The sequence below is a fragment of the Paenibacillus sp. J2R1T-4 genome (genome assembly GCF_059692235.1).
The window spans coordinates 173015-230685 of the sequence record NZ_JCAUBA010000007.1 but is presented as its reverse complement, the minus strand read 5'-3'; the positions used below and the strand labels follow the sequence as shown (position 1 = coordinate 230685).

Below are 57671 nucleotides of genomic sequence, written 5' to 3'. Positions count from 1 at the left end.
GGTTTTAAAGGTTTTGGACGAAATCCAGCATAAGTGCCGGGATGAGCCGGAGAGCGACCTTCGCAGTCCCGTTTCAACCACCTTCCCCTATACAATCAGGAAACGGGCTGCAACCGAGCCGGAGGCCATCCGAGTAGCGTGCTGCGTATTCATCCGCCTATCCTTTAATGCCTTTTTTGCAACCAGCCATCTCCTCCTACCTTATGCAGGGTTGTCTCTTTTTAGCATAGGGGAACACCGTCTGCGATAGGCGCATATATTGCTTGCAGATGTCATACAAAATAGGTAGAACGAGGAGAATGGGTAGAAATGGACGTGACCTCTCAATTGGAATGGCCTTCCCTTCTGCAGGATCCAACCGGGCGCAGACAGCATAAACCGCGGACAAATGGAAGAACTATGGTTATTGACAAGGGACTAGGAAGCCATGCATTCGATGATATGCTTTGTACCACTGCACCTTATATTGATATGATCAAGCTCGGTTTCGGGACGAGTCCGCTCTATCCAACCACTGTGCTGCAGAACAAAATCCGAATGGCCAAAGAACAAGGTGTCGAAATATTACCAGGAGGGACCTTTATCGAGGTAGCTGTCGTTCAGAATGAAGTAGAAGCTTGCTTCCGATTGATCCGGCAGCTTGGGTTCACTTCCATTGAGGTATCTGATGGAACTATTGATCTACCGCGCAACAAAAGAAGTGAATTGATTCTGCTTGGGTTAGATTCGGGATTGACTGTGTACACAGAATACGGCAAGAAGTATTGGGGCTCCCAGATTGAACTGGACGAACTTATGGAAACCGTTAGGGTGGATATCCAGCTCGGGGCCGATCTTGTCACAATTGAAGCGCGAGAGTCGGGCGAAGGAGTTGGCATATTTGACAGCAGCGGCGTGTGTCGGGACGACCTGCTCCAGGATATGATGAAGCTATTTCCGGATCCAACCCGTATCATGTGGGAAGCGCCGCAAAAGTCACAGCAGGTGCACCTGCTGAAGAAGCTGGGGCTGGATATTAATCTCGGCAATATCTCACCAGTGGATATAATGTCGCTGGAATCATTACGGAGAGGACTTCGCTCTGATACTCTAGTCTGGGAATGCAGCCCATTCCAGCTATCTTAATGTAGAAGTACAATAGCTTAGCAAATGTTTAAAGGAGGAGTTCACATGCAAGTGAATGTCATAACTAGTGTTAATGAAGCTAAGAGCGATGACTTCATCAACAAAACTGTCATTGTAATAGATGTTCTCCGCGCTACTAGCACGATTGTGACCGCACTTTCTCATGGATGCTCCTGTATCATACCTGTAGAAACCGTCCAGCAAGCCAAGCAGCTCCAAGAACCTAACGATAAGTTAGGCGGTGAACGCTTTTGCAAGAAGATAGTTGGCTTCCATTACGGGAACTCCCCTTTGGAGTATATGTCTTCAGATCTGGTTGGGAGCCGCGTCATTCTTACTACAACCAATGGAACAAGAGCGATACAGAAATCATTACGAGCTGCTCATGTATTAGCAGGGAGTCTGCTTAACGCTAGCGCATGTGCAAAAATGGCTGTGTCATTGAAGAGAGAAATCGCCATAGTATGCGCAGGAACGCAAGATGAATTTTCGTTTGAGGACGGTTTATGCGCGGGGGTGCTTTTGAGAGATTTGCTCCACTCTGGCACTGGGTACACGGATGTTAATGATGCGGGACTTGCGATGATGCACGTATTTGCAAATGTGGAGGGGCATCTCGAGGAGGCAATATTGGATTCGACGAACGGCAAGAAGCTAAATAAGATGGGGTGCAAAGAAGACGTTAGCTTCTGTTCTCAACTAAATCGATATACCCATGTCCCTGCTATGCACGGATCATTCATGCGTTAATGGATCCTCCCGTCAATTAGTCTTTGACTAGACTTGTTCTAATTCCACCTTGTCCTCATAGACTAAGAGGGAATCCAGAGGACAGGAGTCACGGACATGAAAGGCGATCTCATTTTACTGGCCCTAATCGTCATCGGACTAATCGGCCGGTCTCCCATAATTACGACGGCAGCCTGCATCCTGCTAGCTGTGAAATTAATTCATCTGGATCGGTTTCTTCCGACCATCGAACGAAGAGGATTGGAAATCGGCCTATTGTTTTTGACAATGGGGGTACTGGTTCCATTCGCAAACGGACGTATTACTTACAAGGATATTATGAATGTATTCACCTCTTGGCCTGGGATTATTGCTCTTACTGGTGGAGCTATTGCAACGTATATGAATGGTAAAGGACTTGATTTGTTAAAAGTAGATCCTCAGCTCATAGTGGGCCTCGTTATCGGTTCTATATTCGGAATTATTTTTCTTCGCGGAATTCCGGTGGGCCCTTTGATGGCTGCTGGGATAACAGCATTGTTGCTTAAGATCGTATCGTTCGTGTTCGACAAAATCCAGTAGCAGCACAACTTGCTTGTTTCCTCTCTCCGAATAAACCAAAAAGGCCGGCCAGAGTGCATAACATGCACACCTGACCGGCCTTTTTGTTATCCCATACTAGCGGCGCTCGGATGGACCGCCTACAAATGCTTGCTCGTTTGAATCCAGTCCAAATGCAGTGTGAAGTGCACGCACCACTTCCGGAAGCTTGTCACTGGCAATAATGCAAGATACGCGAATTTCGGAAGTGCTTACGGTGTTAATGCTGACACCGAGCTCTGAGATCGCTGTGAACATCGTTGCCGCAACTCCTGGATTGCTGACCATACCGGCACCTACGATCGATACTTTTACAAGTCCCGTCTCGGCTTGGATATCCTTGAATCCAACCTCTGCCTGAATACGGCGAAGAATTCCTAGCGCCTTCTCCAATTCAGAAGATGCGAGCGTGAACGAAGTATCAGCCTCTCCGTCCCTGACTCCGCCCTGCACGATGATATCAACATCTACCTTCTCAGCAGCGAGAGCGCCGAATACTCTGGCTAACTGACCTGGCTTCTCAGGCACTCCCAATATACTAACCCGCGATACGTTCTTATCGGAGGCGATGCCGCGTACGACAACTCCTTGCTCCATGACCGCTTCCTCCTTCACATAAGTACCCTCGTTATAATTAAAGCTGGAACGTACGACTAACGGTACACGATTATGCTTCGCATATTCGACAGCTCTTGGATGCAGCACGGCCGCTCCCAAGTTAGCCAACTCCAGCATTTCGTCGTACGAAATTTCACTCAGCTTGCGGGCAACCTTCACAACCCGCGGATCTGTTGAATATATGCCGTCTACATCGGTATATATCTCGCACAAGTCTGCTTGGATCGCAGCAGCAATGGCAACCGCCGTCGTATCTGAACCGCCGCGGCCAAGAGTAGTAATCTCGCCGCTGTCCGTCATCGCTTGGAAGCCGGCAACAACAACGATTTTCCCATCATTCAGGGCGTCCAATACTCTTTGGGGCTGGATATCCGTGATCCGTGCTTTACGGTGTTCACCGTCTGTCCGCATCCCTGCTTGCCAACCCGTAAACGATATAGCCTCTTCACCTATGCTGTGAATGGCCATAGTTAATAGTGCAATTGATATTTGTTCACCTGTGGTGAGCAGCATATCCATCTCACGGGAAGAAGGCTTCCCGACAACAATTTGCTCAGATAAGTCAATTAATTCATCCGTAGTGTCGCCCATTGCAGAGACAACAACTACACAACGATGGCCTTCCTGCTTTCGTTCCGCCACCCGTTTAGCCACACGTTTCATACGTTCAGCATCACCGACGGAGCTTCCACCGAACTTCATTACGATTAGAGACAACCTTGCTCACTCCCAACCCCAGTGTTATCAGACTTGCAGCATAATCAATATAGTATTATAGCACAGGGCAACCTAGAAATAATAGCGAAAAATAGACCAAAAAACCTTGCAGCCTGAATGGGTGCAAGGTTTCTCGCTATCATGCGCCCAAAATTAAGCGCGGGATATATATTTACCGTCTGTTGTGTTAATCAGCAAAACATCGCCTTCATTGATAAAGAGCGGCACTTGAACAGTATGACCTGTCTCCAGCTTGGCGTTCTTTAAAGCGCCTTGTGCCGTATTCCCTTTAATACCAGGCTCTGTCTCAGTAACCGTCAGTTCAACACTATTGGGCAGGTTCACACCAAGAATTTCTTCTTGATAGCTGACTATGTTCAAGATCATGTTCTCTTTCATAAACTTAAGCTCCCACTCCAACTGGGATGCAGGAAGGGTGAATTGATCATAAGTCTCCGTATCCATGAACGCGTGGTCGTTGGCGCTTGCGTACAAATATTGAACAGCGCGGTTCTCAATCTGGGCGCGGCCTACATCTTCTCCAGCACGAAATGTACGTTCAACCGTATTACCGTTGCGAAGATTTTTGAGCTTGGAGCGCACGAATGCTGCGCCTTTCCCTGGTTTTACATGTTGAAAATCTAATACGGTGAAAATGTCGTGGTCTACCTGAATAGTAAGACCTGTCCGAAAATCATTTACTGAAATCACTTAAATTTCCTCCTTTATTTTACCCCACAAAGTGACTCTAACCTACAATTCATCAAAAAAACTATCTAATCGATGATAATAAAGTCTTTTGGGGCTTGTGTCAATCTGCGCATCCCGGATTCTGTTATTACAATATCATCCTCAATGCGCACACCGCCAAAATCCGGTAAATAAATACCAGGTTCTACTGTAACCGTCATACCAGGCTTTAAGACTACATCCCCTTGTAAGGAAAGTCTTGGCGCTTCATGGATTTCCATACCTAGACCGTGCCCCGTGCCATGGCCGAAGTAATCCCCGTACCCATATTTCTTAATGACATTGCGGGCGATAGCATCGGCTTCCATTCCGGACATGCCTGGCTTAATATGATCGAGCGTCAGCATCTGGGCTTCCAACACGATGTCATAGATTTCTCGGTGTTTGGCTGTAGGCTTGCCGAGCATGACTGTACGCGTTATATCGGAACAGTAGCCTTTATAATAGGCACCGAAATCCATCTTCACGAACTCGCCTGTCTGCATCGCACGCTGGCTAGCTTTTCCGTGAGGCAGAGCAGAACGTTCCCCTGAAGCAATGATCGTCTCGAACGAGGTGGAAGTTGCACCATGTCTGCGCATGAAGAACTCGAGCTCGAGCGCTGCCTCGCTTTCCAGCAATCCTGGTTTCAATACAGTCAGCATAAACTCATATGTGCGGTCAGCAAGCTCTGCCGCTTCTTGCATAACTGCAAGCTCTCTGCTATCTTTAATCATCCTCAGCTCTTCGATCCAACCGCCTGTCGGAATAAGCTTAATTCCTGGAAGAGCCGATAAATATGCGGTATAAGTACCATAAGATACGTCCTGCTGTTCGAATCCGAGCTCTTGAATATTCCAATCCTTCAATAGTTCAAAAACGCTCTCGATTAGCTTAGGTTTATGCTCGATGAATTGATAATGCACCGCTTGTTGAGGAGCTTGTGAGCGATAGCGGAAATCGGATAACAGCACAGCTTGATTGGCTGTAATAACTAGTGCTCCTGAAGAACCGTTGAACCCTGACATGTAAGTACGGTTATAACTGTTGGTGACAAGCAACGCATCCAGCTTACGTTCACTCATTAGTTGTCTTAACTTAGCCAAACGAGCTTGTTCCATTACGATTCACCCTTTTCTTGTAAATGACGAAGTAGAGCAAGCAATCCAAGCTCATAGCTGTGAGCGCCGAATCCTGCTATTTGTCCTATCATGACGGGAGCCGTAACAGAAGTATGCCGGAACGTTTCTCGCTTATGTATATTGGACAAATGCACTTCTACCGCAGGAAGAGCTACTGTGCTCAAAGCGTCACGAATGGCATAGCTGTAATGGGTAAAAGCACCAGGGTTTATCATGATGCCATCTGCGATCCCATAAGCAGCATGAATCCGGTCTATGAGCTCGCCTTCATGATTGGATTGGAAAAACTGCAGTGTAACATTCAAAGACTCAGCTAGTTTGGTTAATCCATTCTCGATGCTGGCAAGCGAAGTAGTACCATAAATACCCGGTTCACGAATCCCAAGCATATTCAAGTTAGGACCATTGAGAACAACGATATGTTTCATTTGATTAACATCCCCGTATCCTTCTAGTTCTGTATCGAGCAGGAATATTCAGTTGTCCGCTAACCTAGCCATTTTACCATAAGTTTCCCAAGATTGAGAACCTTTTTTAAGAGCTTTTCTCAGGCTTGTCCTATGGAAAGGCTTGGTTCACGATCTTGCTCATCTGTGAATTCGAATGCAATCGTATGTCCAATGAAGAATCCCCAAAGTAAAAATAAACAGCCGTCTGTAAGGATGGAAATCCAATCTATTGTGCCAATCGGCTTCATCATCCCCATCGGCGGACCTACGGCAACATACAAAATGACCCACCAAACTAGTCCATAAACCATTCCAAACAAATGACCTCGTATCTTTCGGAAGATAGCAGTGTAGAGCAGGGCAGCTAATACAGAAAACACAATAAATGCGCCCCAACCGGCCATATAGCCTTGTGTTGTTTGATTAAAGGTTGGGTTGGACCAAGGCTTGATAAGAAAGGTTGGATGGACTTTAGTAAACTTGAAGTAATACTCCACAATTCGTATTCCACCCCAAATAAGGCCCGCAAATAAACCCGTATTCAATGCAAATGTCCATGGATTAGTTGGCCTGATCGGACTAGCTGCTTCTATCTCGGAATCTGCAAACGGCTTATTAGAACTCCCGTGCTCCCCCTCCTTACCTGCTTTTGATGACTGCAATAACTCCATGTCCTCATTAATATTGTTCTCTTCGGTTTGTTCTTCTGAGTTCTCTTCCGTTTGGACAGAATGCTGCTGTATACCTTGGTTTTCAAACTCTTGACTTGACTGTTTTTCGTTGTCGTTCATCGATTATTTGTTTCCTTCCTTCATTTTCTCTTATTATGCGCAATAGCTCGAAATGTAAACCGGTAGCAATTCAAGCTGGAATTAGATAGAATAGAAGAAAACATTAACTAATAGGGGGTGACCTCGTTGTCGCAGTCGAAACCGCAAGCACAGAGCCCGCCGGCAATTTATGGTGGGCAGGCCGTTATGGAAGGCGTTATGTTCGCCGGTCGTACCGTTCATGTTACAGCTGTTCGCAGGAAGAATCAGCAGATCGAATTTTTCGAGGTACCCAAGAAAGATATAGGTTGGGTTCAGGCGCTTAAGAAGATTCCATTACTCCGCGGTCTTGTGGCCATTATTGAATCAAGTGCCAAAGGCGCACAGCACTTGAATTTCTCAGCAGAGATCTATGCGGAAGAGAATGTCGAGCCTGGGGAAGAAGACAAGGAAGACAAGGAAGGCAAGGAAGGCATTGCAAAAGAGGAGAAGAAACAGGGTGGGTTAGGCAACCTCTCTCTAATTCTTGGAGTAGCAGTAGTCGGGGTTCTCTCCTTTGTTTTCGGAAAGTTCGTATTTACACTTGTGCCTGCTGCGGTGGAGGAATTGTTATTCGGCTCCTTCTTCGAGAATCAGATCGGGCATAACTTGCTGGAAGGTGTCATCAAGATTATTCTGCTCATCGGGTACATCTACTTCATCTCGTTTACTCCAGTAATACGCAGGCTGTTCCAATATCACGGAGCAGAACACAAGGTCATAAGCGCCTATGAAGCAGGCAAAGAACTGACTGTTGAGAATGTGCAAAAGTTCAACACGCTTCATTACAGATGCGGAAGCAGCTTTATTGTCTTCACCGTAATTGTCGGTGTAATTGTATATTCCTTCATGCAATATGATAATATATGGGAACGCTTATTGCAGAGGCTCATTCTTTTACCCCTTGTGATCGGATTGTCATACGAAGTGTTGCGGTTTACGAATTCATTGCGGGAAGTTCCTGTTTTGAGATATTTAGGATATCCTGGACTCTGGTTGCAGAAACTAACTACAAAAGAGCCTGATGATACACAAGTAGAAGTGTCGATTGCATCTTTCGAACGGATGCTCGAGTTTGATCGTAATCAACAAGCAATAGCTCATTCCGATGAACGAATCGCCAGTAATGCCTGAGTAACATCTAGATGATCATAATCGTACAATGGTGCAGGGGGAATGGAGAATGAACAGACGGAGACATTGGTCCATTTATGCAATTGGTTTGCTGCTTATAATCGGCTTGGCCAGCAGTGACCCAAGACAGTTAATCATTCCGGTTGTGATATTCGGGGCTGTATTCCTTCTCTGGAAATACCCGCCTTCCAGGTGGAAAAGGACGAAGAATATTCGCTATTCCCATTCACAAACAAGAGCGAAGTCTGCCAAAGATAAACGCAAACCGATTCCTTTCAAAGTCATACAAGGGAATAAAAAGGATGACAAAGACTCCGATCCCCCTTATCCTTATCACTAGTGTTGTTAATACAATAGCCTCCATTCCACTTTATAAGCGGTCTGGAGGCTTTTCTATTTATACTCCTTTTATCTCACGAACATGCTGTTTGAATTGATTGACATAGTAAGTATGTGACCATCGATCGAAATATTGAATGGCAGCTTTATAACCAGATTCATACAAATCCATGCTTCTCTCCTTCGATATATCAAAATCCGTTACACTAACACCCAACGTCGGGATCTTAATTGTACGAAATCGATTTTTCTCTTCGATATAACGCACGTCATGCGCCTCAAGCATAGTCTCGAACAAAGCTTGGAACATAGAAATAGGGCCTATAATATTGTGGGGCGCGTTTTTATGCTTATCAATCAAATGGAATCCTACTGTAGGGACCAGGTCTTTGTCATTCACACCCACGGTCTGGTTATCGAAAATCCATAGAGGAAAATTACTAAGCAAGCCACCGTCCACGATGTAAATGAATTGTTCGGAGAACGCTTCCCCTTTCCTTCTAAAACGTGCTGATTTACGCATTACGACAGGATCAAAGAAATACGGAATACTTGTGCTCATTCTAATTGCTTTGGAAACAAGCAGACGGCCAGGGTCGATGCCATAGGGTGCAATATCATCCGGAAGCACTAACAGACGGCCCATCGTTATGTCCGAGGCAACAATTCTTAATTTGTCTCTGGGCAAATCCGAGAACGTTCGGATCCCCTTTGCCGCTAGCTTTGTGTAAATCCACTGTTCTAGCTCATTACCGGAGTAAAGCCCTTTTTTGATAAATAACCGCACTGCAGGTCCGATAATACGAATATTTGTTAACCAGGATCGCTTTAGGAATTTTTTGAAAGGAGTTTCTAGAATAATGCTCTTCATTTCATCTGCGGTATAACCTGCTGCAAGCAAGGCTGCAACGAGCGCTCCGGAGGATGTACCTGCTACCTGTTGGAACTGAACTCCTCTCTCCTCGGCAGCCTTGATCCCCCCGACCAATCCGATCGCCTTCACTCCTCCTCCTTCGAAAACACCGTTCACCCGCATAAGCCTCACCCTTTTCACCCATAGTTCATTAATTCTATGTATGCGGTAACGGTTGTTCGTATGTTAGGGGTTCATATAACTATAACCAAACGAAAAAAACATCCATCCAAATGGATGAATGCTTCTTATTCCGATACGAGCTCGTTTTTAATGTTGAGAAGTTCTGTTACACGTTCCGGATCCCGATTGAAGTACTCTACCAAGCCTTCAATGCAAGTAATCGAATCCCAACTGAGATGATGCTCGATGCCTTCTACATCCTTGTATATGTTCTCTTCCTGAACACCGATAACATGCAAGAATGATTCCAGCAGATGGTGGCGCTCCACTAACCGTTTCCCCATCTTCTTTCCCTTCGAGGTCAGAACCAAACCTCTATACCGTTCATAGATCAAATAATGATCCTTATCCAGCTTCTGAATCATCTTGGTAACGGATGAGGGATGTACTTCAAGCCCTTCGGCGATGTCAGACACTCTGGCATATCCTTTCTCATCTATGAGCTTATAGATCTTCTCCAGGTAGTCCTCCATGCTCGGTGTAGCTGCCATGATATTCCCTCCTTACGAAATAATCTAAGACTCAATGGTCTTTCCGGACACAATCGTCTAGTGTATGATACACTGTTTACCCTGCTAAAGCAAGTACCGTGAACAGCCACAAACTCCCTCGATTCTTATGGAGAAAGGCTATGAGCAACTGCTGCTTAAGCTGGAAAAGCCGTCTCGGAGGAGGCGGCAGAGGTTATAACGGTTGAATTGATTCAGCACTGGTTCACGGAACGAAAGTATGAGTGGGGCCGATGGAGTCAAGGCAAGTAAAATCAGAACTTCAGCCATTCTGGAGTTCTTTCTTGCAGCCAAATCGTAATCAGAATCATTTTATCAAAATACAAGAGGAACGCGATAATGATCATCAGCACGCCGCCGATTTTCATGATCAAATTGGAATAACGCAATATCCATTTTGTAGATCCGATGAAGAAGGCCAAAATAAAAAATGGAACTGCAAAGCCCAAAGTGTAGGCTGTAATCATCTTGAACCAGACGCCAGGTTCAGTTGCAGAGAGCATAAGGATGGCGGAAAGAATAGGTCCTACACAAGGCGACCAGCCTGCTGCGAAACCCATCCCGATAATGACGGAACCAAGGTATCCTGCAGGCTTGTATTTGAACTGGAACTTACGCTCCGACATGAGCCATTGCGGTTGGAAAATCCCAAGCAAGAACAAACCCATTACAAAAATGAAAATAGCTGCGATCTGACGCAGTAAATTTCGGTAAGCATCAAACCAGTCCGCTAATAACCCAGCCCCGAATCCCAGAGTGTAGAACACAAGAGAGAACCCCAGAATAAAGAAAAGGGTGTGGGTAATCGTCCCTCTTCGCACTTCTCGTACAGACTGATCCTCGCGAAGCCTCTGAACGGAGATACCCGTTATGTAGGAAATGTAAGAAGGGTATAAAGGCAAGCAGCATGGCGATATGAATGACGCAAATCCAGCCCAGAGCGCAATCCAAATATTCACCTGTTCCATCACTTGTACCTCCAATCATTTATTAATAATGACAGCTATCAGCTATACCCGAAGCCCTCTTTTGGCTATTAAGGACAGGATAAGAAGAATAATTAAGGTAAGCACAACAGTCGCCCCAGGTGCCCAGCTCCAAATCCCTGCAGCGACAAGACCGCCTACTACGGCAATCTCAGAGTATAATACCGCTGTCCAGACCGAATGTCGGAAGCTCCGACCAACGACCAGACTGCATGCGACCGGTACTGTGAGCAGTGCAGACACAAGAAGCGCTCCTACAATTTTGATAGCGACCCCGATGACAAGAGCTGTAAGCACAGTGGTGAGCAGATTCAGCGTACGTACAGGAAGCCCGCTGACTGCCGCCGCATCTTCATCGAATACAAGCAGGAACATCTCTTTGAAGGTCATGAGCAGGACGGTAGAGACGACCACAGTGACTGCAGCAACAAGCCAAAGGTCCGTCCAGCTTAGCGTGTAGATGCTCCCGAACAAGTAGCTGCTGACGTCCATATTGTAGCCTCTTCCAAGCGTGAACAAGAAGCTGGCCATGGCGACTCCGCCTGACATTATGATCGCTATGGAAAGCTCAGCATACGTCTTATAAGCTTTGCGAAGCTTCTCAATGGCAAAAGAAGCAAGGACTGCGAACACAAGTCCCACTCCAAGAGGATATACGCCTAGCAGGAAGCCTAGGGCTACCCCGGCGATAGAAACGTGAGCAAGTGTGTCGCCTATCATCGAGAGCCTTCGAAGCACCAGAAAAATGCCCATCAGGGGTGCCATGAAACCGATAAGCACTCCCCCGATAAGCGCCCTCTGAAAAAAATATTCGTAAAAAATATCCAACCGCTTTCTCCTCCACGCTGCCTACTCTGCCTTACTTGTCCTTCTAATTGACTAGCACAGGCTCGGATATGTTACGCAAATCTCGCAATGAGTGAGCCAGATTCGTTTCTTTACAATTCTCCAGATCATGCGAATGCTTAACGAAAAATTTAAGCTTGCCGCTTGTCTGCACAGGCTCTCTGCCCAAATACGCATACATCATCTCAATATCATGCGACACCATAAGAAACGTTATATTGTGATGCTGATGCATATGCCGGATCATATGGAAGAAGTTCTCCTGCGTTTCGGAATCGATCCCGACCGTCGGCTCGTCGAGGATGAGCAGATCCGGATTGTTAATCAAAGCACGGGCCAAAAAAGCACGCTGCTGCTGACCGCCTGATAACTGCCCGATCCTCCGATCCGCAATATCTTCGATGTGAAGAGCATGCAGGGCATCTTCGCACTTCTGCAGATCCTGCTTGGTCACTCTCCTGAAAAGCTTCTTCCTGCCATATACACCTGACAAAACGACTTCTCTTACCGTTGCAGGGAAAAGAGGGTTAAAGGAGTTTTTCTGAGGGACATAGCCAATTCTCTCCCAGTCCTTAAACTTGGATACAGGCTGCCCAAATAAACGAATGTTTCCCTGATTCGGCTGAATCAGGGAAACAATCATGCGCAGCAGGGTTGTTTTGCCTGCTCCATTGGAGCCGATCAGGCCGACAAAGTCCCTCTGATACACGTTAAAATCAAGATTGGAGATCACATTGCGATTATTGAAACTGAATGAAACATCTTCAATCGATATAATGCTATCGTGACAGTGAGGAGAATCGTCGATGGTTTGGAACACTTGCTTAGAGGCAGGGTTCATAGGCTTTCAAACTCCTAGCTTGTATGACTAATCTAACTTATCTTATTGTAATGCTTTCAGTAAATTTTGCAAATTTTTCTCCATGATGGAAATGTAATTTTCTCCGGCTTTGACTTGCTCATCCGTCAAGCCTTCTAGCGGATTCAGGACCAAAGTTTCGATTTTAGCATCGTTTGCTAGTGTTTTCGCCAATTTATCGGATACTAATTCCTCGAAGAAGATATACTTGACATTGTTTTCCTTCACAAACTTGTTGATTTCTATAATTTCCTTGGATGTTGGCTCAGCATCAGGTGACAATCCCATTATCGCTTTTTGGGTCAGTCCATAGTCACGTGCAAGGTAGCCGAATGCTTGATGCGAAACGACGATTTCTTTCTTGACTGTGCGGGATAAAGATTCTGCAAACTTGTTGTCGAGAGCAGTTAATTGTTTGTCCAGCTTGCTGAAGTTTGCTTCATAATCTGCTTTGTGTGCAGCATCTACCTGGATCAAACCATTCTTAATCATCTCGGCCATATGTCTGGCAGACTTAGGACTTACCCAGACATGCGGATCATGACCGGATTCGTCTCCGTGATCGTGATTCTCTTTATGCCCTTCTTCTTCCTCTTCAGCCGCTTCCAACAGCTTGATGCCGTTGCTCGCTTCTACTACCAATTGCTTGGAATCTTTCTTTTTGGAATCCAGGAAATCATGAACCCAGCCTTCGAATCCAGCGCCATTATAGACGAACATTTCTGCTTTGGTCATATTTGTCAGGTCTTTGCTCTTAGGTGACCATTCATGTGGCTCAACACCTGCAGGCACCAGATTAATAACATTGACATGATCTCCGCCTATGGATTTGGCAAAATCGTATAAAGGATAGAAGGTTGTTACAACGTTGATCTTACCCTCTGCCATTTGCACATTGGTCGGTTTGGCACAGCCTGTTACAAGAATGATCGCGGATAATAGAACAAAGAATAGTGCGATGGATATAACCTTGCGATTCTTCATTATGGAATGGTTCCCCTCTCTTATTTATGTTGCTGGTAGTGCTGAGCCGTAAATCAAATAGGGATGTAAATGATTAATGAGGTCAATCGGTGTAAATCGTAAGTATTTCTATTTACACACTGGATTATACGTGCTCCTCAATTCTTTTGTCAATCCCTTAATGATAATTATTTCGATTAACAAAATTAACCCTTCTCCCATTAAAACGTAGGAGAAGGGTTATAGGAGGGGCTGTTGCTCAGGTAGTTCACCCCCAGCCCAGTGAGATATTACTTCACTCTGGAGCCAACAGGGATGTCTTCCGCCACTGTGGCGAGCGTAAGCTTGTCGCCGTCGGAAGCGGCGAGGATCATTCCTTGCGATAGCTCACCACGCAGCTTGACCGGCTTCAAGTTAGTGACGCAAATGAGCTTGCGTCCAATCAGTTGTTCCGGCGAGTAGTGTTTCGCGATGCCGGAGACGACCTGCCGCTGCTCGCTGCCAAGATCCAGTTGGAGCTTGAGCAGCTTGTCAGCGTTCGGTATCGCTTCGGCGGCGAGCACTTGCGCGACGCGCAGCTCCACCTGCAGGAAATCGTCGATCGCGATTTCCTGCACGCTGTCAGCGCCGCTCGGCGCAGCCGGCGCTTGCGCCTTCGGCGCGGCAGGCGTGGCTGTGCCAGCAGCCGCCTGAACAGCAGGCACCTCGCCAGGCGCGGTGCCTCCGCCCATCGATTCGGCGATGAACGCCGTCTCGACGGCAACGTCGAGGCGAGGGAACATCGCCTCGCCTTTGTTCACCTTCGTCCCAGCAGGCAGCTGGCCGAAGGCACGAACGCTCTCCCAGCCGCTTACCCGGCTGTCCGAGGCATCAAGCCCAAGCTGGGCGAAGATGTTGCCCGGCGTGCGCGTCAAGAACGGCTGGAGCAGCACAGCCGACAGACGTAGCGATTCCGCCAGATGATACAGGACGGAGCCGAGTGCCGGGCGGGTGGCCTCATCCTTCACAAGCGACCACGGCTGCGTCTCATCGATGTATTTGTTCGTACGGCCGATCAAGGTCCATACCGCCGCTAGGGCCAAGGAGAACTCCATGCGCTCCATGGCTTCTTCGTACTTGGCAATCGTCGTTTCCGCTGTTTCAACCAATGCAGCGTCAAATTCAGTAGCATTCGGAATATATGCCTGGATCGTGCCGTTGAAATATTTGTCAATCATCACAACCGTACGATTGAGTAGATTGCCCAAGTCGTTGGCAAGATCATAGTTCAACCGCTCTACAAAACCTTCCGGTGTGAACGTACCATCCGCCCCGAATGGAACTTCGCGCAACAAATAATAACGCAGCGCATCCAATCCGTAACGATCGATCAAAGTAACCGGATCTACAACATTCCCCTTCGACTTGGACATTTTGCCGTCCTTCATCAGCAGCCAGCCATGAGCGAATACTTGCTTCGGCAGAGGGAGATCAAGCGCCATCAACATAATCGGCCAATAGATCGTGTGGAAACGGACAATTTCCTTCCCGACCAGATGCACATCCGCTGGCCAGAATTGTTCGAATTTCTGCGGATGATCCGTATCATAGCCCAATGCTGTAATATAGTTGCTCAAAGCATCGATCCACACATAGACCACATGCTTAGGGTTGTTAGGTACTTTAATTCCCCAATCAAAAGACATCCGGGACACGGCTAAGTCTTCCAGGCCTGGCTTGATGAAATTGTTCACCATCTCGTTCTTTCGGGACTCCGGTTGAATGAACGTCGGGTTTTCTTCATAGTAAGCCAATAAGCGATCTGCATATTTACTCATTTTGAAGAAGTAACTTTCTTCCCGCACCTTCTCTACCGGCCGCCCGCAATCCGGACAATTCCCGTTATCCAGCTGACGCTCCAGGAAAAAGGACTCGCAGGGCGTACAGTACCAGCCCTCATATGTGTCCAAATAAATATCGCCTTGCTGAAGCAATCGGTCGAATATTTGCTGAACAACCTTCTTATGCCGTTCTTCTGTTGTACGAATGAAGTCATCGTAGGAAATATCAAGCTTAGCCCAGAGGTCCTTGATTCCTACCACGATCCCATCCACGAAAGCCTGAGGTGTGACGCCTTTCTCCGCTGCCTTACGTTCAATCTTTTGCCCATGCTCATCCGTTCCGGTCAAATACATCACATCATAACCGCGCAGCCTCTTGTAACGCGCCATAGCATCACCAGCTACAGTCGTGTAAGCATGCCCGATATGCAGCTTGTCGCTAGGGTAATAAATGGGCGTTGTAATGTAATACGATTGGCGAGTGTTCTTAGACATCTTGAGTAGCCTCCTTTGTATGAACCCTTCCTTATTTCCAGAAAAAACAACAAAAAAACTCCCTCCCCTATGGGACGAGAGTTTGACTCACGCGGTACCACCCAAATTCCCCTGGCTTTTGCAAGCGCAGAGCTTCGTCAGTCCATGTCGGACTGCGCCTTTAACGCTGACGTCGCGTCGAACTCTAATGGATCCAGCTCCTGAAGCTGTGATACGCTCGAGATCAATTCCTCCCGGACCATGTTCCAAAGTGCGCCCTATACCGGTTTTCAGCTGCCCCGGCTCTCTGCAATAAGTGCAAGCTCTGTACTCTTCCGTTCTTCGGAAACTCATATTTCGTTCCAATTAATGCAAATATACCGAATTCCGATCTGTGATGTCAAGTCGACCTGTAACCCACGCAACGCAGGATGCTAACTTATCGGATGTTTCCCTGACTTCGGAGGCACATGGTCGACTCCGCCTGGATGGAACGGATGACATTTGCATATCCGCTTCACAGCCAAGTACGAGCCCTTGGCAGGACCGTGGGTCTCCAATGCTTCCAGGGCGTATGCTGAACATGTTGGATAGAATCGGCATGTGGGAGGTTTAAGCGGTGAAATCCATTTGCGGTACAATCGTACCGGGAGCTGCAGCATTCTAGTCAGCATGAGAGTGTGTATGCTCATGCGAATGATTATGTTGCTCTTGGGCTTGAGTTAGTTTCTCAGTCGTAGAACTGTCCTTGCATGTATTGCAGTATCCATATATTTCGAACTTATGACGCACGACCTCGAAATCATCAGGCACACCCTCGATTCGTGTCATCGGACAATACACAATCGGAATCGTCTTCTCACAATTCAAGCAGAACAAGTGATGGTGATGGTGATGCTCGTCGCAATGAGAACGGAACTTCACCCCGTCCTCGAACACGAATTGTTCCACAATTCCCATATCGTTCATGACCCGCAAATTCCGATAGACGGTATCGAAGCTAAGTCCCGAATATTGTTGGCCCATTGCATCGTAGACGTCTTTAGGGGTTAAATACCCTTCAGATTCTGCGAACAGCTTAGCTAATGTTTTACGTTGATCTGTAATGCGAAGTCCTCGGCTGGACATCAGTTGAATGATCTGTTCCGCGTTCATACGAGAACACCCCTCTACTCATCTTCTGTTCCCCCTATCATGCACGAAAAGGTAGAACACGTCAATGTATAGGGGGTGGTCCTGAATCCGATCTATGCCATGTAGCTCATGACAATTCCAGCCGTCTCTTCAATGGCTTTATCCGTCACATTAATAACGGGACAACCCAGACGTTTCATCAATTCATGAGCGTACTCCAGCTCTTCCATAATGCGCTGCAATGTAGCGTACTTCGCTCCATACGGCAAGCCGACAGCCTTCAGCCGTTCCGTACGGATTTTGAGCAGCTGCTCGGCATCCATGGTCAGCCCAATAATTCTTCGCTCCGGAAGAATGAACAGCTCCTTCGGCACCTTGACTTCCGGCACCAGCGGGAAGTTACCGACCTTGATTCCTTTATGAGCGAGGAAAATACTAAGAGGAGTCTTAGATGTACGGGATACGCCTAATAATACGAGTTGGGATTGAAGGAGTGCATTTGTATCACGTCCATCGTCACATTTGACGGCAAATTCAATTGCTTCAACACGGCGAAAATAATCGTCATCCATCTCATGCTGTAAGCCTGGCTTGCGTTTAGGAGAATCATTGAACGTGTCAATGAATGCTTGCATAACGGGTCCCATTATATCAACAGCACGAACATTAAGACGTATCGATTCTTCGCGAATCATTTCCCGGAGCTCGGGCTGTACCAGTGTATAGGCAACGAACCCTCCATAAGCAGCTGCTTCTTCCATAAGATTGCGAATTTCATCCTCATAGCGTATATGCGAGAAGCGCTTAATCTTCACTTGATGCGCATCGAATTGACGCATCGTGGCTCGGACAACGGTCTCCGCCGTTTCCCCGACGGCATCCGAGCAAATATAAATGATATGCGGGTCTTGTGTCACATGTTCCTCCTTAGGCATTTGCTTCCCCCTGTTAGATCGATCCTGGATCCGTCGCCATCCCGACCAATAATCGGGTCATTGTCGTTTTGGTAATACGTCCGACAACTTCATGACGAGACGTATTCGTACTCTCGTCTTGATGATTGGTAATAACAGGCAAGCTATCCACCTGGTGATGAATCATTTTCCGACCTGCTTCCACAACGGAATCTTCGGGCGATACGGTAATGATATTCGGCTGGCGTGTCATGACAAGACTTATAGGCATCGTTGCAGCATTTGCATTGCCGAGCGTCACTTTAAGCAGGTCTTTGCGGGATACCATTCCCCTTAATGATCCATCCGCATCCGTAACCATTAGAGTACCGACATTCTCCATAAACAAAGATACAACGGCATCGTGAACGGTTGCGGTTTCCAATATAACGACTGGGATTGACTGCACATCCTTGACCTTCAATCCTAGTAATTTCCGTGAGCCCTGATAGTCTGATGCAGCAGCGCTGCCTAGAAAATATCCAACCTTGGGCTTGGCATCCAGATAGTCCAGCATGACAAGTAACGCCAGATCAGAACGAATGGTCGGTCGGCTCAAGTTCAATTGCTCGGCAATTTGCTCGCCTGTTATCGGTGCATGCTGTTTCACAAGCCGAATGATCTCCAACTGTCTTACGGATAACTCGATGACGGTTCCCCTCCTTCTTCAACATTTGAGGAGCAAATGTACTTCATAGTGAAGCTCCCTCAGCTTACATCTGCGCAGCAGATGCAATTCCATTCCTGTCTCATTATTCTATGTTATCGTTAAATGAGCAGAAATACCAGACAGACCCGCAAAATTCGCCGATCTGTCTGAATGAATCCAGCTGAGGAGACCTCAATTAACCTACCGCTTCTTGCAAAGCCTCTGCTTTATTGTTCACAATCGCCCTCTGCTCATTAGCCTGATCCGCTTGATCAGCCGTAAGCTTTGCCTGAGCGGCAGCAATTCTAGCGAGCGGGATACGGAACGGAGAGCAGCTTACATAATCCAACCCAGCCTGGTGACAGAACGCGATCGATTGAGGGTCGCCCCCATGCTCTCCGCATACACCCGTCTTCAGGGTCGGACTAACTGCGCGTCCCTTCTCAACCGCCCAATTAATTAATTGACCCACACCATCAGGATCTAACACTTGAAACGGATTTTGCTCTATTACCTTGCGATCCAAATAGGCTGTTAAAAACTTCCCTTCTGCGTCATCCCGGCTATAACCGTAAGTCATTTGGGTCAGGTCATTCGTTCCGAAAGAGAAGAAATCTGCATATTGAGCAATTTGTCCGGCCGTAAGCGCTGCACGAGGCACCTCAATCATTGTCCCTACTTTATAAGCACACGCCTGCATATCCTCCTGCAAAATACGCTGAGCCGTGTTGTCGACCATTTCTCTTAACAGCTTGAGCTCATTCACATGTCCAACAAGAGGGATCATAATTTCCGGAATTACATGCAACCCTTCAACCAACCCGTCTTTGATGGCAAGAAACACAGCCTCGACCTGCATCTCATAAATTTCAGGATACAAAATACCTAATCTGCACCCGCGCTGACCCAACATCGGATTTACTTCGTGGAGCGATTTCACCTTGCGAATCAGTCTCTCTAATTCCTGACGGGAATCTGCAACTTCTCCTGGTTCGACTGCAACTGGCGGTGTATGGAGCTTACCCGTTCCCTCCTGGTGTAATTGATTCAATCTATGCTTCAATTCATCCAAATTAGGCAAAAACTCATGCAATGGAGGATCCAGCAATCTTATGGAGACTGGCAGCCCATCCATAGCGCGGAACAGTCCCGCAAAGTCCTCACGCTGCATCGGGAGAAGTTGGTTCAAAGCAGTCATACGTCCTTCTAATGTTTCTGCGAGAATCATCGACTGTACAATCGGAAGACGCTCAGGTAACAGAAACATATGCTCGGTCCGGCACAGCCCGATTCCTTCGGCGCCGAACTCTCTCGCCTTTTGCGCATCCTCAGGATTATCGGCATTCGCTAGCACCTTTAATGTCCGAATCTCATCGGCCCAAGCAAGCAATTGACGAAGCTCTGCCGTCATCTCAGCTTCGCGCAGAGGAACAGTGCCCAGAATGACACGACCTGTGGAGCCGTCTATCGTGATCGATTCACCCTCGCGGACGACCGAGTCCCCTACAGACAAAGTACCGTTCTCGGTATCGATGCGTAATATCTCACAGCCGCACACGCATGGCTTGCCCATACCGCGAGCAACAACCGCAGCATGGCTCGTCATCCCGCCGCGGCTTGTAAGCACGCCCTCAGCGGCCAACACGCCGTGGATGTCCTCGGGCGTCGTCTCAGCGCGCACTAAGACAACGCGTTTGCCAGACTGCGACCACTGCTCTGCAGTGTCGGCGTCGAATACAACGAGCCCTGAGGCGGCGCCAGGCGAAGCGGGGAGGCCGACAGCCAGCACATTCAACTCGGCATCCGAATGAATGGTCGGATGGAGCAGTTGGTCGAGGTGGTTGGCATCTACCCGCTTCACGGCTTCAGCCGGGCTCAAGACGCCTTCCCCAACAAGGTCGACACCAATCTTCATAGCCGCTTGTGCAGAGCGCTTACCGCCCCGAGTCTGCAGAATGTACAGCTTGCCTAGCTCAACAGTGAACTCGATGTCTTGCATATCCTTATAATGCATCTCAAGACGTTCCGCCGTCTCTGTGAGCTGTTGGAATACCTCGGGCATCACCGCTGCCAGCTCTGCAATTGCCCTCGGGGTACGTGAACCTGCTACGACATCTTCTCCCTGGGCATTCGTCAGAAACTCCCCGTATAGAACCTTCTCGCCGGTTGAAGGATCGCGCGTGAATACAACACCTGTTCCGCAATCCTCGCCTCTATTCCCGAACACCATCGCTTGAATATTAACGGCTGTTCCCTGAATGTCAGGGATCTGATGCACTTTCCGATACACTTTAGCGCGAGGATTATCCCAGGAACGGAATACGGATTCTACGGCTAACGTTAATTGGTCCTGAACTTTTTGTGGAAAGTCAATTCTAGCTTGCCTTTTAATCAATGTTTTGTATTGATCAATCAAGAGCTTCCAGCTGTCCGCAGGAATCTCGCTATCTCGCTCTATACTCAACGAGCGCTTCAGATCATGGAGCAGACGTTCGAATTGAATCCCCTCTATACCAAACACGACATTACCGAACATCTGCACTAGCCTGCGGTAACAATCATATGCGAACCTAGGGTTATTCGTAAGATTAGCCAAGCCTTCTACAGTCCGATCATTAAGGCCTACATTAAGAATAGTATCCATCATGCCAGGCATGGAATTGACTGATCCCGAGCGAACGGATACTAGCAGAGGGTTGACTGCATCTCCGAATCCTTTGTTCTGTGCGGCTTCGACGTTACTTAGAGCACCGTACACTTGCTCCATTAACCCCTTGGGAAGTCGGGAGTCTTGGTCAAAATAAGAGCGGCACGCTTCCGTCGTAATCGTAAACCCTGGGGGAACAGGTAAGCCCACCCGTGTCATCTCCGCCAGATTTGCGCCCTTACCGCCTAGCAATTGCTTCTCTCCCGCATGACCCTCTTCGAATCGTTTCACCCATTCCAATTCCATCCAGCTCATCCTCTCTACGTATCTTTACAATGTTGATTTAAGTTCTTATATAATACATACCATATAATTTTTTAGTGCGCAATATATAGACCTAATTTTCTCTATTAAGTATGTATTATATGATAAAGATGTTCACTATTCACGAAAAAAATGGCCTTCCTGGAGCAATAAGCTCATGGAACAGCCATTTCATCAACTATTAATACGATTAATCCATTTTATCCTGTATTTCGGTTCGCGGAACTGTAATGTGAATTGTTCGTCATTATTATAGTTCCCTGTAAATCGGGTTGTTCTGACACGATAGCGATTCCTTCATATAATCATCCAGGAGGGTGAATTCGTATTCAGACAATATATCCTGTATCGTTACTTCGTCTGTTTCACTCGACAATAGCACAGAGCCGAGATAACTTGGGTCGGTTACTTTGACCTTCGAACCATATTTCTTGCGCATCGCCTTCAATTTCGCTTGGTGCCGATCCAGATGAATGACTGCGCAATCCAGATTGACAGTCGCACTTGCGTACGCATAGTAACTCGAGGTCTGAGCGATTGTATGACCAACAGGAGACAGGATCGCACTCGGCAATCCACCGGCAATCGCTCCGACAAAATGAGCCCGGCAGGAGTAAGCCCAGTACTGCTGCATTAGCCCCCCGTGGAACATAGACGGAAATACGATAAGATCGGGCTTGGCGCGAACATATTGCATACGCAATTGATCGAAATTCAAATCGAAGCAAATCGCAAAGCCAACTCGACCGAAATCACATTCGATAACCGGAGCTTCTTTTCCGCATCTTACGCCGTCGTCCACGATCTCGGAGATAACGGCGTGATTTTTGTTATACGTTCCAAGAACGTCACCGCTGCGTCCCAGAAGCTGAACGGAATTGAGCCATGTGCCGTCAGCTGCTTCCCGCATAGAAGGATAAGCAATATGACAGTTGTTGTCGGACGCGATGCCTGCCAAGTAATGCAAGATGGTGTCACCGCGTTCCCGATAAAACTGTTTGCGTTGTTCCGACGAATAGTTGGCAGGCATGTCACAGCACTCAGGCAGTACGATCAAGTCAGGTTGATCAGGCAGCACCTGACTGATGACGTTAGACAAATGCTGCTTCATGTCGTCAATCGCCTGCGGCCATAACCCGCTCTTTCCCTCTCTGATCGTCCCGTAATTAGCGCCCAGTGTGCTTATCCTCACTTTGTTTGCCATTGTCCGCCCCACCTTCTACTCCATGAATTGTATGCGATACGTCTGAATTTCCCATGGCTTTAACTGCATTTCGAATCCGTCCTTCTCATGCTCAAGAGCTTCGCTGCCTACCTCATTCATATTCACCTTGATCACATTTTTTACCGTATGGCTGGATGAGAAACGCGCTGTCGAGCTATCGGAAGATACGTTATAGCAGCGGATGATGATCTCGTTCTCGCTGCCATCCTCGGGTCGTTTCAATGCACTTAAGCAAATGTTCGATTCAGATAATTGAAAATGGCTGGTCGGAGCCGCAATCTTGTACTCTTCCCCTATAGAATTACACCATGTGCGAACTCCTGCTTGAAGCGTTTCCTGCAAACGGACCAGATCCGCATAAGAAGTATGGGGATCAAGCGGGGCAATGGCGTACTTATAATTCAGCTCGCCAATCAATTGACCGCCTTCTTCCCCATTCGATTCCACCGTTCTTCTGAAGGAACGAAGCAAGGTCACATGGATACTCCCATACTCATCATCTGTAGCAGCGCATTCATGCAGGCCGTAAGCCGAGACGAACGCTATACCATTCCCATCTTCTCCTCGCTTTCCTACAATTCCGCCCATTTGCTTCTCGACAACCGCACATTCCTTCCAGTCTTGTGTGCTCGTATCAACACCTGTCTTGCGTTCCACGAATGCATAAGGCTGGTTCACGAAATAGGTGTCGGACTGACAGCCAGTCGGCAAGGATACGCGCAGCCTGTGATCACGGGCGGTGTTCATCACCATCGTTTCAACATCCACATAGGTTGCACCTTGGGATAAGCCGATCTTGGAGCGGATCGTAAGAACAGTAGGATCAGACGAACGAACGAAACCGTACGGAAGTTGCTCCATTCGGCTGGGAACCGTAATCGTATGAGTAATCTGGAATACAGTACGCACCGGTCCATTCTCTATTCGTTCAATAAGGCAAGGGGCGCCATAGCTGGAGATAAGTCTATCTTCTACAGGGTTGGCGTGATTATACCCGTCCCCGATTTCCCCGTCATCGAGATAGCTTAACAAATGCTCATAGCGGCTCCCGTTGGCCTTGTTGTAAATACTAATCGTCCCGTCGTGACCCACGGTCAGCTTCAAATGCTCATTCTCCACTTCACGCTCATGGCGTGACATCACCTCCAAATAGCGGCATGTACCTACAAAAGGCACCACATCATATTCGGCATAACCCATTGCTGGCAAGTCCGCTTCGAACGTTACAGTATGGCGATTATACTCCCCGACCTTCCGATTGAAGGAACGATGTTTCCAGTTTTTGCGCATGCTGACCAGCCCGTAAGGTACTTCTTCCCCAAGATGATTATGCAGCTTGAAGCTGTTCTTTACCTCGTAGCCATAATGGACTTCATTGGTGAACGGATATCTTGTATACAGGTCAATATCTACTGTAACTACTGTACGCCTGGCAAATGGAAGCGGATTCCAAATACTTACAACATTGCGCCAACTGCCCTCTACCGCAACAAACTTGCTCGCTTCTCTATCCATCACATCACGGATGAGCTGGTCGGATATGCCTGCCGATTGATCGAAGCGGTAGCTCATATCCTTATGCACCTGATCAATTGAGCATCCGCAGATCGAATCATGCGGATGATTCTGGAGCAAATATTTCCAAGCCAAGTCCACATAAGTTTTTTGAATCGAGTGTCCTTTGAGGGCGGCGAGTGCAGTTAATGGCTCGACCCATTTCTCCAGCAGCGTCTGACAATTGTCATTCGACTGCTTGAGGGGATAATAGCTCGATAAAATGTTGGGCAGCAGACGATTGAAGCCTTTCTTCTTCGTCGGTTCGTTCAATTCGCCCGTCCTGACGATCATTTGCCCCCGATATTGTTCCAACTGAACGCCCATTTGCTCGATATTGACATGCTTGAATTCTGCTTCCGGATATAACCGTTCCAGCATGGCTAGCACTTCGTTAGTATCCTTGCGAATATGCCCGTGGTCGCAGCTATCCATTAACAGATGAACGGAAAAAGGACTCCTGTTCAGCTCGAAATTAATTCGCTCCTTCAGAAACGTATCCTTCTCTTCCCCTGACAACTTCTTGCTATCCGCATCGTTAAGAGCTACCAGGAATGCCCCATACAATCCTTCATCCTGCAGCTTGAACGTAATGCACTCGCTCCCGTCAGGAGATCGCCATAAGAAATGGGCAGGCACAGTATGGTCGTTGACTCCTCTTCCGATTGCAGCGTGCGAGATGCCGAAGCCGTTGAAAATCTGCGGCATTTGTGCAATATGACCGAATATATCGCACAAGTACCCGTAATTCCAAGCTTCTGTGCCCCACTCACTGCTTATATGAATGCCTTTGATCAAATTGCGAATCAAGCTTTCTCCTGACAACAAATATTCATCTGGCATCACATACCAAGGGCCGATTATGAGTCGTCTGTCCTGGATTAGCTTTTGCAGCCGCGCACGTTTCCCTGGCTCGATCTCCAGGAAATCTTCCAGCACAATCGTTTGACCGTCCAGATGGAACACCGCGAAATCGGGCTGCGATTCAAGCACCTCAATCAAATCATTCATCATCGGTACTAATCGGTAGCGGAATCCTTGGAATGATTGATACCATTCTCTGTCCCAGTGCGTACCGGAATAATAATATATAGTCTTCGACTTCACTGTTAATAACCTCCCGTTATTCAACGATTACGGCCAGAGGGCATGCTGCCACGCCCCCCAGCCGCTCTGTTGCGATTGCCTTACCAGACAATGTTCAGTTGATCCCTGTTCAGTCTTACTTCATCAATCTTACCGCTGAAATTGAATCCCCAGCCGTTCGCATCCTTGCCTATATTTAGCGGGAGTGTGCTTTTGTTCATTTGATAGCTGCTGAAACCAGTAGGCATCGTATAGTCCCAATAATGAGTTTTATCCAGATACAGCCGCATTACTCTGAAGGTGGAGGTATAATACATCGCGATATGATACCAGCGATTCGGTACGATTGCGATATCAGAATATACGGTCCTCCATGCGCCATTGACATGTACAGTGGCATAAGGCTTACCGTCTGAGCCGACACCGAGACCGTAGGCATCACCCTTCTGGATGATATACTTGTTCCCGGTATTCACACCATCCCACATGAAATACGCCTGCATAGTGATAACAGTGTCCAGATCCAGGCTAGTGCTGTCATTGACCGATACATAACCTGTTGTACTGCCCACCTTAACAGCTTGCGTATTAGGCGAAGTCTGCCACGAAGCATCTCCTTGCAGCGTGCCATTGTTGCCGAACCATGAGCTGTCTGACGCCGTGGTACCAGTTCCTTCATCCAGCTTCAGGTTGAGCACCTGATTGGTGACCAGCTTACCAGCATTAAAGATATTCAGCTCATCTAGAAGCCCTTTGAAATTCAGTCCCCAGCCGGATGAGTCGCGACCAACCGACAGCTGACCGGAACTGCTGTTGATGTAACCCGTTGTAAGTCCAGTGACGATTACACTCTTGCGTGAACTGCCGTCCACCGACAATGACAGCTCACCAGTGGTTGCACTCAATCGGCGATAAGTCATCGTCATATGATGCCACTCGTTGGCCGTGATGGCTGAAGCGCCGCCCACCGTCCTCCAACTGCCATCGATATATACAGTTATGAACGGCTTGTTATCGGATTGGATGCCAAGTCCGTAGGCACTCCCTTTTTGAACAATATACTTGTCGCCCGTCCCTGTACCGTCCCAATTGAACATAACATCAATGGACAGTTGGTCGGTAATATCCAGACTATTGTTATCATTCACGTACACATAACCTGTGCCGCTGTTGACCTTGACCGCATTCCCCACCCTTGAACTGCCCCAGCTTGCATCGCCCTGCAGCGTGCCGTCATTTGCTGAAGAAGAAGCATCATCCGAAATCGTTCCCGAGGGCTCATCGAGATGCTGCAGGAGCACCGTATCTGCATCTGTTGTATACGCAGCGTTCAAGTTGAAGCTGGTGCGAACCACTTTGGACACTCTCGCTTCATCGACGAAACCACTGAAGTTGGTGCCCCATCCATGTGCATCACGGCCGATATTCAGGCTGCCTGTGCTCGTGTTAATCGATCCGGTCACATTGGCAGCGCTGGCTTTCAACACACCATCCACATACAGCTTCAGTCCGTTCGTAGAGGAATACGTCATGGCGATATGATGCCACTCATTGGCGGCAATGGCGTCTGGTGAGGAGATCGTGCTCCATGATCCCCCTACATATACAGTCGCAAACGGCTTATTCGTAGAGAGAAGACCGAAGCCGTAAGCTGTTCCTTTATGAAGCACATACTTGTTGCCTGCTCCTGACCCATCCCAGTTCACCCATGCTTCTGCCGTCATCGCAGTGGTTAGATCCAGACTGTTGCTGTCACTCACCTGCACATAGCCGGTACCCGTACTGACTCTCGCCGCTCCTCCGAACTTCGATGTCACGAACGAGGCATTCCCCTGCAGGGTGCCGGTATTGCTGTAGATCGAACTGTCAGCAGCACTCGTACCGCTAATTTCATCAAAATGCAGTGTAGCCTTCGTACTCGACGAAGCTGGATTCGACGTATGCGGAACTAATGTCAGCTTCAGAACATTAACATAATAACTGGTGGCAGACGGATTTTTGTCCACAACATCAAAGCGTACCGTATGTGTCTGGGTGGATAATTGCTTATGACCGAGATAGACACTTGTGACGCCTGATCCGTAGCCGTCAATCACTTCTCCTTGTGCTTGACCGTCGATAGACATTTGATAAATCCCCGCATAAGTGCCTTTCAATACATCCAGGTAGATGTCGAAGTCAGCACTGCTTCTTGTTTGCGGCAAATCAATTTCAAAGAAATCGTTCGTTCCTGTTGCGAAATATATCACCGCACCATTAGCGGATGGCGGGGAATCGACTGGCGAGCTCCCCTTGCCTGACGATGCTGCTGGCGACATCAGCGCGTCAAAATGATAAATATAGGAGTTACCTGTTGATGTACCCCAAGCGGAGTCGCTGTAAGCTGTCGCTGAAGGCGCTGTGCTGACAACAATACCTACACTGGTCTCATTTGCAAAAGGGAAGGCAATTTTGGCAGGGATTTGAAAGAAGTTCGATGCTCTTACTTTCGTCCAATCCCCAACAAGAACCTTGGCACTGCCACCCAGCATTTCTTGGTTCGCACCGCTTGAATTCCATAACACCAATTTCGAATTAGGTACACGCAGCTCACTGGAATTGAAGGAGCTCGCTGCCGTTAATGTGTAGGAGATTCTTGCGAACTCTCCCGTATTCAGAGTGAAGGGCAGATTGACTCCACTCTCCAGCTGCGCTGGAGTCACTGTGTAGACAGAATCATAGGTGTTGTTAATGGTCCAGTCACTTTGTGAAACATTCGGAGGCACAAGCTTGGAAATACGCAGCTGCAGTGTGCCTGGTACATTAAACTGTTCAGGAAGCGTATCATGGAAACGCAGGCCTGACGCATTTTGCGTTGTGGATTGGGCATAAATGACGAAATCTACATTTTCATTCGCGGCCAATGTCCCCTCGAATGTTTTGTAAGAGCGGACTCTGTTGACGGAATGGTAGTATTCATAATTGCCGAAGTACCATCGGATGGCCGGCATAAATTCAGTTACCAGATCGCTTACGTCCATACCTGCTTTGGCCAAATACGGTATCGTCTGCACAACACTCATAATGGTGGGCAGATCGTAAGTCACCCATTCGTAATTACCACTATATTCCGCACCATAGTAGTACCATCTTCCGTCCGTAGCGAACTCTCGAGCCATGTACCACAGTAAGCCTCGCGCATATTCCAGCAGCTCCTCCTTGTAGCCCGATCCCGTATCATAATAAGCTACCATTGCACTAGCCAGCGCTACAAAGCCTTGAGCATTGTCAACCGCATCATCGATCGGATTGACCGAGGCTCCGCTCGGATTGTACTCCGTCATGTAATAAACGTCCCCGTTCCACGTCCCTTTATGGAAGCCGTAGCGTGGAATCTGGTTGAAGACAAACTTACGGGCAGCGTCCAAATAATCGGAATCACCGGAATATTCATAACCCCGGATCAGCGAAGCAGCCAGTTCAGCAACAGCATGATGATCGGTTTCATGCGCATCCCATGTATACCCGGACGCGTCTGTCCAGGGCACATCGTGATTGAAATCGAAGCCTCCGTAATATTTCTTCGTCTGAACAAATTCCGCCGGGTAATACGTTTGAGTGAAGTTGTTGTTCCCATTCACATCCCATTGGGAATTTACTGTAGCATCAAGCAGCTCCAGCATGCGTTCATACAACGGCTCAGTCTTCGAAGGAAATTCGGTCAAAGCGTAAGCCGGGAAATATTCTCCATACAGATTATCTGACAGCTTTCTCACATAATAGTCGCCACTTGTCGTCCATTTTTTGACGAATGGCTGAAACGCTATATCTCCCGCCTTCACCAGCTTGCCGCTATCTGGTGCGAGCTGTCCGATCGTCGTGCTCACAGTCTCAATAGCAGCATCCCGATTAAGAATTATCGGTCCAATCTTCGGTGCCGTAAATACCCGAGTATCCATTCCAAAAAAATACTGCTGAATAAGTTCATTGCTCCATACCGAGCTAGGGGGTGTATTCAATGTTGCTGGTGAAATCAGGTCCCAGAAATCTTTGGCCGGATCAGAGATGAAGTAGGCGTCTGATGTTCCGTCCGGATCGAACGGCTCGTTAATGTCCACAATATTCGTGACCGTGATCGGATCTCCAGCTGCATCCAGAAGCACCTGCTCCATCCGAACTTCATCGAACCAGACTGTTCCCGTTCCACCTGATACTCCAAGCTCCAGGCTCGCCTGAACGGCCAGATTAGGCGCTTGCGGAAGACCGACCTTATTGTCGGTAATCGCCACGTTATACAAGCCCCATGCTGCCTGGGACTTAGGCAGATTAATCGTACGACTTGACAACAATGCTGAGGAGCTGTCATACCAATATATTTTCAAATAGGGTGTTCCGGACATGCTTAACGTCTTGTAATAGACGGAAAACTCATAGAACTTGGCGGCATTGACGCTGATCGAGCTTTGCGTAACATTGGCCGTGTCCGATCCGCCAGGAGCCGACAGCTTCAGCGATTTCGTTCCTGCATAGGGAGAAGCCGGATCGATTAAATAAGTGCCGGACGTTCCCCCGTTCGAAAAGCTCCAGCTGGTCAGACTGCTCTCGAATCCCGGATTTTGAATAATATTAGCTGCATACGTATCTCTGATGAGCAGCAGTGCTGCAAGCAAATAGACAAGAATAAATAACACAAATCCTCTTTTTGTACTATTTACCATATAAACGCTCCTTTGGGTTTATGTTGTGACACTCTCCCAATCTTCATCTAGTCCAAGTCCGCGCAAATCAGCGAATGTGCTGTTCAACTCTGCTTCATACAAGGCCCAAACGACGCGAAGCCCCTGCAGACTTGCTGGTCCATCCGTCATCGGACGCGAACCGTCACGGATACAATCGAGGAAATGTCCAATTTCGAAATGTGTGAATTTGCTAGACATGTTCATGTCGAGCAATACAGTTGTGCGTGATTCAGTATCAAGATTCGCACGCTCTTCCTTGATATGAGTATGTAGATACAGCTTTTGTTCAGCAAGATGGATTTCCAGCATGCCTTCCGTGCAATGCGCATGAATGCTCCATCCGAGTCTGGTCCCTCTGGCTCCCCATGTTCCGAAATGGTAGCCTAACGCACCGCTCTCGAACTCAATCGTTACATTACTTGTCCCCTCCTTCTCCATCCATGGAATTCCGAAGTTCGAACCAAGATGAACCCCTCTCACAGGTTTGCCAAGGAACCACAGCAGCAGATCAACATAGTGGCAGCCATGACTGAAGAACTGCCCTCCGCCTAATCGCTTGGCTGATGTTGCCCAGTGACCTTCCGGATACTTCGTGAACTGCTCCGTCCAAATTGACATTTGGAAGCAATCACCATAAGCTTTGCTGTCGATCAACTCCTTCATCTTGCGCACAGCAGGGAAGAATCGAACAGGATAAGCGGTCATCAATACTTTGCCTGCCTCATCCGCCGTCCGGATTAGCTCGATACATTCTTCCTCTGTGTTGCACATCGGTTTTTCCATCAATACATGCTTGCCGGCTTTCAAACAGGTCATTCCGACCTCAAAGTGCAGATCATGCGGCAAAACAACCAACACCGCATCGACTGCATCCAGCAGCTCCCGATAGTCCGTGACGAACAGTGTTGCTCCTGTAAGCTCCGCTGCTTCACGCGCTCTTTCCTCAATGATATCGCAAGTAGCCGTGATGACCATCCGATCACTTAGCTCTTGATATCCGGTGCTATGTGTACTTGCCATACCTCCGCAGCCAATAACTCCAAGACGAATAATATTCGTGTTCATATGTGTGTCTCTCCCTTATCCTGAATAGTTGGATTTTTATGATTTGATTGCTCCGGCAGTCAAGCCTTGAATGTAGTATTTTTGTAAAAAAGAAAAACAAAGTATGATCGGAATAACGGAAATAAGCGATCCCGTCATCAGAATATTCCACTGTCTGAACACACCTGTATCAAGCAGCATGACACCGAGCGGCAGTGTGAACAGATCCTGGCTGTTCAGCATAATCATCGGCAAAAGAAAACTGTTCCAGGAACCGAGAAAATTGACCATCGTTATAGTAGCGATAATCGGAGTCGAAATGGGAATATAAATCCAGAACAAAATACGCATAACGCCCGCTCCTTCAATCTTTGCGGACTCGTACAGCTCGTGCGGAATGGAACGGAAATAATTACGGAATAGAAAAATTGCCATAGGCGCTGCACCGTTCACAGAAGGCAGAATAAGCCCAAGATGCGTATCCAGCAAGTTCAGATAATTCTCCACCAGATACAAAGGAATCATGATCGTAATACCAGGAACGAACATCATGCCCAGGAACAACAAGAAGATGGCGTTGTTGCCTGGAAAGCGAATCTTGGCAAATGCGAAGCCTGCCATGGCGAATATGACATTAATCCCGATCAGCGTCCAGAATGCGACATTGACGCTGTTCAAGAAATATTTGAAGAAATTCAACCGATTCCATACATCTACATAGGTTTCCCAATGCCACTTCCCTTTGGGCAGCAAGGAGTAAGTATTCATCACGTCGAGCGGTGCCTTGAAGGAAGCTCCGATCATCCAAGTTAGCGGATAGAGGCATAACAAGCCCCAAATGGTAAGCACAAGGTATAGAATGACAACATTTATTCTTTTCACTCCGCTACACCTCCCTGTGACTTGTCACGGAATAACCGCAGGCTAATCAGTGATAAGACAAAGGTAATCAGGAACAGCGCCCACCCCATTGCATTAGCTCGGCCCAGGTCGCCATTTTGGAAGGCTTCCTCATAGATCAGCACGTTCACGACCATCGTCTCGCCGGCTGGACCGCCCTTCGTCATGACCCATATCTGGCTGAACACCTGCAGCGCCCCATCCAGATTCATGATGACTGCTATGACAGTAATTGGCATCAGAATCGGCCATGTGATGTGCAGCAGCTTGTGCCAGGCATTCGCCCCGTCAATCTCAGCCGCTTCATACAGATGCGGGTCAACGGTTTGCAGTCCAGCAAAGAACAGGATCAGATTCCCTGGAATAGAGCCCCAAATAATCGTGACGAGCACCGCCGGCAGTGCTGTTCTCAATTCACCGAGCCAACCATTCACCGCGACCCATTCCTCGAGTCCAATAGCTGTCAGCATCTGATTCAGAGCACCTGTCGGTTCGTATATCCCTTGCCATACATAGAAAATCGCTACCGACGAAGTAACCATTGGAAGCAGGAATACAGTGCGGTACAATTTAGCTCCGCGAATAATGCTTTGAAGCAGCACGGCGAGCACAAGCGACAGAGGAATGACAACTAACACCATTGTTATCGCAATCCATGCGTTGTTGAGCAGCGCTTGCCAGAAAAAACGTGTCAGAATGACATTGCCGCCAAGCAAAAAGTCTTTGAAATTATCAAGTCCGGCGAATCTGGCATTCCAGATCATTTGCCCTTGGCCAAGATGAAAGAAAGATAAGACTAATGAAAATAAAACAGTGAACAAACCGATAACTATAAACAGGATGACTGCAGGAGCAATGAGCAAATATCCGGCAATTCTTTCCCGTAGCACATCTCTTCGGATACTCATCTGAAAACCACACCCCCGTGTTGAAAACTGGAGAAGGAGGATGCTCCTCCTTCTCCAGCCTTGCATTAATGTCCGTTGCTTCTTGTTGCTACTTGCCTTCTTTGGCTTTGAAGGCTTCTGCAGCCTTGTCATAATCCTTAGCCGCGTCTTCAACGGTCATTTCACCGAGCATGACCTTCACCATATTGTTGTGGAACACTTTCCAGTCCTCCTTATACACTTCCTGACCGATTGCCGGATTCGTGGACCACCAGTTGCTTTCACTGCTGAGTGATTCAGCCATCGCCTTGAGCGAATCATTGAGCTTGGATGTGTCTTTGATCTTCACGGCCGGCAAATCAAATGCATTGTTCGCATACAGAATCTGACCTTCCTCGGATGTCAGGAATTTGACGAACTCCATCGCTTCTTTCTTGTGCGGACTGTCATTATTGGCCACGACTTGTACGAGCGGGAATGGAGTGACTGTTGCATTCGCCACAACAGAGCCTTCATAGGCTGGAACGCGGAAGCTGATTATGTCATCCGGATTCATGCCAAGCGCTTTCAGAGTAGCATAAGTGAATGTGCCTCCAATGCTGTACGCTGCCTTTCCTTGTGCGAATGCTTGATCAGCCCCATCAATATCAAGCGTAACTGAACCAGGCAGGATCAGGCCTTTCTTCGCCATGTCATCAATAATCTTAAGCGACCAGATATGCTTCGGATCCGACAGCTTCTCTTCACGTTTCATGAATTTCGTGAACGAATCTGGACCATTCTTCATGTAATCCACGAAGTTCACGAACCAGGAAGAATATACACCTGCTGCTTTGGCGCTGAACACGAGTCCAGGAGTGCCTGTCTTCTGCTTGACTGTGTTCATCATAGTCAGCCACTCTTCCATCGTCTTAGGAGCTTTAGCTTCCAGACCCGCACTCTTGATCAGCTTTTTATTGCCATAGACCATGTAAAAGGCGCCAACATCAATCGGCAGACCATACGTTTGCCCAACCTTCGCCGCTTTGATCCAGTTGGTGGATTTTTCAGACTTGGCATAAGCCTCTACATTAGCTTGTGATACTGTAACGCCTGTAAGCGCTGCCGGAAGAAAGCCTGATTTCCATGCAGCATCTTTCCCAAGCTCCGCCGACCACTCTACCGCTTTACCGTCATAAGCACCGCCCAATGGAGAAGCGTGATAAGCCCATATGTCAGGCAAGTTTCCAGCAGCCGCTGATGCTGTAAGCTTTTGAAAATAAGCATCGTCCGGTGTTGTCGCGGTTGTCTCTACTGTGATTCCGGTCTTCTTCTTGAAAGCGTCCGCAACCGCTTTGAAGCCTGGGTCGAAGGCGATTTTCCAATGCCACATCGTGAGCTTTACATCGCTCTTGGGAGCCGTTGTCGCTCCACTTTTGGGCGAGGCGGTGCTGCCGTTGTCGCTGCTGTTGCCTCCACAAGCTGCCAATGAGAACACCATTGCTGCGCTGAGGACGATTGCTCCCAATCTTCTAAAAGGTTGTACTCTTTTAATCATGCTTGTCCACATCCCCTTTACTCTTATTTAGTTAGTGACTTCAGCTCTAATATTAGGACCTTAACCGGTTTTCATCTTTACCTTTCCGTCCGTTTTTTTTGCACTATAGTATCAATCTTGCGTGCCAAATCTTTGTTACTTAAAGGAACCTTTTCGAGTATAATTGAGCTAATCTTTAGAGCTTGTACTTAGGACCTTTTTGTCTATACATTTGTTTTAAGGAGGACAACCGATGATCTATAAACATGTGCCGCTTAGTCAGGAAATCGTCGTGGACAGCATTATTACGTTTCACTATTACGAGCTCTCTGGCTCGTATTCGACTAAGGGTGAACGGCATGATTTTTGGGAGTTTGTGTATGTAGATAAAGGGGAAATTCATGTAAAGAGGGAGAACGAGCAATTCAGCTTGAAGCAAGGGGAAGTGATTTTTTATAAGCCCAATCAGTTTCATGGCGGGCGAGCAGACGTTAAGTCTCCCCCGAATCTTATTATCGTCACATTTGATTGCGCTTCCATTGCGATGAATTTCTTCGAGAACAAATGCTTCAAGGTCGATGCGCAGGAGAAAAAATTTCTGACCTTACTCGTAAATGAAGGATATAATGCACTCACCCCTCGCCTGGACAAGCCTTTCAAACGTGTCATGCATAAAAAGAAGAATGCTCCTTTCGGGAGCGAACAGTTAATTAAGGTGTACCTGGAGGCGCTAATGATCCATTTCATTCGCAGACTTAGTAAAGCCGAATCTGGGACACAGCTTCGTTCGAGTGACACCGACAACAAGGATGAAGATTTGACCACACAGCTTATCGCTTACATGAAGGAGCAGGTTGAATCCAAGCTGACATTGACAGACATTTGCAAGAAGTTCGCAATCGGCAGATCACAGTTATTACGTGTCTTCAAATCGAATACCGGATGTGGGGTCATTGAATATTTGAATGACCTTAAAGTGGAGCGAGCCAAAACAATGATTCGCGAGGAACGATACAACTATACGGAAATAGCCAAGCTTCTTGGTTACAATAGCATTCACTATTTCTCTCGCCACTTTAAGCGGTCTACGAAGATGACGCCTACGCAATATTCACGTTCCGTTCGAGCCAAAATTACGCATCACCCTTATTGATGGCTAATAAAAAGCAGAAGTTCATCTACGGGACGTAGTGACTTCTGCTTTTTTTTATCTACCTCATACGCGACCTGGAGACAGCGGAGCGATTAATCCGTCTCCTCCTCCGCTTCGCTTGGCGGACCCACCGGCCGCTTCCCGCGGAGCAATTGACGTATATTCACGACTCGCGCCTCAGCATCAACACGGCCGTTATTGCCAAGCTGGACGACTGAAGAAGCAGCAATCGCAGACACATCTACTCCGCACACGCGAATTGCCCCATGCTCATTACATCGAGTGAGATATACTTCATTGTCCAGTGAAGGCTGCGGGATGGGCACCCAGAATAAAGGATAGTTCGAGAACCCTCCTTCTCCTTCTATAAAAAAAGGTACTTCACGCTGCAGCGCAAACACCCAATTGAGAGGTCTTATTACAGCAGAATCACCGACATGCAAGATGGAGGCGCTGGTGATCGAATCCATTTTGAGCTCTTTAACCATTATAGTCCGACGCAAAAGCAGGCCCTCCCCTTCATCCGTGTATTAACGCTCTGGAGCAAGCGGTACCAGCGGCCCAATAAGGAGCGACTCTGGAGGTGTATCGAAAATAGATGAAAGTGTAACAAGCTCCGTATCCCCGATCAGGAAAATGGATGAGCTGGAAACACCCGTTACTTGAATATTTCCAATCTGAACCCCTCTGTTGACTACCTGCATGTTCATCTGTTATTCCATCTCCTTCTTCGGGAAAGTTTGCAAATAGCTTTCTATTCCCGTCTTGATGTCGTTCTCAACTTGCTCCATAATGCTGCTCTCTTGCTCGTTCCGCTGATCACCGTCATCCTGGACGTCATATTTGAGTATGTAATGGGTGATTCGATCATCCACTTGCTTGCTCAAATCAGCCACGATATGTGCCCTGTATTCGTCTGCCAACGGAATTCCATATTTACCTTCCAGCACCTTCATGTCTTGCACAACATCATTGCTCAAGTACTTCTTTACGCCTCCCTTAATAGCCGAGAATGCTTCCTGTGCACCGGGAGGACCTAACGGACCAAGAGGATCCGCAGCCCCTGTTGGACCAGGTCCAACGAATGAACCATCTGCGGCAAAGTTATTGCCGACCGCGAATTGTTCAATCGACTTCACATTGTCCGGAGTAATTCCAATATTCAACGTTCCATCCAATTTCTCAACCTTCAGCTGATCAAAGTTATATTCAATCTTTTCCACATTCACTGGCTTCTGACGTTGAAGCGCTTGGAGTTCTGATGAGATCTGTTCCAATTGCTTCTGCATTTGGACTAATTTCTCGGATTGCCACAGTAATTGAGTGTATAGCTGCCGGAATATCGTATTCCAGTCATAACTTGAGCCCATGAACGGTCAACTCCTGCACAAAAGTGACTTCTCCCTTATCCTATGACAGAGGGACCGAGGGGCATGACTCCATGACTAATTATGTGGTGGCCGGAAGAGGAACCAATGGCGAAGTCAACGCTCCAGCCTGAGGTGCCGGTCCCGTGAATTGGCCCGTGTTATACAGATTGGACATTGACTTGATCATTCCCGCGCAACCGATTTGCAGAACGGAGGAATTGGATATTCCTCCAACCTTGAGCTGATGAATCACTATACTCTGATGAACGACCAAATTCACGTCTCGTTCACCTTCTTGCTACTAGCATCAATCAGATCCTGATCATTCGTTTTTGTGAGATTACCCTGGTTGTTATTTAAGGAGGGTCCGAAAGTATCTCCGGTATTGAAAGACCCTGCGCCTGCATACGTCTTGGATGTACTGACAGGAGAAATGACGATTGTGTCGCCAATCTGTACGACCGAGCTAGGACCCACACTAAGGATTTTTATGTTTCCTACAATAGAAGGCATTCCCAACCACCCTTCGCCCTTTGAATCATATGATAATGTATGTGGGTATCCGCCTAGAGGTGTTGAGTTTTTTCTCTGCATGGTAAATTGGCACTTCATGAGAGCGCCCATCATAAGATGAATGGATGATGAAGGGAGGGGTTCACATGACCAAATCGGATAGAAATTCCCCATTCGGCCCGGACTGGAAACATTTCGAGGAGTTATTTGGCGGGATCTCCGCCTTACACCAGGGGAAATGGCAAGATCTTGGTTGGGTTGATCAATTCGTTAAAAATATGTTAAAGCAAACCGAGACGAATACGGATGCCAGTTCAGCTAAGACAGCTACGAACTTACAAACAGAAGTATTCGAGACTCACCGCAATGTGATTGTGAAATTAATGGTGCCTAACCATGTTCAGCCGCGCAATCTTCAATTGTTCGTCAACTCCTCAAAATTGAAGATTGAGGGCTATGGGCAGCGTACTCAGTTCGTTCGACTGCCCACTCCCGTACAACCTCAATATAGCAAGGCTGAATATCGCGACGGTATTCTTCAAATCCAGCTGCGTAAGCGGACGAATTCGGACCGATTCGATGAAATATATGTCCGGTTTCTCTAATGGGCCGCTTTCAACGGCATGCGGACGGTGAAAGTTGTGCCTATATTCGTACGGCTGGACACATGAATGCTCCCGTTGTGATTCTCAATGATGCTGTAGCTGACCATTAAGCCTAGTCCCGTGCCTTTTTCCTTGGTCGTGTAGAAGGGCTGCCATATCGTGGTCAATTTCTCTTCAGGAATCCCACAGCCTTGATCCGTTACCGATACGATTGCATTATCGCCTTGTCTCTCCAAACGAACTTGAACGACTCCTCCGCTCGGCATGGCTTCAATAGCATTCTTAATAAAATTCACGAATACTTGCTTCAGTTGATTCTCATCACAACGAATCAGAAGATCTCCCTCTGAATGGCTAAAATGAATCTCAACGTTGTTCAATATCGCTTGAGGCTCCATTATAGATACGACTTGCTGAATTAATGTATGGAATTCCTGTACCCGAAAAGCTTGTGAATGAGGTTTGGCCAGGAGTAACAACTCACTTGTAATGCTTTCGATCCGATTCAGTTCTGACTTCATAATATCCACGTAATCGCGCTTGTCCTTCATCTGGGAAGATAGCAGCTGCAGAAATCCTTTTATTGAAGTCAGAGGGTTGCGTATCTCGTGGGCAATACCCGCGGCCAACTGACCCGCCATTAGGAGCTTCTCAGAGCGCAGCAACAGCTCTTCTGCTTCCTTACGTTCCGAGATATCGCGCATCACACAGAGAACGCCATTAATCGAGCCGCTTATGTTTTCTCGCACCAAAGTTGTCATCGATTCCATCCACACAAAACGACCATCCTTGTGACGAAATCGAGAGCAATACAGCGTCGAGGTTATCTCACTATCACGCTGTTGGAAAAATTGCTGGGCAATATTAGACACTTCATCAGGATGAATTAAACTTGCAATATCGGTTCCGAGAAGCTCGTCCTGCGAATAACCTAACAATTTGTTACACGAAGGTGAAATATACAAAAAAGTGCCCATTAAATTACAACGAAAGATGAGATCAAAAGAATGCTCCTCTATTACTCTGTGCATTTCTTGGCTTTCTCTAAGCTTTTCAAGCAATTGCTTCTCCTTCGTTATATCCTTAGCAATTCCATATACCCCCATTACCCCGCCTTCCACGGTAATAGGCAGAAAATAAGTCATCAACTCCAGAATACTTCCATTCTTATGCAGAACACGTGAGCTGTACTGTTGAGCTTTACCGTTAATCGACAAAGAGAAAAATTCAATGGCCTTTGCCCAATCTTCCGTATGTATGCGATTAATGAACAACGTTTGAAACAGTTCATTCGAACTGAATCCTGTAATACGTTCGCATGATTCATTCATGGTTAGAAAACGTCCCTGCAGATCCAGGGAGAATACGGCATCCGGATGATGCTCGAATAACGATTTGTAATGTTGTTTATTTACGTGTAACGCCCTGGCAAGCTTCGTTTCTTTAATGGAACGCTGTTCAAGTGCGGTCAGATCTGATTTCCCTCGCGGGATCTCCTTGAATTGAACCATGTATCCGCTGATCTTACTGACAGGCATTGTAATTTCGTTCCAGTGCAGCTCAAGCTCAGTAAAGCCTTTTTTATGAATCAATTTGACGATTTTGCCTGAATTTCCTTCTAGTATACCTTCTAGCGGACTTACAATCCGATCTTCTATCAAAAAAAGGACATGCTCTACCGACTCGGGCATTAGCCATTCCTGTTCTGTATATCCTGACGTTTTACAGAGTACCTCATTAACCATTAACCAATTCCCTTGTTTGTCCATCCAACCGATACCTATAGCCGACATTTGTGTGAAAGACTGGAATAAATCCCATTCCGATTCAGATGAAACAGCCTCCAAGTTCTCCGCCTCCTGTGTCTTAGCTTCTATAGCAAAAAACTTATCACTATAATCTAATAACACATAAATGTGAATTTGCAAACATTTTTCTGACAAACAAAAAAACTTTCCTAAATGATGGAAAGTTTATTGATATTTCCCTTATTATACCATTAAATTTGCCAATTTTGCCACTCTCTTTTTTGCCGTTCGCGTTCTTCTAACCACTTAATTGTTTTTGCATATAGCTCAGCTTTGCTCTCTCCTGTGGAGAAAGTATGGTCTCCCTTGAAGATCCATTCCAGGTCACATTGTCCATCCGTTCGCATCCAGAACACCTTCTGGTAGATGGAACTATAATCCGGCGGAACTGCTTCATCAGAAGTACCATGCACAACCAGGACATCACCTGAAAATTTGCGAATACTAGCTAATGGTTGGTAAGTGGCAAGAGTTTCGAAAAAGTTAGGTTTGAAATTGTAGCCCAGAAAGTCAGCTGCCCCTTCTTGGATCGACTTGTCGTAAGTGGACTGTCCCACAAGACGGACGATATCATTGAAAGGGTGCGCTACAGCAGACCACAACACAAGCGATTTGACGCGTTTGTCGATCGAAGCAGTAAGCAAAGCTACTGCTCCGCCAAGACTGTGGCCGATTAGTGTTAGCCGATCGGGATCCACATAATCAACATCCAATAAATAATCCATCACGACACGAGTTTGCTCAATTAAGGAATCAAGTCCTCCTGCTCCATAATCGCCAGTACTTTCTCCGCACCCAGCATAATCAAATCTGACCACAACATATCCGGCTTGGCTAAATTGTCGGGCTGCATTAACGAATAAACGGTCCACTCCAATACGATTCCCTACAAAGCCGTGGCACAATACGAGGGTGGGACACCGATCAAGAGGAATCCCGCCGTACTCACCGTTCTTATTGGGGTAATGAATCGTGGCCTGAAGCTCTTCACGGCCATATGGAATCGTTCTGGTATGTTCCATCGTAATGATCCCTCCATTTAATTTATCTCATAATTCATATATGTTTACTTGGTATTATTACTTGCATAGTATCATCCTGCCATCAATCTGTCAATCCATGTTATTCGAACAGCAAGAAGCCTCCTTGTACCTACACAGGAAGGCTTCCCATATCTCTTATTATAATTCATATTATAGTCAATATGTCCTGCACGAATAAAAACTATAAATTCACTTTCACAGAACGCCCAAGCTTTGCAGACTCATAAGCAGCAATCGCCACAGCTGCTGATTTCAATCCATCCGCTCCTGTAACAGAGACTGATGTTCCCTCACTAAGCACTCTAATGAAATCTTGGACTAGCGGACCATCCATTCCATCGCCCCAGAAGGAGCGTGACGTCTTCCCGCTCTCACTTATATATACTTCATTCGCCTGGGCGAAACCATTCATACTGATTACACCCTTCGTACCGACAATTTCCATAGTGACATCCGCCCCATGAATGTAACCAGTTGGTCTGGACCAGCTAGGATCCATGATTCCAATTGCTCCATTGCGGAACTTTACATGTATCATCCCTGCGTCGTCAATACCCAGATTATCGTGGAACAGCTCCCCGACCTCTGCATACACTTCTTCCGGCTCCGATTGAAGAATCCAGTTCATCAGATCCATAACATGGACGGTGTGGTCGAGGACAGCTCCTCCGCCTGATAGAGTTGGATCAATAAACCATCTACCGGGCATACGGCCCTTATTGGTCCCTTTTATCGCCAATATATCCCCGATAGCTCCTTGATCGATTGCGGCTTTGGCATCACGGACAGCTGCCAAGTAACGGCATGGGAATGCCGTCATTAACTGAACATTATTGTCCCGGCAAACGGCAATCATCCCTTGCATTTGTTCTATTGATACCCCGAGCGGCTTCTCACACAACACATGTTTACCCGCACGTGCTGCATCTGCTGTATACCGGCCGTGTTCAATATTCTCGGAGCAGATGACTACAGCATCTATATCTGTTTCCAGAAGCTCCATATGATCGTCATAATAGGGGATACCCAACTTCTCTACATGTGTTGCCACTCTATCGTACTCCGGGTCATACAAGCCGACTATTTCAACATTATCGAGCTTCATCAGCTCTAGTAAATAGCTGTTCCCATGAGAGTGTGCGAAGCTGATCATTCCGATACGGATCGTTCTCATCTTGCTACCTCCCCTGCTGTATGGCCTGCAATTCGGACTGGTTGACCAGTCTGGAGTGACTGTACGGCGGAGTGGGCTAATTCAACGGCGCTTACCCCGTCTTGAGACGTGACAACAGCTTCCTCGCCTGTTCGGATGCAGTTCAGGAAATGTTCTAGTTGAACAACGAACGGATCCTTAAGTGACGGGCGCATGGGAAAATCGACACCTCTATGTGCGCTTTGTTCCGGATCGTTCTGTTGAACGACGAGCGAGACACTATTGCGGCTGTCATGGCGGAGCACGCCGTCTGTACCAGCCAATTCAACTTGTGTCAGGAACGGCCCCGGGTAACCCCAGAAAGCTTCCAGGTTAGCGATGGCTCCGCTCTCAAAGCGTATGGTCACCGACGCGTAATCCACCCCTTCGGCTTGTTGATTCACAGCAAACACAGTCTTCGCGTCTCCAAGTGTCCAACGCAAGAAATCCAGGTCATGAATCATTAAATCGAAGAGAATGCCCCCGCTTCTAGCCGGATCGATATACCAACTGCCTGCAACGGGATGTTTGCTCGCTCGCTTAGCATGTGCGACTCCGACTCTTCCAATGGTACCGTCCTTCACTTTCTGACGCAGCTGAACATACTCAGGGAAGAAGCGCAATACATGGGCAGGAAAGAAACGAACCCCATTCCGCTCACAGGCTTCCGCCATTTCCCTTGCATCCTGAGGATTAAGTGCAAGCGGTTTCTCGCATATTACATGTTTGCCGCTCGCCGCAGCCTTTAGAACAACCTCTTTGTGCATATGTGTAGGCAGCGTAACGCATACAACGTCCACTTCTGATGAGGCAATTAGCTCTTCATACGATGTATAGGCCGTTACTCCGTATTTAACCGCGCACTCCGCAAGTACGTCTTCCGAACGGTTGCTGATCGCTGTAAGGTGTACATCGGGTATGGTGCATAAACGCTCCATATACATCTTGCCCATCGTGCCGCAACCGATTACTCCAAAATTCATCACGATTCCCCCCTGACATGGCTTGAGGCAAGACGCTCCAATGTTTGTCTCACCGGTGTCTCAATCTCAGGCTCCAGCTTGGCAGGCATATGGAAGTAATATGTGGATTCGTCTGCCTCATAACCGTTATGCCGCAGTTGATATGCCATCGGCACATATCCAATCATCCCGTTAGAATAAGCAACGGGAAGTACATCTGGATTAATTGACTTCAAATACAGACCGTACTCCACCACTACTTCAGCATTCATTGCAAGCAAAGACAACCCCTCAGCCACGTCCAGACGCAGAAACTCCATCGTTAAAGCAGTAGCTCGCTTGTCGAATCGGGCTAACATTTCAACCGCCCATTCGTCATAAGGAGATTTACCCGCTTCAACCAGTGATTTCAGCTCATCCCGATTAGCCAATGGTCGAAGCTGCAAAGGCACTTCAACCTTCGTACCGGTGAGCAGCTTAGCAGGCAATACGGCTAGCGGACGATTTAACGTTGCTATCACAGCCTCTGCAAGCTTATCTCCGAAGTAAGCTATCTTTTGACGATCATCCTCCAAGCTCGGGTCTGCAGATTCTACATATATATTAATATCTGCTGTGCAGCCTTGCAGGAAGAGACAGACAGCCCCGTCTAGTTCACGCTCCAACCGTTCCATCGCATGACCTGTGAACTCAGAAGAGAGCTCGTTGGCATTTGATATTACAGGGTGACAAGCATAATGCACTAGTAATGCCTTGGCTTGCCCTGATGCCGAAGTGAACCGAATAACATTCACGTCATGATCAACAGGTCCCTCTGGATTGGGTCCTCCTCTTACCTTCCCATCTATATACTTGCGTCTTTGGATGCCGTTGTAACATTCTCCTGCTCCTCTTTCGACTGTAACCGGTTCCACATTCAGAAGTGCCTCTTCTACCGTTTGATAGAGCAAGGCTTCCAGTCTATCCACATAGTCGGCATCAGCGGTGCCTAATAACCGATGAAAGTTAAAGCTCGCTTGAGGACCCGAGTGACTATGAGTCGCGTTAAGAATAATACATTCCGGATGCAGACCAAAACGGTTGAACAATTGATTGCGAATCGTTTCCATTCGGTCGGAGCCCCACCATAATATATCAGCTGAAACGATTAATGCTTGGTTCCATCCGCCATTCCCATCTGCTTGCTGCAGAAAAACGGCTCTTAGAAATATACGGCTGATTACCGATTCATAAGGCTTATTGCCGCGGACAGCAAATCCCGATAATGGAACGGGGTACTCTGGAGTAATATCCGTTTTGGCGCAGCCTATTTGCAAGTTCGTCATCTTAGATTTGTCCTTTCCTTCATGCTTTTGTACTTCCTCTTATAGTAAAGGACAATACATGTTCATGCATGCCAAAATAGTATGGAAAGAAGACAAATCTTTATGCAAATGGTCGTTTGGGAAGGCCATCAGTCTACCTTCATTTGCAAGCTTCTAACCGGGCTGGCTTCTATGATACAATTAAGCTTATTAGGAATGGGAGGCAACTCGATGACGATTTTTCCAATCTATGAAAACGCACTGGAACTGCGTAATGTTACGGAAGACATGTTCCCCTTCTACATGGGCATTCATACGATAGGAGGCTACCCCGTTCATCATCACGAATTCGCCGAGATTGGCCTAGTGCTCAAGGGCAAATTGACTACACAAGTGAATGGAATCAAATATTCGTTTCAGCCAGGCACTTTGTTCGTCCTATTGCCTCATCAAATCCATGATTTCTCTAATGATACAGACAGCTCGCTTGAGCTTGTGTGCTGTATGTTCGATATCGGAATCTTAACAGACGGTTTAGTTGAGTCCGAGCTTAGTGCTTTATTGCTGCGAATCGGTGACGACATTCTGCCCTACGTTCATCTTGATGGTGAAAGGCTTGATACCATTCAGCGGATATTCCTGGATATCAACCGTGAGTATGAAGACAGGAAGCTGGGAAGGAATAGTTATTTGCGGGCTAAGCTTGTGGAAGCGATTATGCTTTTCGTGCGTTCGAATTCTGCGGTAGGCAGTCCAGAAGCTCCACGTTTGGCGGAGAAGAGAAAAGATACATGGAAGCTAATCCAATATGTAAACACTCATTATATGCAGGAGAATGTAACCTTGGAATTATTATCGAGCATGTTCAAGGTGAGTGTTCCTTATATTAGCCGTACTTTCAAAGAACTCGTCGGTCAAAGCTTCCTGAGCTACTTGCATGCGCTCCGCATCCGCAGAGCCGCAAGCCTGCTCGCCTCGACCGAGATGACCGTGTCCGATATTGCTACCGAAGTCGGGTTCGAGTCCTTCCGTACATTCTCCAGAGTGTTCAAAGAGTTGAAAGGGGTTACTCCCTCGGAATTCAGACAAACGGTCGGAGGCCGGCAATAGGGATTGCCGTGAGCCTCCGACCGTTTTATGTGAATGAGAAGTCTTCATCCCTCAGTTGTTCTACGTGAAGCGTACGAACATAACCGTTCCCCTTCTTGGAGAAAAAGTCATGTTGTTTGGTTCTTGTACTAATCCCATTAAATACAATGGGGTTGACTTCTTCTTCAGGGAAATGAGGGTCAAGTCCCAAGTTCATGAGCGCCTTATTCGCATTGTAGCGAACATAAGCCATAACCTCTCCGTCCAAACCAATCTCGGTATATAATTCGCTTGTATACGCTATTTCGTTCTCATATAACTCTTGGAAAAGAGCGAACAGCTCCTTCGTGACCTGCTCCTTCTCCTCTTCATTCAACTGTTGGAACACTTCCTGTGCCAATGTCCCTACATACAAGCCATGGATGCTCTCGTCTCTTAGAATGAGGTCGATAATCTCCCCGCTGCTTGTCATCTTACCTTGACCCGCCAGATACAGCGGATAGAAAAAACCGCTGTAGAACAAGAAGCTTTCCAAAAGCACCGACGCTGACATAGCCAGGTATAAGGATCGCGTGCTTGTAATATCTTCATAGACCGCTGCTATCCGGCTAGCTTTCAGCTGTAAGCGTGGATTCTGCTCCACCCAACGGAATATTCCATCAATTTCTTCGGAAGTTGCAAGCGTGGTGAATATGCTGCTATACGATTTGGCATGAATCTGCTCCATCATCCCCATGAAGGATAATACAGCTTTACGCTGCAAGCCGTCCACATGCTCCACGATCTTCGGCATCCCGACACCGCCTTGAATCGTATCTAATAAAGTCAATCCGCCGAGCACCTTCTTATATAATTCCTGCTGAGCTCGTCCAAGCTCCATCCAGGACATTTGATCATCCGATAGAGGGATCTCCTCGTCCGTCCAAAATTGCATAACATTTTGCTGCCAGAAGGCTAATGTATAATCATCATCCGGACGGTTCCAGTTCACTGCTTTCACTCTAATTGCCCCTTCCTGTTGTTATACCGCGCAGCTCGTGCATTCCTCTACGGATAAATGTTTCGTTCTAGTGTAATAAAGTGATTTCAATCCCTTGTGGGCGGCGTACACATATAATCTTGCCAATTCACGAGTAGTTACATTGCTGTTAACGTGAAGTATTGTTGATATTCCCTGATCCACATGAGCTTGAATTTCTGCAATAAGGTCGATCACTTTGAATTGATCCATATTGTAAGCTGATTTATAAAAGAACACATTATTAGGTGACAAATACGGCATCGGATAATAAGTAGTCGAATTTGCGTACGTGCGTGTCTCTATTAGCTCTACTACGGGCATAACGCTCGAAGTGGCGTTTTGGATATAAGAGATGCTTTGTGTCGGTGCTATGGCCAATCGATAAGCGTGATACAGACCGTGCTGCTGCACTTGATCCCTCAGTCTCGCCCAGTCCTGGCGGTCCGGAATGGACATCCCTTCGAATAGCGCTGCCACCTTTGCAGTTCCTGGAGAATAGTCCTGGTCCAGATAGCGATCAAAATAAGTGCCTGACGCGTATTCCGAACGATCGAAATCTTGAAACGTTATTTGACGGGCCTTTGCAATCTCCATGCTTTTCTCAATAGAATAATAATTCATCATCATGAAGAATGTTCTGGCAAAATCTCTCGCTTCCGCACTCTCATAGGCAATACTATTCTTCGCAAGATACCCGTTCAGATTCATGGCGCCCAAACCTACGGAATGCAGTTCAGAATTAGCTTTACGTACTCCAGGGGCATTCTCTATTGTAGTGAAGTCGCTTACGGTCGTTAAGGCTTCCATGCCTAGCTGTACCGACTCTTTAATGGCCTTGCGATCCATGACGTTGACTATGTTAAGAGAAGCCAGATTACAGCTTATATCACGAAGGATCTCATCAGGCTTGTCATAGTCATGAATAATGGACGTTTCTTGCAATTGGAATATTTCGGTACACAGGTTGGACATCTTCACAGACCCTAGCGCTTTCAAAGCATGCACGTTGTTAGCGTTCGACTTATTCATGATATAAGGATAGCCGGATTCCAGCTGAATCGTAGCGATCTTGGTCAACATCTCCCTTGCACTCATCACAACCTTCTTCGTTACTTTCGGGTTGTCCAGCAGCTCCTCATACATCTCGTCCAGATCAAGATCATCCAAGTGCTTGCCGTAAGCTTGATAGACGGAATACGATCCGAATACGTTTAGCGGTTTGTTCTCCTCTGCCAGCTTGTATAGCTTGTTAGGCACGATCAGCCCAATGGACAATGTCTTAATTCGCGACTTCTCATCCGCATTAATTTTCTTGCAATCCAGAAACTCCAATACGTCCCAGCCAAAAATATTATAATAAGCGGCGCCGGAGCCTTTGCGTTGGCCCATCTGATCCGCATACGAGAATGCATCCTCCAACAGCTTCATGATTGGCATGATGCCCTTTGCTGCGCCTTCTACACCTTTGATCGGTTCGCCGCGTCCTCGCAGCTTGGACAGGTTGACAGCCACCCCTCCGCCGATTTTGGATAATTGCATACAAGTACCGATAACATAATTAATCGAATTGAGAGAATCATCCGCCTCGAGCAAGAAGCAGGATACCATCTCGCCTCGACGGCTCTTACCCGCATTTAAGAACGTTGGGGTAGCCGGTTGCAATCTTTGCTCCATCATGGCGCATGCAATCCGTTTGGCCAGCTCTGCATCTCCGCGTCCAAGGAACAAGGCTACAATAGCTACACGATCCTCGTAACGCTCCAGATACAGTCCCTTGTCATTCGTCTTGAGAGCATAGTCCTTATAAAACTTTGAGATCGCCATGTAGGATTGAAATTGAAACTCGCTGTCCGCCGTGAGATTGTACACTTCTTCCACTTGTTCATATGTATACTGGTCGAACATATTGGTATAGTAATTTTCCTCTATCAAATAGTTCAGTTTCTCTCTTAGAGAAGCGAAGGATACACTCTTAGCTTCCACTTCCTCCATAAAAGCGGCAACCGCTTCTTTGTCCTTGTTCAAGTCGTAGAATCCATCGATTCCTTTGTTCATCAATTGGTTGTTCAGTTCAATATGCCGCAACGCGTCTCATCCCCTCTTGAAATCGTTCTACATCGCTAGTAGTTCCTGACAGTTCAAATTTATGTACAATTGGGACCGCGAACAGCTCAGCAAGCGTATCGGCGCTCTTGGCGAAGGAAGTACCCCAGTTCCGGTTCCCGCTTGCGGAAACACCTTTCAAATAGCCGCGATTACGTCGAAGAAAAGAAATTACATTATCCGGGGCGTTGCCGAATCCGGTTGTATAAGTAACCATTACGAAGGGCTCGTTCAGGTCTTCCCGTTCACAATCCTGCAGCTTCACTGCCTTCACACCGAGCTTCCTGACGAATTTCTCAACATTCCCGGTGCGGGAGTCATATACCACTAACATGATGTTCTCATCCTCCAATATAAAAGGTGCATCTGACTCGGGTAGCGAAGTCAGACACACCTTGATCATGAATGGTCCTATACACGATTCGTCCATTGGACGAATCATGATGCATTCTTGCAAGCTTGTCCGACACTTCCCTATCTCCCGTAGGTTACACAGTGTCTATGAACGGGCAGGTCTCCTGGCTTCAGAATCATCACTCGATCCACCTTCCCGGCATAGCGGCCAGTGGCTTGTCGAATCGAGCTCTTCTGTTACAGTGGCGGGACCGCATCGGACTTTTGTCTACCGAATTTCCCTATTAAGCCTAGTAGGCAACTACCTCACAAGGCACCCATTCACATCAATATATAGTTGTCTTCTCAAAGATTATATCAATATATTGAAATTGTCAATGAATAACTAGCAGATTTGACCATGAAAAAACGACTTAGGACTATAGCCCTAAGTCGTTTGTTTTGCGTCATTTTTCTGACAATTAATTGTCAGCTTTGAAGGTAATCGTCTTACCATGCGCTTTGGCTACTTGCTCGGCATAACCTTCGAACAAGCCTTTACCGCTGTACTTGGTCATCAACTCTTGACGATATTTCGGCCAATTAGAAGCATCCTTCTCGTCAAAGATGATTTGGGTATGGAACTTGTGCATTTGAGTCCGGAATGCAGACAGATCCATTCCAGGGATCGGTGATACGTTAGTACCTAAAAGGGCATACTTAACTTGTTTTACACGCTCCAAGATTTTACGGTCACGATCGGTTTCGTTAGGATCAATCAACTCAAGCCCAAGCGCTTGTGGTCCGATGTTGATGTTGCCGGCAATTCCTGCATAAATATCCAGGAACTTTCCTTGATCGGAAATATCACGTTTGTATGCCGCAGGATCAATAGTGATTTTTTTACCTTCTTTTTTATAATGAGTGCCTTCTTGACCATAGTGTGTCAGCAGGAAGCCTTCTTCACCTACGAGCCAGTCCATAATCTCTACAGTACGTTGAATTTTGTTTGCAGGAGCTTTGGCACTGAATAGGAAAGGTGTACCTGGAAGCGCTTGATAGCTCGCTCCATTCGTATTTTCGATGTGGAACGGCTGCCAATCAACGGTTTGAACACCTGTTGTATCTTTTGTCTTTTTCTGTATGCTATTCGCTGCATTATCGAAGGCATGAGTACGGTTGCTGGAGTAGAAAATACCGATTTTGCCTTGTGCCGCTTTATCCCATTGTACGCCAGGCTTGTTGAGGAACCAGTCCGGATCAACTACACCAAGAGCGATAGTTTTCTTAATGTCATTGAGCACGTTCTGAGTCCGGATATCGCTGCCTGCATCGATGAATTTGTCGCCTTCAACAAACAAACCAGGACCCAGGTTGTGCTTATACCATTCTGGGAAGTCCTTTGGTATTGAAGTACCGTTACCAGCCATCGAAAGCCCGTACGTATCGTTCTTACCGTTACCGTCTGGATCTTTGGTAGTGAACGCTTTCATAACTTCAATCATTTCGTCATAATTCGTAGGCATTTTCAGGCTTAACTTGTCAAGCCAGTCTTTCCGAACATAATAGGAGAAATATTGCTCTTTGTTGAAGATTACCGGTGCACGCATGAACACGTTCTGTACGCCATAACGCTTCATTTCGTCTTGGCTCAGCCAGTATTTGAAATAATTAGGCATTGTAGTTGGCGTTACATAGTTCGTCATATCCGCTACTGCTTTGTCCAAGATATAAGTGTTGGATTCAGCTCCGCCTGTTTGGAACATATCAGGAGCATCGCCGGAAGCAAGCTTCAGGTTCAGCTTTGTCTGATAATCCGTTGTGCTGTAGACCATGTATTCCATGTTAAGAGTCACGTTGAATTTCTCTTCAATCTTTTTCTTAACAAAGTCTTTGTCTGCAGCAGGAAGCTTGGAATCATTAGTAGGAACTGTAATCATCCAGTTCAGCGTCAGCTTTTCCTTTGGAGCTACTGTTGGAGCCGAGCTGGCACCAGGGGATTTAGATGGTGATGATGACGATGTTGGAGTTTCTTCTTTGGCTCCGCAAGCGCTTACTACCATGGCCGAAACCATCGATAAAGCTACGATCTGACTAAATCTCTTCTTCAATAAAATGACCTCCCGGAAATCGATAAATGTAGATTAGTTTGTTTGTTAGAGACGCAATAACATCAATTTCAATCTGAATACAACGCTTTCAGAAATCGCTTACATAAAACATTTTCATTAGGTGCACATCACCTCCTACAAAAGTATACAAGCCTATTTAATGTAATTATAGGTTGGATATATCTGTATATTACATGTATGAAGCTTTCAAGCATATAGCCTGTTACTATCCTGTATAGTACCTATACTATATCATAATGGTTTGTCTAGGCAACTATCTTTTTTCAATCTTTTCTTTCAGCTTCTCTATCAGTTGAAAGAACCCTTGATGCTGCAGGAAAGTTACGACTCCGTTCACGCCGAGAGCGGATTTGTTACCCAGTGCTGGTATAGCTTACCATAACTTAAATAAAGGCATCCAGAAAATTCCGGATGCCTCTTCATTATTAATCAGTCTGTCTTGAACACAACTTTTTTCCCAAGAGCTGTAGAAACCTGTTCACCGTATGCATCGAAGATTGCCTTCGCTTTATAAGTATCCAACAATTCCGTTAAATACTTCGGCCAGTTGCTTGAATCTTTCTCTTCAAACAGAACTTTCACTTGTTTGGCGCGCATCTGAGTACGGTAAGAGCCAATATCTAAACCAACTGGCGGTACAACGTTAGTACCAAGCACATAGAATTTGTTCTTTTTCATCACTTCAAGGATAGCGCGGTCATGATCGGTTTCGCTTGGATTAATAATATTAATTCCTATCGCACGAGATGGGTCCTTGACGTTATAACTGGCTACACTGCCCCATACTTCCGTAAAGTTGCCATTGTCGCCGATATCCTTCTTGATAGCATCAGGAATAAGCGTTATATTCTTGCCATCCTTCTTGTAGTGAGTACCCTCTTTACCTATGTTTGCCAGAAGATAACCTTCCTCGCTCGACAACCAATCAATAATTTCAATTGTGCGTTCAATTTTCTTAGGGTCTGCTTTTGCATTAAACAGGAATGGGACTCCCGGGAGCGGTTCATACGAAACAGGTAGATCCCCGGCCACATGAAATGCTGCAAACTCAGCCTTTTGATTCCCGGTCACTTCGCGAGTCTTCTTCTGAAAACTGCTAGCGGAATTGTCAAATGCGACGTCACGAACAGCGGAATAGAAAATCCCTACTTTACCTTGTTGAACTTTTGTGGCAGCATCGCCTGCTTTATTAAGGAACCAATCGGGATCGACCACTTTCAGATCAATCGTTTTACGAATATCATCAATTACTTTTGCGGTGCGAAGGTTAGTCCCGCTATCGATGAAATTGTTGTCTTTGTCAATAAAGAAGCCTGGTACCAAGCCATTTTTATACCATTCAGGGAAATCACCCGGGATTGATGTGCCTGAACCGGCTGTTGTAAAGCCATATGTGTCGTTTTTACCGTTACCATCCGGATCGTTTAACGTAAAAGCCTTCATAACAGCGATCATTTCATCGTAATTGGTTGGCACTTTTAGCTTAAGGCTAGGATCCTTCGCATTCAGAGCATCAATCCAGTCTTTCCGCACATAGTAGGAAGCATAAGAGGCTTTCTCGAATGGAACTGGGGCCCGCATGAACTTACCGCCTACTTGGTAACGCTTCATCTCTAAATCGCTCACCCATTTGAAATAATTGGGCATTTTTGCCGATGTAACGTAATTGGTTAAATCCGCTACCGCACCATCAGTTACGTATTTGGTCGTTGCAGTTCCTTCTGCATGGAAAAAGTCCGGTGCGCTGCCAGAAGCTAACAACATATTCAGCTTGTTCGTGAAATCGGGTCCAATAGACATATAATCAAGCTTGATCTCAACGTTAAACTTTTCTTCAATTGCCTTCTTAATAAAATCTTTATCTGCGGACGGAAGGCTTGATGTAGTGGTTGGAACCCCTATCATCCAGTTAAGGCTCAGTTTTTCCTTAGCAGGTGCTTTCGGTGTTCCAGTTGCTGCTGAGGTACCCGCTGGAGTTGGGGAAGCGGTATTCGAATCTTCTTTGTTGCCGCAAGCGCTTACTATTAGTGCAGAAACCATGGATAAGGCAATAACCTGACCAAATCTCTTCTTCAATGCAATGACCTCCCTGAAATCAATAAATGGTTGAATCGTATAATTTGCTAGTCGATCTAATGGATGACTTACTTCGGCTTTCAGTAATCGCTTACAGAAAGCAAATTCAAAAGTTTTCACGTCACCTCCAACAATAAGTAAGAGCTGAATATAAGACAGGTTATAGAAATATCTGTATAATACCTGTATACTTAGTTCCTTTATGTATTATACATAGAACAAAATAGTTTGTCGAGATACCTTTCTAAGTTTTCTGTAATCTATTGCTTGGACCAACGCTGCATTGACAAACAGGAAGGCTAGTTGTAAGGTGGAAGTAAATGAATCGACCTTCGCTTGGCGCTGTAACTATTGAAGACACGCCCAGCATTGTCACTAGGGGAGCCTGCTCTTACAGGCTGAGATGAAGGTAGATGCCTTCGAACTCTTTGAACCTGATCTGGTTGAAGCCAGCGTAGGAAAGTGGATAAAGGCGGCATATGACCGTCTGCATGACAGAACCGTGCATCCGCCCTATTCGGGGCGGTTTTTTTGTATGACCATTAGAATGACTTAGGCCTTTCATGCTTGAGGAGGAGATCGTATGAGTAACCACGCAGATTCCAATGAACGTTATTCACGCCAAATGTTATTTGGTCCAATTGGTACGAACGGCCAGTCACAGCTTGCCCAATCTTCCGTCTTGATTGTCGGCATGGGAGCCCTTGGAACTGTTCTGGCTAACCATATGGTCCGATCAGGTGTTGGACGTGTCCGATTCGTTGATCGTGATTATGTTGAGATGAGCAATCTGCAAAGGCAGATGTTGTACGACGAAGAGGATGTGAAGCAAGCCCTTCCCAAGGTTGTAGCTGCCGAGCGTAAGCTGCGAAACATTAACTCTTCTGTGCAGCTCGAACCCGTTGTTTCAGATGTTACGGCTGCCAATGCGGAGCAATTAATAGAAGGCATGGACCTAGTACTGGATGGAACGGACAACTTCCAAACCCGTTTCACTATGAATGACGCTTGTTATAAACACCGAATTCCATTCGTATATGGAGGAGCTGTAGGCTCGCGTGGAATGAGCGCTGCCTTCGTTCCAGGTGTCACACCGTGCTTACGTTGTCTGATCCAGCCTGGGGAAGGAACAGCGGAAACATGTGACCGCGTTGGTGTCCTCTCCCCCGTCGTCGATATCGCTGCTTCCTATCAGGCAATTGAAGCGTTGAAATTGTTAGTTGGCGCGACTCAAGCAAGACGGACGACCTTGCTTACATTCGATATATGGAACAATTATCATTTTGAAATGAAATGCGGGGAGCCAAAACCGGATTGTCCGACTTGCGGTACGCATGAGTATCCGTCACTCCAACCCGGAGCAGCTAATGAAGTTGCTTCCTTGTGCGGAAGAGAGACGGTACAGATTCACCTCTCCTCTTCTTTTGATTTGGAGGAATGGGAAAACCGATTGATAGCAACGGCGAAGGTGGAGCGCAATCCCTTCTTACTGAAGGCTCACCTGCCCGAAGGCGAACGAATTGTGTTATTCCCCGATGGCCGTGTCCTCATACAAGGAACGGATGATCCAGTGCGAGCGAAAACGTTGTATGCCCGGTATATTGGAATGTAGCATGTTTCTTCTTTTAAGAGATTAGGAGGTTTAGTGCGAATGAAAGATTTCAAATTATATGTAATCACAGGCGAATCGTTTCATCCTGAACGACCTTTATTGGAAGTAATGGAGCAAGCGATCATCGGAGGAGCCGATATCATCCAGCTCCGTGACAAGTCCAGCTCCAAACGCGATATATTGATTAAAGCACGCGGTCTGCGAGAGCTAACTCGCCGTTACGGGGTCACTTTTATTGTTAACGATCATATCGATATCGCTTTGGCTGTGGATGCCGACGGTATTCATCTGGGACAAGATGATCTGCCTATTGCTGAGGCTCGTAAGATCGTAGGTCCGGATAAATGGATTGGTATCTCTACACATGCCATAGAAGAAGCGCGGGAGGCCGAACGGGAAGGCGCCGATTATATCGGAGTAGGACCGGTATTCGAAACTAAGAGCAAAGTGGATGTCGTTGCGCCAGTGTCGACCGATTATGTATTTCAGGTTGCAGCAGAGATTAAGATCCCGTTCGTGGCGATTGGCGGCATTAAGCTGCACAATATTGATCAAGTATTAGATGCAGGGGCAACGCGGATTTGTGCGATTAGTGAAATTGTAGGCAGTCAGGATGTTGCAGGAATAAGCGCTGCTTTTCTTGAGCGGATTGAGCAAGCTGACAGCAGGAGGTATCAAGATGGACATTTGGGTTAATGGAAGTAAAAAAGAGATTACAGTCTCCACCGTTGAGCAATTGCTCCAATCCTATGGAATGGAAAGCAAGCTCGTGGTAGTAGAGATTGATGGACAAATTATACAGCGGGAGCAATGGCCCTCCACGGAGTTAACGGAAAATATGAAGGTTGAGCTTGTTCATTTTGTAGGAGGAGGTTGACAGCGATATGGCTACTCACGATCAGTTGATCATAGGCGGAAAAACATTGAGCTCGCGCTTCTTCTTGGGCACCGGCCGTTATCCGAACCCTTATGTGCAACAGCAGGCAATTGCTGCTTCCGGCGCGGAGGTACTCACCTTCGCCATTCGCCGTATTAATCTGGAATCGCCGGATGACGATTCCATTCTTCAGCACTTGGAAGAACGGGTATACACGTTCCTTCCTAATACTTCTGGCGCACGGACGGCGGATGAAGCCGTTCGATTGGCTCGGCTCGCGCGCGCATCCGGCCTGAGCGACTGGATCAAGGTCGAGATCAGCGCGTCTGAGAAGACGCTTCTGCCCGACCCGATCGAGACGCTTAAGGCAACGGAGACGCTAGCGCGCGAAGGGTTTATTGTGCTGCCGTACACGTCCGACGACCCGGTGCTATGCCGCCGGCTCGAGGAAGCGGGAGCGGCAGCCGTTATGCCCGGCGGCTCGCCGATCGGCACAGGGCTCGGTATTCTCAATCCCTACAACTTGGGATTGATTATTGAAGAGTCCGGCGTACCGATCATCGTTGACGCTGGACTTGGTTCGGCGCAGGACGTAGTCCAAGCGATGGAGCTTGGCGCAGCGGGTGTATTGATGAATACACCCGTGGCCAAAGCCAAAGATCCGGTACGTATGGCGGAAGCGATGAGACTTGCCATTGATGCAGGTCGATTGTCGTACTTGGCCGGACGTATTCCGAAGAAGCGTTATGCATCAGCTAGCAGCGGCTTAGAAGAATGGGTGGTCAAGTAGTTGACTTATTAATTGAACAGAAAGCGTGAATAAACTATGGCAGACCACTTGCTTGTAATTGGCGGCGGTGTAATCGGATTATCATGTGCTTATGAGTTAAGAAAGCGCGGTTATCAAGTAACTGTAGCGGAACAACATCAGTGCGGAGGGCAAGCTTCAGGAGCAGCAGCCGGAATGCTTGCTCCTTTTTCGGAGAATAGCGAGCAACCTGACACTTTTTTCCAATTGTGCTTGGATAGTCTCAAGCAATATGAAGAGTGGCAGCAAGAAATACGTGAAGTGTCAGGAATGGAATTTGAATATTCACGCACAGGCAGCTTATACGTATACTTCCATGAGGCAGATCGCTTGGCCATGGAATCTCGTCAGATGTGGCAGCAGCCTTATGGTGCCGATGCAACCATCCTGACAGGCGATGAGCTGTTCCAGCTAGAGCCTGGATTGTCACGATCTGCACTTGGAGCTCTCTATTATCCACATGAGACTCATGTGTATGCTCCGCATTATGTAAAAGCATTAGAACAAGCTTGCCGGAATCTGGGCGTCGTTATATATGAGAATGCTGGGGCCCTCTCTATGGAAGAGGATACTTCTTCTGATCAGGGAGCAGTTAGGGTGACACTGGAGTCCGGCACGATTCTGCATGCTGACCGGTTAGTATTGAGCACTGGGGCTTGGTCCGGACAATGGGAGGAAGCATGGGGTGTTCGAATGCCGGTATACCCTATTCGCGGTCAAATATGCGCTTATGAGTCATCTGCAGTAGGTCCGGTTCGGCATATGGTATTTTGCAGTCAAGGCTATATGGTCGGAAAAGCGAACGGAACCGTAGTATGCGGAGCTTCCGAAGATGTTGCCGGCTTCAACACAACGGTAACCGCCAAAGGATTGGCACGGCTCGAGAGCTGGAACAGCAAGCTGATGCCATCGCTAAAGGAGCACACCCCGTTCCACCAGTGGGCAGGCCTGCGGCCTGCCACGCAGGATGGGTGGCCGCTAATAGGCAAAGCACCTCAAGCGAAGCATGTGTTGTTTGCGGTCGGACATTATCGGAATGGTATTCTTCTTAGCCCAGCGACAGCCAGGCTTGTTGCTGATCTTGCAGAT

Annotated in this window: 52 protein-coding genes and 2 riboswitches (1 of these 54 cut by a window edge); of the genes, 13 read left to right on the top strand and 39 right to left on the bottom strand. The window is 47.1% G+C overall.

Annotation, left to right across the window (positions count from 1 at the left end; all coding sequences use genetic code 11):
- Positions 1 to 309 precede the first annotated feature (309 nt).
- From comA to AC58QD_RS14490, 3 genes are all read left to right on the top strand, one after another.
- Positions 310 to 1125, top strand: a complete 816-nt coding sequence (gene comA, locus AC58QD_RS14500) for a phosphosulfolactate synthase (RefSeq protein ID WP_497334362.1) — start codon at positions 310 to 312, stop codon at positions 1123 to 1125.
- Positions 1126 to 1170: 45 nt separating this feature from the next.
- Positions 1171 to 1875: a 2-phosphosulfolactate phosphatase gene (locus AC58QD_RS14495; RefSeq protein WP_497334360.1), complete on the top strand. Its 705-nt coding sequence runs from the start codon at positions 1171 to 1173 to the stop codon at positions 1873 to 1875.
- A 96-nt stretch (positions 1876 to 1971) separates the two neighbouring features.
- A complete protein-coding gene (locus tag AC58QD_RS14490; protein WP_497334358.1) occupies positions 1972 to 2436 on the top strand; it encodes a DUF441 domain-containing protein in 465 nt (154 codons plus the stop codon).
- Positions 2437 to 2532: 96 nt separating this feature from the next.
- Here the strand turns inward: AC58QD_RS14490 and AC58QD_RS14485 are convergent, their stop codons facing one another.
- The 5 genes from AC58QD_RS14485 to AC58QD_RS14465 all read right to left on the bottom strand — a co-directional run bounded on the left by AC58QD_RS14485 (position 2533) and on the right by AC58QD_RS14465 (position 6900).
- Positions 2533 to 3789 carry an aspartate kinase gene (locus tag AC58QD_RS14485; RefSeq protein WP_497334356.1) on the bottom strand — a complete coding sequence of 419 codons (1257 nt, stop codon included), beginning with the start codon at positions 3787 to 3789 and terminating at the stop codon, positions 2533 to 2535.
- Positions 3790 to 3942: 153 nt separating this feature from the next.
- Positions 3943 to 4500 (bottom strand): elongation factor P, encoded by a 558-nt coding sequence (gene efp, locus AC58QD_RS14480; protein ID WP_497334354.1) that lies wholly within the window; start codon positions 4498 to 4500, stop codon positions 3943 to 3945.
- Between the two features lie 65 nt (positions 4501 to 4565).
- Complete coding sequence (locus AC58QD_RS14475; protein ID WP_497334352.1) at positions 4566 to 5639, bottom strand: M24 family metallopeptidase; 1074 nt, start codon at positions 5637 to 5639, stop codon at positions 4566 to 4568.
- Entirely contained in the window at positions 5639 to 6088 is a 450-nt protein-coding gene (aroQ, locus tag AC58QD_RS14470; RefSeq protein WP_497334350.1) for a type II 3-dehydroquinate dehydratase, read from the bottom strand. The genes AC58QD_RS14475 and aroQ overlap by 1 nt, the downstream gene beginning before the upstream one ends.
- 119 nt (positions 6089 to 6207) lie before the next feature.
- Positions 6208 to 6900 (bottom strand): YqhR family membrane protein, encoded by a 693-nt coding sequence (locus AC58QD_RS14465; RefSeq protein WP_497334348.1) that lies wholly within the window; start codon positions 6898 to 6900, stop codon positions 6208 to 6210.
- Positions 6901 to 7086: 186 nt separating this feature from the next.
- Here AC58QD_RS14465 and AC58QD_RS14460 point away from each other — a divergent pair, with 186 nt between their 5' ends.
- Complete coding sequence (locus AC58QD_RS14460) at positions 7087 to 8052, top strand: DUF1385 domain-containing protein (protein ID WP_497334545.1); 966 nt, start codon at positions 7087 to 7089, stop codon at positions 8050 to 8052.
- Positions 8053 to 8101: 49 nt separating this feature from the next.
- Positions 8102 to 8392, top strand: coding sequence for a hypothetical protein (locus AC58QD_RS14455; RefSeq protein WP_497334346.1), 291 nt, complete (start codon positions 8102 to 8104; stop codon positions 8390 to 8392).
- A gap of 57 nt (positions 8393 to 8449) precedes the next feature.
- On the opposite strand, the gene AC58QD_RS14450 is transcribed toward AC58QD_RS14455, so the two are convergent.
- From AC58QD_RS14450 to AC58QD_RS14360, 19 genes are all read right to left on the bottom strand, one after another.
- Entirely contained in the window at positions 8450 to 9427 is a 978-nt protein-coding gene (locus tag AC58QD_RS14450) for a patatin-like phospholipase family protein (RefSeq protein WP_497334344.1), read from the bottom strand.
- 125 nt (positions 9428 to 9552) lie between these two features.
- On the bottom strand, positions 9553 to 9978 hold the full coding sequence (gene mntR, locus AC58QD_RS14445; RefSeq protein WP_497334342.1) for a transcriptional regulator MntR: 426 nt from the start codon (positions 9976 to 9978) through the stop codon (positions 9553 to 9555).
- A gap of 272 nt (positions 9979 to 10250) precedes the next feature.
- Complete coding sequence (locus AC58QD_RS14440; RefSeq protein WP_497334340.1) at positions 10251 to 10964, bottom strand: cytochrome c biogenesis CcdA family protein; 714 nt, start codon at positions 10962 to 10964, stop codon at positions 10251 to 10253.
- 42 nt (positions 10965 to 11006) lie between these two features.
- Complete coding sequence (locus tag AC58QD_RS14435) at positions 11007 to 11810, bottom strand: metal ABC transporter permease (protein WP_497334338.1); 804 nt, start codon at positions 11808 to 11810, stop codon at positions 11007 to 11009.
- A 43-nt stretch (positions 11811 to 11853) separates the two neighbouring features.
- On the bottom strand, positions 11854 to 12669 hold the full coding sequence (locus tag AC58QD_RS14430) for a metal ABC transporter ATP-binding protein (protein ID WP_497334336.1): 816 nt from the start codon (positions 12667 to 12669) through the stop codon (positions 11854 to 11856).
- A gap of 42 nt (positions 12670 to 12711) precedes the next feature.
- The gene (locus tag AC58QD_RS14425) at positions 12712 to 13671 is read right to left on the bottom strand and encodes a metal ABC transporter substrate-binding protein (RefSeq protein ID WP_497334334.1); all 960 of its coding nucleotides are present in this window, start codon (positions 13669 to 13671) and stop codon (positions 12712 to 12714) included.
- 269 nt (positions 13672 to 13940) lie between these two features.
- On the bottom strand, positions 13941 to 15965 hold the full coding sequence (metG, locus tag AC58QD_RS14420) for a methionine--tRNA ligase (RefSeq protein ID WP_497334332.1): 2025 nt from the start codon (positions 15963 to 15965) through the stop codon (positions 13941 to 13943).
- A 413-nt stretch (positions 15966 to 16378) separates the two neighbouring features.
- The gene (gene yidD, locus AC58QD_RS14415) at positions 16379 to 16618 is read right to left on the bottom strand and encodes a membrane protein insertion efficiency factor YidD (protein WP_497334330.1); all 240 of its coding nucleotides are present in this window, start codon (positions 16616 to 16618) and stop codon (positions 16379 to 16381) included.
- Entirely contained in the window at positions 16608 to 17099 is a 492-nt protein-coding gene (locus tag AC58QD_RS14410; RefSeq protein WP_497334328.1) for a Fur family transcriptional regulator, read from the bottom strand. The genes yidD and AC58QD_RS14410 overlap by 11 nt, the downstream gene beginning before the upstream one ends.
- A gap of 92 nt (positions 17100 to 17191) precedes the next feature.
- On the bottom strand, positions 17192 to 18013 hold the full coding sequence (locus AC58QD_RS14405) for a pyruvate, water dikinase regulatory protein (protein WP_497334326.1): 822 nt from the start codon (positions 18011 to 18013) through the stop codon (positions 17192 to 17194).
- 13 nt (positions 18014 to 18026) lie between these two features.
- The gene (locus tag AC58QD_RS14400) at positions 18027 to 18659 is read right to left on the bottom strand and encodes a helix-turn-helix transcriptional regulator (protein WP_497334324.1); all 633 of its coding nucleotides are present in this window, start codon (positions 18657 to 18659) and stop codon (positions 18027 to 18029) included.
- Positions 18660 to 18876: 217 nt separating this feature from the next.
- Positions 18877 to 21633 (bottom strand): pyruvate, phosphate dikinase, encoded by a 2757-nt coding sequence (gene ppdK / locus AC58QD_RS14395; RefSeq protein ID WP_497334322.1) that lies wholly within the window; start codon positions 21631 to 21633, stop codon positions 18877 to 18879.
- Positions 21634 to 21901: 268 nt separating this feature from the next.
- A complete protein-coding gene (locus AC58QD_RS14390; protein ID WP_497334320.1) occupies positions 21902 to 22855 on the bottom strand; it encodes a carbon-nitrogen hydrolase family protein in 954 nt (317 codons plus the stop codon).
- Positions 22856 to 22870: 15 nt separating this feature from the next.
- Entirely contained in the window at positions 22871 to 25537 is a 2667-nt protein-coding gene (locus tag AC58QD_RS14385; protein ID WP_497334318.1) for a glycoside hydrolase family 38 N-terminal domain-containing protein, read from the bottom strand.
- 80 nt (positions 25538 to 25617) lie between these two features.
- Positions 25618 to 30213, bottom strand: a complete 4596-nt coding sequence (locus AC58QD_RS14380; RefSeq protein ID WP_497334316.1) for a LamG-like jellyroll fold domain-containing protein — start codon at positions 30211 to 30213, stop codon at positions 25618 to 25620.
- 18 nt (positions 30214 to 30231) lie between these two features.
- The gene (locus tag AC58QD_RS14375; RefSeq protein WP_497334314.1) at positions 30232 to 31299 is read right to left on the bottom strand and encodes a Gfo/Idh/MocA family protein; all 1068 of its coding nucleotides are present in this window, start codon (positions 31297 to 31299) and stop codon (positions 30232 to 30234) included.
- A 36-nt stretch (positions 31300 to 31335) separates the two neighbouring features.
- Entirely contained in the window at positions 31336 to 32160 is an 825-nt protein-coding gene (locus AC58QD_RS14370) for a carbohydrate ABC transporter permease (protein WP_497334312.1), read from the bottom strand.
- Positions 32157 to 33086 (bottom strand): carbohydrate ABC transporter permease, encoded by a 930-nt coding sequence (locus AC58QD_RS14365; RefSeq protein WP_497334310.1) that lies wholly within the window; start codon positions 33084 to 33086, stop codon positions 32157 to 32159. The genes AC58QD_RS14370 and AC58QD_RS14365 overlap by 4 nt, the downstream gene beginning before the upstream one ends.
- Positions 33087 to 33174: 88 nt before the next feature.
- Positions 33175 to 34602, bottom strand: coding sequence for an ABC transporter substrate-binding protein (locus AC58QD_RS14360; protein ID WP_497334308.1), 1428 nt, complete (start codon positions 34600 to 34602; stop codon positions 33175 to 33177).
- Between the two features lie 232 nt (positions 34603 to 34834).
- Between AC58QD_RS14360 and AC58QD_RS14355 the strand changes: the two genes are divergently transcribed.
- Positions 34835 to 35734 (top strand): helix-turn-helix domain-containing protein, encoded by a 900-nt coding sequence (locus tag AC58QD_RS14355; protein ID WP_497334306.1) that lies wholly within the window; start codon positions 34835 to 34837, stop codon positions 35732 to 35734.
- Positions 35735 to 35826: 92 nt separating this feature from the next.
- On the opposite strand, the gene AC58QD_RS14350 is transcribed toward AC58QD_RS14355, so the two are convergent.
- The 5 genes from AC58QD_RS14350 to AC58QD_RS14330 form a co-directional block, all read right to left on the bottom strand.
- Entirely contained in the window at positions 35827 to 36237 is a 411-nt protein-coding gene (locus AC58QD_RS14350; RefSeq protein ID WP_497334304.1) for a spore germination protein GerPE, read from the bottom strand.
- 27 nt (positions 36238 to 36264) lie between these two features.
- Entirely contained in the window at positions 36265 to 36444 is a 180-nt protein-coding gene (locus AC58QD_RS14345; protein ID WP_497334302.1) for a spore germination protein GerPD, read from the bottom strand.
- 3 nt (positions 36445 to 36447) lie between these two features.
- Entirely contained in the window at positions 36448 to 37104 is a 657-nt protein-coding gene (gene gerPC, locus AC58QD_RS14340; RefSeq protein ID WP_497334300.1) for a spore germination protein GerPC, read from the bottom strand.
- 79 nt (positions 37105 to 37183) lie between these two features.
- Positions 37184 to 37384, bottom strand: coding sequence for a spore germination protein GerPB (locus AC58QD_RS14335; RefSeq protein WP_497334298.1), 201 nt, complete (start codon positions 37382 to 37384; stop codon positions 37184 to 37186).
- Complete coding sequence (locus AC58QD_RS14330; protein WP_497334296.1) at positions 37381 to 37617, bottom strand: spore germination protein; 237 nt, start codon at positions 37615 to 37617, stop codon at positions 37381 to 37383. Before AC58QD_RS14330 ends, AC58QD_RS14335 begins: the two co-directional genes overlap by 4 nt.
- A gap of 146 nt (positions 37618 to 37763) precedes the next feature.
- Here AC58QD_RS14330 and AC58QD_RS14325 point away from each other — a divergent pair, with 146 nt between their 5' ends.
- On the top strand, positions 37764 to 38222 hold the full coding sequence (locus AC58QD_RS14325) for an Hsp20/alpha crystallin family protein (protein WP_497334294.1): 459 nt from the start codon (positions 37764 to 37766) through the stop codon (positions 38220 to 38222).
- Here the strand turns inward: AC58QD_RS14325 and AC58QD_RS14320 are convergent.
- The 5 genes from AC58QD_RS14320 to AC58QD_RS14300 form a co-directional block, all read right to left on the bottom strand.
- A complete protein-coding gene (locus AC58QD_RS14320) occupies positions 38219 to 40069 on the bottom strand; it encodes a PAS domain-containing sensor histidine kinase (RefSeq protein WP_497334292.1) in 1851 nt (616 codons plus the stop codon). The two genes, AC58QD_RS14325 and AC58QD_RS14320, sit on opposite strands and share 4 nt — an antisense overlap.
- Before the next feature lie 152 nt (positions 40070 to 40221).
- Positions 40222 to 41052 carry an alpha/beta hydrolase family protein gene (locus tag AC58QD_RS14315; protein WP_497334290.1) on the bottom strand — a complete coding sequence of 277 codons (831 nt, stop codon included), beginning with the start codon at positions 41050 to 41052 and terminating at the stop codon, positions 40222 to 40224.
- Between the two features lie 202 nt (positions 41053 to 41254).
- Positions 41255 to 42247, bottom strand: coding sequence for a Gfo/Idh/MocA family protein (locus AC58QD_RS14310; protein WP_497334288.1), 993 nt, complete (start codon positions 42245 to 42247; stop codon positions 41255 to 41257).
- Positions 42244 to 43248, bottom strand: coding sequence for a Gfo/Idh/MocA family protein (locus tag AC58QD_RS14305; RefSeq protein WP_497334286.1), 1005 nt, complete (start codon positions 43246 to 43248; stop codon positions 42244 to 42246). The genes AC58QD_RS14310 and AC58QD_RS14305 overlap by 4 nt, the downstream gene beginning before the upstream one ends.
- The gene (locus AC58QD_RS14300) at positions 43248 to 44552 is read right to left on the bottom strand and encodes a neutral/alkaline non-lysosomal ceramidase N-terminal domain-containing protein (protein ID WP_497334284.1); all 1305 of its coding nucleotides are present in this window, start codon (positions 44550 to 44552) and stop codon (positions 43248 to 43250) included. The genes AC58QD_RS14305 and AC58QD_RS14300 overlap by 1 nt, the downstream gene beginning before the upstream one ends.
- 210 nt (positions 44553 to 44762) lie before the next feature.
- Here AC58QD_RS14300 and AC58QD_RS14295 point away from each other — a divergent pair, with 210 nt between their 5' ends.
- On the top strand, positions 44763 to 45641 hold the full coding sequence (locus AC58QD_RS14295; protein ID WP_497334282.1) for an AraC family transcriptional regulator: 879 nt from the start codon (positions 44763 to 44765) through the stop codon (positions 45639 to 45641).
- A gap of 25 nt (positions 45642 to 45666) precedes the next feature.
- Here AC58QD_RS14295 and nrdF read toward each other — a convergent pair whose 3' ends face one another.
- The 5 genes from nrdF to AC58QD_RS14270 all read right to left on the bottom strand — a co-directional run bounded on the left by nrdF (position 45667) and on the right by AC58QD_RS14270 (position 53285).
- Positions 45667 to 46620 carry a class 1b ribonucleoside-diphosphate reductase subunit beta gene (gene nrdF, locus AC58QD_RS14290; protein WP_497334280.1) on the bottom strand — a complete coding sequence of 318 codons (954 nt, stop codon included), beginning with the start codon at positions 46618 to 46620 and terminating at the stop codon, positions 45667 to 45669.
- A 21-nt stretch (positions 46621 to 46641) separates the two neighbouring features.
- On the bottom strand, positions 46642 to 48726 hold the full coding sequence (nrdE, locus tag AC58QD_RS14285) for a class 1b ribonucleoside-diphosphate reductase subunit alpha (protein ID WP_497334278.1): 2085 nt from the start codon (positions 48724 to 48726) through the stop codon (positions 46642 to 46644).
- Positions 48713 to 49078 (bottom strand): class Ib ribonucleoside-diphosphate reductase assembly flavoprotein NrdI, encoded by a 366-nt coding sequence (gene nrdI, locus AC58QD_RS14280; protein ID WP_497334543.1) that lies wholly within the window; start codon positions 49076 to 49078, stop codon positions 48713 to 48715. The genes nrdE and nrdI overlap by 14 nt, the downstream gene beginning before the upstream one ends.
- 157 nt (positions 49079 to 49235) lie before the next feature.
- Positions 49236 to 49434, bottom strand: a riboswitch (cobalamin riboswitch).
- A 125-nt stretch (positions 49435 to 49559) separates the two neighbouring features.
- Positions 49560 to 51188, bottom strand: a complete 1629-nt coding sequence (locus tag AC58QD_RS14275) for an extracellular solute-binding protein (protein ID WP_497334276.1) — start codon at positions 51186 to 51188, stop codon at positions 49560 to 49562.
- Between the two features lie 450 nt (positions 51189 to 51638).
- Entirely contained in the window at positions 51639 to 53285 is a 1647-nt protein-coding gene (locus AC58QD_RS14270; RefSeq protein ID WP_497334274.1) for a type 2 periplasmic-binding domain-containing protein, read from the bottom strand.
- A gap of 367 nt (positions 53286 to 53652) precedes the next feature.
- Positions 53653 to 53763: riboswitch (TPP riboswitch) on the top strand.
- A 105-nt stretch (positions 53764 to 53868) separates the two neighbouring features.
- Between AC58QD_RS14270 and AC58QD_RS14265 the strand changes: the two genes are divergently transcribed.
- The 5 genes in view from AC58QD_RS14265 to thiO are tightly spaced (at most 39 nt apart) and all read left to right on the top strand, a layout consistent with a single transcriptional unit that may run on beyond the window.
- The gene (locus AC58QD_RS14265; RefSeq protein ID WP_497334272.1) at positions 53869 to 54897 is read left to right on the top strand and encodes a ThiF family adenylyltransferase; all 1029 of its coding nucleotides are present in this window, start codon (positions 53869 to 53871) and stop codon (positions 54895 to 54897) included.
- 39 nt (positions 54898 to 54936) lie between these two features.
- Positions 54937 to 55593, top strand: a complete 657-nt coding sequence (gene thiE, locus AC58QD_RS14260) for a thiamine phosphate synthase (RefSeq protein ID WP_497334270.1) — start codon at positions 54937 to 54939, stop codon at positions 55591 to 55593.
- On the top strand, positions 55577 to 55774 hold the full coding sequence (gene thiS / locus AC58QD_RS14255) for a sulfur carrier protein ThiS (protein WP_497334268.1): 198 nt from the start codon (positions 55577 to 55579) through the stop codon (positions 55772 to 55774). Before thiE ends, thiS begins: the two co-directional genes overlap by 17 nt.
- Positions 55775 to 55781: 7 nt before the next feature.
- Positions 55782 to 56564, top strand: coding sequence for a thiazole synthase (locus tag AC58QD_RS14250; RefSeq protein ID WP_497334266.1), 783 nt, complete (start codon positions 55782 to 55784; stop codon positions 56562 to 56564).
- Between the two features lie 36 nt (positions 56565 to 56600).
- Positions 56601 to 57671 carry the 5' portion of a glycine oxidase ThiO gene (thiO, locus tag AC58QD_RS14245; protein WP_497334264.1) on the top strand. It continues 75 nt past the right edge of the window, so only the first 1071 of its 1146 coding nucleotides appear in the window; the start codon lies at positions 56601 to 56603; its stop codon lies beyond the right edge, outside the window.

Bases quoted from the DNA above. Each gene is read 5' to 3' on its own strand.
- comA (WP_497334362.1), top strand. From the start codon at position 310: ATGGACGTGACCTCTCAATTGGAATGGCCTTCCCTTCTGCAGGATCCA.
- AC58QD_RS14495 (WP_497334360.1), top strand. From the start codon at position 1,171: ATGCAAGTGAATGTCATAACTAGTGTTAATGAAGCTAAGAGCGATGAC.
- AC58QD_RS14490 (WP_497334358.1), top strand. From the start codon at position 1,972: ATGAAAGGCGATCTCATTTTACTGGCCCTAATCGTCATCGGACTAATC.
- AC58QD_RS14475 (WP_497334352.1), bottom strand. From the start codon at position 5,639: ATGGAACAAGCTCGTTTGGCTAAGTTAAGACAACTAATGAGTGAACGT.
- aroQ (WP_497334350.1), bottom strand. From the start codon at position 6,088: ATGAAACATATCGTTGTTCTCAATGGTCCTAACTTGAATATGCTTGGG.
- AC58QD_RS14465 (WP_497334348.1), bottom strand. From the start codon at position 6,900: ATGAACGACAACGAAAAACAGTCAAGTCAAGAGTTTGAAAACCAAGGT.
- AC58QD_RS14460 (WP_497334545.1), top strand. From the start codon at position 7,087: ATGGAAGGCGTTATGTTCGCCGGTCGTACCGTTCATGTTACAGCTGTT.
- AC58QD_RS14455 (WP_497334346.1), top strand. From the start codon at position 8,102: ATGAACAGACGGAGACATTGGTCCATTTATGCAATTGGTTTGCTGCTT.
- AC58QD_RS14450 (WP_497334344.1), bottom strand. From the start codon at position 9,427: ATGCGGGTGAACGGTGTTTTCGAAGGAGGAGGAGTGAAGGCGATCGGA.
- mntR (WP_497334342.1), bottom strand. From the start codon at position 9,978: ATGGCAGCTACACCGAGCATGGAGGACTACCTGGAGAAGATCTATAAG.
- AC58QD_RS14440 (WP_497334340.1), bottom strand. From the start codon at position 10,964: ATGGAACAGGTGAATATTTGGATTGCGCTCTGGGCTGGATTTGCGTCA.
- AC58QD_RS14430 (WP_497334336.1), bottom strand. From the start codon at position 12,669: ATGAACCCTGCCTCTAAGCAAGTGTTCCAAACCATCGACGATTCTCCT.
- AC58QD_RS14425 (WP_497334334.1), bottom strand. From the start codon at position 13,671: ATGAAGAATCGCAAGGTTATATCCATCGCACTATTCTTTGTTCTATTA.
- metG (WP_497334332.1), bottom strand. From the start codon at position 15,965: ATGTCTAAGAACACTCGCCAATCGTATTACATTACAACGCCCATTTAT.
- yidD (WP_497334330.1), bottom strand. From the start codon at position 16,618: ATGCTGACTAGAATGCTGCAGCTCCCGGTACGATTGTACCGCAAATGG.
- AC58QD_RS14410 (WP_497334328.1), bottom strand. From the start codon at position 17,099: ATGAACGCGGAACAGATCATTCAACTGATGTCCAGCCGAGGACTTCGC.
- AC58QD_RS14405 (WP_497334326.1), bottom strand. From the start codon at position 18,013: ATGCCTAAGGAGGAACATGTGACACAAGACCCGCATATCATTTATATT.
- ppdK (WP_497334322.1), bottom strand. From the start codon at position 21,633: ATGGAATTGGAATGGGTGAAACGATTCGAAGAGGGTCATGCGGGAGAG.
- AC58QD_RS14390 (WP_497334320.1), bottom strand. From the start codon at position 22,855: ATGGCAAACAAAGTGAGGATAAGCACACTGGGCGCTAATTACGGGACG.
- AC58QD_RS14380 (WP_497334316.1), bottom strand. From the start codon at position 30,213: ATGGTAAATAGTACAAAAAGAGGATTTGTGTTATTTATTCTTGTCTAT.
- AC58QD_RS14375 (WP_497334314.1), bottom strand. From the start codon at position 31,299: ATGAACACGAATATTATTCGTCTTGGAGTTATTGGCTGCGGAGGTATG.
- AC58QD_RS14365 (WP_497334310.1), bottom strand. From the start codon at position 33,086: ATGAGTATCCGAAGAGATGTGCTACGGGAAAGAATTGCCGGATATTTG.
- AC58QD_RS14360 (WP_497334308.1), bottom strand. From the start codon at position 34,602: ATGATTAAAAGAGTACAACCTTTTAGAAGATTGGGAGCAATCGTCCTC.
- AC58QD_RS14355 (WP_497334306.1), top strand. From the start codon at position 34,835: ATGATCTATAAACATGTGCCGCTTAGTCAGGAAATCGTCGTGGACAGC.
- AC58QD_RS14345 (WP_497334302.1), bottom strand. From the start codon at position 36,444: ATGAACATGCAGGTAGTCAACAGAGGGGTTCAGATTGGAAATATTCAA.
- gerPC (WP_497334300.1), bottom strand. From the start codon at position 37,104: ATGGGCTCAAGTTATGACTGGAATACGATATTCCGGCAGCTATACACT.
- AC58QD_RS14330 (WP_497334296.1), bottom strand. From the start codon at position 37,617: ATGCCTTCTATTGTAGGAAACATAAAAATCCTTAGTGTGGGTCCTAGC.
- AC58QD_RS14325 (WP_497334294.1), top strand. From the start codon at position 37,764: ATGACCAAATCGGATAGAAATTCCCCATTCGGCCCGGACTGGAAACAT.
- AC58QD_RS14315 (WP_497334290.1), bottom strand. From the start codon at position 41,052: ATGGAACATACCAGAACGATTCCATATGGCCGTGAAGAGCTTCAGGCC.
- AC58QD_RS14310 (WP_497334288.1), bottom strand. From the start codon at position 42,247: ATGAGAACGATCCGTATCGGAATGATCAGCTTCGCACACTCTCATGGG.
- AC58QD_RS14305 (WP_497334286.1), bottom strand. From the start codon at position 43,248: ATGAATTTTGGAGTAATCGGTTGCGGCACGATGGGCAAGATGTATATG.
- AC58QD_RS14300 (WP_497334284.1), bottom strand. From the start codon at position 44,552: ATGACGAACTTGCAAATAGGCTGCGCCAAAACGGATATTACTCCAGAG.
- AC58QD_RS14295 (WP_497334282.1), top strand. From the start codon at position 44,763: ATGACGATTTTTCCAATCTATGAAAACGCACTGGAACTGCGTAATGTT.
- nrdI (WP_497334543.1), bottom strand. From the start codon at position 49,078: ATGTTAGTGGTATATGACTCCCGCACCGGGAATGTTGAGAAATTCGTC.
- AC58QD_RS14265 (WP_497334272.1), top strand. From the start codon at position 53,869: ATGAGTAACCACGCAGATTCCAATGAACGTTATTCACGCCAAATGTTA.
- thiE (WP_497334270.1), top strand. From the start codon at position 54,937: ATGAAAGATTTCAAATTATATGTAATCACAGGCGAATCGTTTCATCCT.
- thiS (WP_497334268.1), top strand. From the start codon at position 55,577: ATGGACATTTGGGTTAATGGAAGTAAAAAAGAGATTACAGTCTCCACC.
- AC58QD_RS14250 (WP_497334266.1), top strand. From the start codon at position 55,782: ATGGCTACTCACGATCAGTTGATCATAGGCGGAAAAACATTGAGCTCG.